Raw genomic sequence first — 55,102 nt, forward strand, 5'->3', positions numbered from 1 at the left:
CACCGGGGGCGGCCAGCGCGGCCGCGGGAGCCGTCGCGGCGGCAGGCGTGCGGAACCGGGCGAACGCGGCGCGCAGCCGCTCGCCCAGCGGCAGTCCGGTCGATTCGGGTGTGCGGTCGTCGCCGCGCTTGGCCGCGGTGCCCGTGGCGCCCGCCGCCTTCGCGCCGGCTTTGGCCGTGGTCCGTCCGGTGCTCGGCTGGCTGCTGCGCTGCGCGGTCCGGGCGGCGGCGGTGAGGCGCCGGTACAGCACGAGCCGCGCCGCGCCGATGGCCACGACGACCACGGTGATCCAGAACATCCAGGGGAACAGCGAGACCAGCGGGAACATCACCTCGGTGAGGATCTTGCTGGTGCTGCGCGGTTCGGGCATCGCGAACCAGCGGTACGCGGGGATCGCAGTGGCGATCACCAGCGGCGGCTGGACCATGGCGGTGAACAGCGAGCGGTTGCGCACGGCGAGCACAGCGAGCACCGCGCCCACGGCGATCGACAGCACGCCGGCATTGCTTCCCGCGAACCGGTCGGACACAAGTGGTCCCACGGCGGTGAACGCGAGCAGGGTCAGGATCGCGCCCCACCAGGGCAGTCCGGGCACGGTTGCGAGCACGGACCGCTCGTCTACCGGTACCTGGGAGCGAGACGGGGGGAACTTCGACACAAGAGAACCGTACCGGCTACAGCTGTGAGATCCGAGAATGTGCACCGTGGGGAACCGCGCGCGGCGCAGCGTCGAGCCCCGGATGGTCGTCGCGCGCACCGTCGGGCATCGAGGCCAGGTCGGCCAGCCGCCGCGCGGTGACGCCCACCCGCGCGTTGTACGAGCCGACGGTGGTGTTGAAGGCGTCGACGGCCCTGGTCAGCGCGGATCCGAGCGACGAGAAGTGATTGTTGAGCACGTCGAGCCGTTCGCTGAGTTCGCGGCCCAGGGCGTGGATGCGTTCGGCGTCCTCACCGAGGGCGTGCTGCCGCCAGGCCAGGGCCACCGCGCGCAGCATTGCGATCAGGGTGGTGGGTGTGGCGAGCACCACATTGCGGTCCAGGGCGAATTCGAGCAGATCGGGGTCGGCCTGCAGTGCGGCGTCGAGGAAGGCCTCGGCCGGCACGAACATCACCACCAGCTCCGGTGAGCCGACGGCGTCCCAGTACCGCTTCCCGGACAACTGCACCACGTGCGAGCGGAACCGGCGGGCGTGATCGGCGAGCAGCGCGGGGTGCTCGGACGGCGGCGCCTCGAGCACCTGCAGGTAGGCGTCCAGCGGAACCTTCGCATCGACCACCAGGTCGCGGCCGCCCGCCAGGTGCACCACCAGATCGGGGCGCACCCGTTCCCCGCCCACGGCACCGGCCACCTGGGTGGAGAAATCGCAGTGCCGGCTCAGCCCGGCGAGCTCCACGACCCGTTCGAGCTGCAGCTCGCCCCACCGCCCGCGCACCGTGGAGGACTTCATCGCCGAGCGCAGGGTGGCGGTCTCGGCGCGCAGCGCCTCGCTGGTGCGGGCCACGGTGCCGATCTGCTCCCGCAGGCCGGCGAAGGCGGCGACGCGGCTCCGCTCGGCCACGGCGAACTCGTGGCCGAGCGCGTCGAGCGTCTGCCGGAGCGGGGCGAGCAGCACGCCCACCGGGCCTGCGAGCGCCTCGGGCGAGGCCGACGGACCGCCCGCACCCGGTGCGGTACGGGCCGGCAGGTAGCGGGCGAGGATCACTCCGGCGGCCAGGCCGACCAGCAGCGCGAGGATCGCGACGAGCAGGCAGGTGAGGTCCATGGCGCCAGCATGGCCGACCCGACTGACAAGTTCGGGTCAGTCCGCCTTGGCGGCGGGGCCGGCGGGGTCGAGGTCCGCGTCCGCTGCGGGCTCGGACAGTCGCAGCTTGGCGAGCATCCGGTCCTTGAAGCCCGGCTTCGCCGGCGCCTCGGGCTCCGGCGGCGTCTCGCCGGTCTTGTCGTCCACCAGCTCACCGAGATAGCGGAACAGCACGGCGAGTGCGGCCGCGACAGGCACGGCGAGGAAGGCGCCGATGATGCCGAACTGGGTGCCGCCGAAGGCGATCGCCAGCAGCACCACCACGGGGTGCAGGTTCATCGACCGCGACTGCAGCATCGGGGAGAGCACGTTGCCCTCCAACTGCTGCACCGCGATCACCACGAGCAGCACCAGCAGCGCGGTGGTGAAGCCGTTGGTCACCAGCGCCACCACCACGGCCAGGGCGCCGGCCACGAAGGCACCGACGATCGGGATGAACCCGCCGAGGAAGGTGATCACCGCGAGGGCGTAGGCCAGCGGCACGTCGAGGATCACCAGGCCGAGGCCGATGAACACGGCGTCGATGAGGCTCACCAGCGCCTGCGTGCGGATGAACCCGCCGAGAGTGGTCCAGATGCGGCTGAGCAGCTCCACGAGGTGATCGCCGACCGGGGTGCCCGAGTGACGGCGCATCCACGGCAGGAACTTGTCGCCGTCCTTGAGGAAGAAGAAGGTGAGCATCGCCACCATCACCACGGCCACCACCACGGAGCCCGCCGCGCTCACACCGGTGAAGACGCCCGAGGCGATCGACTCGGCGCTCGACTGCAGCTTCTGCGTGATGGAGGTGACGAACTTGCTGATCTGCTCGTCCTGCAGGTTCAGCGGAGGGCCCTGGACCCACTCCTGGATCTTGCGCACGCCGGCCACGGCGCTGTCCGCGATCTGCTGCGACTGGCTGGTGATCGACGGTGCGATCGCGCCGATGACCCCGCCCAACAGGGCGAGCGCCAGCAGGAGCACCGTGGCGGTGGCCACCGCCGGTGGGAAGCCGCGGTCGCGCAGCCAGCGCACCGGCGGCCACAGCACGGTGCACAGCAGCACGGCCAGCATCACCGGGAGCAGGATCGACCAGAATTCGCCGATCACCCACACCACCACGTACAGCATCGCGGCCACCGCGACGATGCGGATGCTCCACGACGCCAGCCAGCGGCCCGCATCGCCGTACACCTCGCTGCGGGTCGGTTTGGCCGCCGATGGGGTGGGGGAGTCGCCCTCGCTGTTTTCGCTCACGCTGCGATCGTAAGTGCCTCGTGGCCGAGCAGCCATTCCTTGACGGCGAGTCCCCACCGGAATCCGCCGAGCGTGCCGTCGGTGCGCAGCACGCGGTGGCACGGGACGAACAGTGCCGCGGCGTTCCGGGCGCAGGCCATTCCGGCTGCTCGCACCGCTGCCGGGCGGCCGGACAGTTCGGCGTACTCGGTGTAGGTCACCGGCTCGCCGGGCTTCACGGTACGCAGCACCTGCCACGCGTGATCGATGAATTCGCCCGACCGCTGCCGGACGGGGACGGCGTCGATCGCCGTCACATCGCCGGCGTGGAAGGCGCGCACGGCGGCGGTCACCGCGCCCAGTTCGCTCCGCGGTTCGACGGTGCGCGGGCGCAGCGAGGTGTGGATCAGCGGCACGAGGTCCGCGGTGTCGGCGGTCCAGCCCGAGGCGAGCACGGCCCCGTCGGCGTCGACGACGGCGGTGAACGGCCCGACGGGGGTGTCGAGGGTGGTGCTGTAGGTGGTCATGGTGCCTTCCGGTCCGAGGTGGTCAATGCGTGGTTCCACAGGTGCAGCGAGACGTAGCTGCCCCACGGGCTCCAGTGGTTCGCGGTGATGTCGAGGTCGAGCCCGGTGGCGCCCTTGGCGACCACCAGGTCGGAGGCGAGCAGGGTGTCGGGATCGGCCAGCAGGCGCATGGCCACGTAGTCAGCGGTCCACGGGCCCACGCCCTTGAGGCGCAGCAGGGCCTCGCGGGCGTCGGACCGGGTCATGCCGGGATGCAGCACGAGTCGGCCCTCGGCGAGCTCCGCGGCGGCGGAGCGGATCGCCGTGACCCGCGCCGCCGGACCGGTGAGCACCTCGCCGCCGCGGTCCGCGACCACGGCGGCGGCCGGGAAGGCGTGGGTCACGCGGGCCTCGGGATCGTCGACCTCCGCGCCGAGGGCCCGCACCAGCCGGGCCTGGTGCGTCGCGGCGGCGGCGATCGAGATCTGCTGCCCGATCATGGTGCGCAGCAGCAGTTCCGCGGGGTCGACGCACCCGAACAGGCGGATTCCGGGGGTGGCCCGGACGAGCGGGGCGAGGTGTGGATCCGCCGCGAGGGCGTCGTCGACGGCGATCGGATCGGCGTCGAGATCGAGGAGGTGCCGCAGCCGCGTGACCGCGACGGACAGGTCGCTCATCGCGGCCAGCGAGAGCGTTGCGCGGATGAATCCTTCTGTAACGGTGGATAGGTCGACGGTGGCGATCCCGTCACCGCCCGGCAAGCTGAGCACCCGGGTGAAGCGGTCACCGTCGAGGTGCTCGAGTCCGGTCACCGCGTGCGCGCCGAGGAACCACCGCACCCATCCGGTGGCGTACGGGCCGCGCAGCGCCAATCGCAGGCTCAGGGTTCCGGTGGCCGACGGTGCGCCCCGGCCGGAGGTGCGCAGTTCCGACGGGGTGCGGGCGAAGACCTCGCGCATGGTGTCGTTGAACTGTCGGATCGAGGAGAACCCGGCGGCGAAGGCGATGTCGGAGAAGGGCATCGACGAGCTCTGGATGAGGATGCGAGCGGTGGTGGCGCGGTGCGCCCGGGCCAGTGCGAGCGGGCCGGCGCCGAGTTCGGCGGTGAGCACCCGGGTGAGTTGGCGGGGGCTGTAGCCGAGGCGTTCGGCGAGGCCGGGGACGCCCGCGCGATCGACGGTGCCGTCGGAGATCAGGCGCATGGCGCGGGCCGCGAGATCGGATTCGAGGTTCCAGCGCGGCGAGCCGGGAACGGCGTCGGGCAGGCACCGCCGGCAGGCGCGGTAGCCCTCCGACTGCGCGGCGGCGGCGGTCAGGTGGAAGCTGACGTTCTCCCGTTTCGGCGTGGTGGCCGGACAGGACGGCCGGCAGTAGATGCCGGTGGTGGCGACGGCCGTGTAGAACTGGCCGTCGAACCGGGCGTCCCGGCCGGCGATCGCCCGGTAGCACCGGTCGAAGTCGAGGTGGATCGAGCTGGTGGTCACGGCTTCGACTCTGGCACTCCACCGGACCGTGCGCTAGCGGGTTTCGGACACCACCGTGATGTGCCTGCTCAGCAGCAGCGCGCGCTCACCGTCGCGCCGTCGTGCCGGGCCTTCCAGTACTCCCGTTCGGTCATCACGGGTTCCCCGGGATGCGTCGCCCGACGGTGCGTGAGGTACCGCTGGTAGTGGTTGTCGCCCATCACGGACGCCACGTACCAGCGGACGGCCTTCAGTGCCCGGAGGATCTGGCCACTCCCTGTGCGTCCCACTGCGCTTGCACCTCCCGTTCGGCGGGTGTCGGTATCAGTCCACTGGGAGCGAACAGGTGGCTCGGCACCGGTTCCTCCTCGGTGAGCGGGCGACCGTTGCCGGTCACTGTGCGGTAGATGGTCCACACCCCCATGATCACCACGACCAGCACCATCACGGCGAAGACGATCGACAGCGTGCCCTGGATGAAGGTGTTGCGGACCACGGCGTCGATGGCCTCCGGTGTCTTCGCGGAACCGAAGGAGGTCTTTCCGGCCTCGGCAGCGGCCTTGAAGTTGCTGTGCTGCTTCCAGTAGCCCACCGCGGGGTCGGAGCTGAAGATCTTCTGCCAGGATGCGGTCATGGTCACGATGAGGTCCCAGACCAGCGGTATCGCGGGTATCCAGACCCACTTGTAGTAGCCCTTCTTGACCACCACCACGACCACCACGGTGAGCGCCATCGCGGCCAGGAGCTGGTTGGCGATGCCGAACAGCGGGAAGAGCGTGTTGATGCCGCCCAGCGGGTCGGTCACGCCCATCAGCAGGATGCTGCCCCAGCCGGCCACCACGAGCAGCGATGCGGCCCAGGCGCCGACGCGCCAGCTGGGGTCCTTGAGGCGCTTGAAGGGGCCGCCCAGGTTGCTCAGCGCGTCGGAGACCAGGAACCGTGCCACGCGGGTGCCCGCGTCCACGGTGGTCAGGATGAACAGCGCCTCGAACATGATCGCGAAGTGGTACCAGAAGGACTTCATCCCGGAGCCGCCGAACACCTGGTGCAGCACCTCCGACATGCCGAAGGCCAGTGTGGGCGCGCCACCGGTGCGGGAGACGATCGATTCCTCGCCGATGTCCTTGGCCGCCTGCGACAGTTGCTCTCCGCTGATCGGATCTCCGCTCAGTCCCAGGGAATTGACGTAGGTGGCGGCCGTCTCCGCGGTGCCGCCGGTCTTGGCGATCGGCGCGTTCATCGCGAAGTAGAAGTGCTGGTTGATGATCGACGCGGTGATCAGCGCCATGATCGCGACGAAGGATTCGGTGAGCATGCCGCCGTAGCCGATCAACCGCATCTGGCCCTCCTTCTCCAGCAGCTTCGGCGTGGTGCCGGAGCTGACCAGGGAGTGGAAGCCGGACAGGGCGCCGCAGGCGATGGTGATGAACAGGAAGGGGAACAGCGATCCGGCGAACACCGGACCGTCACCGCGGGTGGCGAAGTCGGACACCGCCGGGGCCTCCATGAGGGGGCGCGCGATGAGGATGCCCACGGCGAGCAGCACGATGGTGCCCACCTTCATGAAGGTGGAGAGGTAGTCGCGCGGGGCCAGCAGCAGCCATACGGGCAGCACGGAGGCGGCGAAGCCGTAGATGATGATCGCCCAGCTGAGCTGCACCGGGGTCAGCGTGAACAGCTCCTTGCCCCAGCTGCTCTCGCCCACGTAGCGGCCGCCGATCACGGCGGCCAGCAGCAGGACGCAGCCGATCAGCGAGACCTCGGACACCCGCCCCGGGCGGAGGTAGCGCAGGTACACGCCCATGAACAGGGCGATCGGAATGGTGGCGGCGATGGAGAAGACGCCCCACGGGCTGTGGCCGAGGGCCTGCACCACGACCAGCGCGAGCACGGCGATGAGGATGGTCATGATCGCCGCGATGCCGATGATCGCGGCGGCGCCGCCCACCGGACCGAGCTCGTCGCGGATCATCTGGCCCAGCGAGCGGCCGCGCCGCCGGGTGGCGACCCACAGCACCAGGTAGTCCTGCACGCAGCCGGCGACCAGCGCGCCCACGATGATCCAGATCGTGCCGGGCAGGTAACCCATCTGTGCGGCGAGCACCGGGCCCACGAGCGGTCCGGCGCCGGCGATGGCGGCGAAGTGGTGCCCGAACAGCACCCGCCGGTCGGTGGGCAGGTAGTCGGTGCCGTTCTCGAGGACCTCGGCGGGCGTCGCGTGATCATCACGCGGGCGCACCACTTTCAGCTCGATGAGGCGCGCGTAGAAGCGGTACCCCACCACGTACGTGCACACCGCGGCGAGCACGAACCACACCGCGTTCACCGATTCGCCGCGGGCCAGCGCGATCATCGCCCAGGCGACGGCGCCCAGCAGCGCGATGGCGCCGAAGATCAGCTTGTGCTTGGTGGTGATCGGGCTGCGATCGATGATCGCGACCGGCGGCTGCGCCGGATCCGTGCGGACGTACGTGATGTCGCCGTCGGTCTCCGTGGTCGACGGAGCGGTCGGAGCTGACACGAGGCCTCCTGGTGGGGACGAGTGGTGATGCGCAGTGGTCATCGTTTCATCCGGCCGCCCCGGGTGTCGGGGAATCGGCTTCCTCGGCTCGGGAGCGACGGTGCGCGGCGCGCGCAGGTCCGTGGCCGGGTGCGGCTTGCGCGGGAGACGTCCGGGAGGGTGACGTCCGGGCGCGCCGAACATCTGATGTGTCCGATGCAAAGCTCGGACAATTCCGCTGTTTTGCGGATTTGTTGGGGGTGTTGACACGCAAACATCCGATCTCTAATGTGATCCAGCACACAGAGGAGTTGCATGTCCAACCTGAATGAACGCGTGTCCGCCGCCCTGTCGGTGGCGATCGGGGTGGTGGTCCGGTGAGCGACGACCACGCTCCAGAGCAGGCTGCGGATCAGGCGGCGAGCCCGGCCGGCGGCACGGTCCCGCTGATCCGGATGTCCGGCGTCACCAAGCGATTCCCCGGCGTCGTCGCGCTCGACGACGTCAGCCTCGAGGTCGCCCCGGGCGAGCGCATCGCCCTCGTCGGGGAGAACGGCGCAGGCAAGTCCACGCTCATGAAGCTGCTCAGCGGCGTCGAGACCCCGGACGAGGGGACCATCGAGATCGACGGCAACCCCGTGCAGCTGACCTCGCCCGCGCACGCACGGTCCCTCGGCGTCAGCATCATCCACCAGGAACTCGGCCTGGTGCCCGATCTCACCGTGGCGCAGAACATCACGCTGGGACGCGAGCGCACCCGGTTCGGCATCCTCGACAGCCGCGGCACCGTGCGGGAGACCGCGGCCCTGCTGGATCGATTGGGCATGGTGATCGATCCGGATGCCCGGGTCCGCGACCTCACGGTGGGCAAGCAGCAGATGGTCGAGATCGCGCGGGCGCTCTCCGAGGACGCCCGTCTGCTCATCCTCGACGAGCCCACGGCCGCGCTCAACGAAGCCGAGGTGCAGACCCTCTTCGAGCTCATCGACCGGTTCATCACCGACACCACCGGCGTCATCTACATCTCGCACCGGATGGACGAGCTTCCGCGGATCTCCGACCGCATCGTCGTGCTGCGCGACGGCATCTACGTCGGGCAGCGCCCCACGGCCACCACCCCGATGCGCGAGATCATCGAGATGATGGTGGGCCGCGAGGTCAGTGACGAGCAGCGACCCACGGTGCCGGAGAAGCAGGGTGAGGTGGCGCTCAAGGTCGACGGGCTGTGCAGCAAGCACCCGCTCGACGACATCTCCTTCGAACTGCACCGCGGCGAGATCCTGGGCTTCGCCGGTCTCATGGGCGCTGGTCGCACCGAACTCGCCCGCGCCATCGTCGGTGCCGATCCGATCACCGCGGGAACCATCGAGGTGGCGGGCACCGAGCGTCGTATCGATTCGCCGGCGGTGGCCGCCCGCCTCGGGATCGGCTACCTCTCCGAGGACCGCAAACGCTTCGGCGCCATCGTCGACCAGACGGTCCGCGACAACATCGCCCTGTCCTCGCTGGCGGCGCACTCGAAGTTCGGCGTGATCCGTGACGGCGAACTCGACACGCTCGCAACGGAGATGGTCGAGCGGCTCCGGGTGAAGACCCCGTCCATCAAGCAGGCGGTGCGCAACCTCTCCGGTGGTAACCAGCAGAAGGTGATCATCGGGAAGTGGCTCGCCCGCGACTGCGACATCCTCATCGTCGATGAGCCCACCCGCGGCATCGATGTGGGTGCCAAGGATGAGATCTACCGGCTCCTCGAACAATTGGCCGCCGCCGGGAAGGCGATCATGGTGATCTCCAGCGATCTTCCCGAGGTGCTCCGGCTGTCCCACCGCATCGCGGTGATGAGCGACGGCCGGCTCGCCACCATTCTCGACAGCACCGACGCAACCCAGGAGACGATCATGGAGAACGCCACCCGATTCCACGAGACGGCGGTGAAGTGATGGCCACGCCCACCGCCACCCGCACGCCCGAGGAGTCCGGCGCCGCCGGCGGGTTCAATCCGATGCACTGAATCCGCGGCCAGATGCAGCAGTTCCTGGCCTTCGTGAGCCTGATCGTGATCGTGGTCTTCTTCTCGTTCGCGAGCCCGAACTTCCTGACCGCCAGCAACCTCACGGGCATCCTCGTCGCCTCGGTCACCATCGGCCTGCTGGCGCTGGGAACCACAGCGGTGATCATCACCGGCGGCATCGATCTGTCGATCGGTACGGCCATGATCCTGTCCGGGGTCATGACGGGCGTCTTCCTCGTGCACTGGAACCTGCCGCTGTGGGTCGGCGTGATCGGCGGCGTGCTGTTCGGCGCGTTCATCGGGCTGGTCAACGGCCTGGTGATCTCCTACCTCGGTATCCCGCCGTTCATCGCGACCCTGGCCATGATGCTGGTGACCATCGGTGCGGCCCTGGTGATCTCGGGTACCGAACCGATCCGGTTCACCTCGGTCCCCGGGTTCAGCGACATCGCCAACGCCTCGCTGGTCTCGGGCGCGCGGGTGCCGTTCAGCGTGGTGCTGTTGGCGCTGATGGCGGTGATCGCCGGCTTCGTGCTGGCGAAGACGAAGATGGGCCGCTACGCCTACGCGATCGGCAGCAACGAGGAGGCTACCCGACTGTCGGGTGTGGACGTGCGGTCGTGGAAGGTGGCGATCTACACCTTCTCCGGCGTCTTCGTGGGGCTCGCCGGCGTCCTCGCCGCGGCCCGCCTGAACTCGGCGCAGCCCACCGGCGGCCAGGGCCTCGAACTGGAGGCGATCGCCGCCGTCGTGATCGGTGGCACCTCGCTCGCCGGCGGCCGGGGCACCATCACCGGCACCGTGATCGGCATCTTGATCATGAGCGTGCTCACCAACGGCCTGCGGATCATGTCGATCCCGCAGGAGTGGCAGTCCATCGCCGTGGGTGCCGTGATCCTCGTGGCCGTCTACATCGACATCGTGCGTAAGCGCACCTGACCGTCCGTTCGCATCGTTCACCCCACATCAAGGAGAAATCGCGTGTTCACACTGTCTTCCACGCCGCTCCGGCGGCTCGCCCGCGCGGCCACCGTCACCGTCGCCGCGGTGGCCACGGCCACCGCCCTCACCGCATGTTCCAGCGGTGGTTCCACCAGTAGCAGCGGCGAGATCGCGATCATCTCGAAGGGCTACCAGCATCAGTTCTGGAAGGCCGTCAACAAGGGCGCCGATGAGTCCGCGAAGGAGCTCGGTAGGACCATCACCTTCGAGGGGCCGGACAGCGAGACCCAGGTCGAGAAGCAGGTGCAGCTGCTGCAGACCGCACTCGATCGCAATCCCGCGGCGATCGCGATCGCCGCGCTCGATTCCTCCGCCGTGGCGCCGATCCTGCAGCAGGCCAAGGACAAGGGCATTCCGGTGATCGCCTTTGATTCCGGTGTGGACAGCGATATCCCGGTCACCACCGCGTCGACGAACAACTTCGCCGCGGCCGGTGAGGCGGCCAAGCGCATGGTCGACCTGATCGGTGGCAAGGGAGAGATCGGCGTGGTGGCGCACGATCAGACCTCGAAGACCGGTGTGGATCGTCGCGACGGCTTCACCGACTGGATCAAGAAGAACGCGCCCGGCGTGAAGATCGTGGACGTGCAGTACGGCGGCGATCCCGCGAAGGCCGCCGACCTCACCTCGACGATGCTGGAGGCCTACCCGAATCTGGCCGGCCTGTACGGCACCAACGAGGGTGCGGCCACCGGTGTGGTGAACGCGGTGCAGCGCAGTGGTAAGCAGAACATCAAGGTGATCGGTTTCGACTCGGGCGCCGCGCAGATCGACGCGATCAAGTCGGGCCTGATGGCGGGTGCCATCACCCAGAATCCGGTGGGCATCGGCCGCGAGACGGTGGCCGCCGCGGTGAAGGCGATCAACGGTGAGTCGCTGCCGAAGAACATCGACACCGGCTACTACTGGTACGACAAGACCAACATCGACGACCCGAAGATCTCGGGCAGCCTCTACCGGTGAGGGTGGCGGCCCTCCGGCGGCGCGGATGCGGGTTGTCCGCGCCGCCGGGGGAGTGCCGAGGTCGGCACGTAGAATGAGGTCCCGTGAGCCTTACCCTCGGAATCGTCGGACTGCCCAACGTCGGCAAGTCCACCCTGTTCAACGCCCTCACCAACAGTGAGGTGGAGGCGGCGAACTACCCGTTCGCCACCATCGAGCCGAACGTGGGCGTGGTGAACCTGCCGGACCCGCGGCTGACCCGCCTGGCCGAGATCTTCTCCTCGGAGCGGATCCTCCCGGCAACGGTGTCGTTCGTCGACATCGCCGGCATCGTCAAGGGTGCGTCCGAGGGCGAGGGCATGGGCAACCAGTTCCTCTCCAACATCCGCGAGGCGGACGCGATCTGCCAGGTGGTGCGCGTCTTCTCCGATGAGGACGTGGTGCACGTGGCGGGCAAGGTCGATCCGCTCGCCGATATCGACACCGTGGCCACCGAGCTGATCCTGGCCGATCTGCAGACCATCGAGAAGGCCCTGCCGCGGCTGGAGAAGGACGCGCGCAAGAACAAAGAGCTGGTCGAGACACTGGAGGCCACCAAGGCCGCGCAGCTCGTGCTGGAGGACGGCAAGACGCTGTTCGCCGCAGGCTTCGACACCACGCCGATCCGCGAGCTGCACCTGATGACCGCGAAGCCCTTCCTGTACGTCTTCAACGCCGACGAGGGCGTGCTCACCGATGCCGCCAAGCGCGCCGAGCTGGCCGCCGCGGTCGCGCCCGCCGACTCGGTCTTCCTCGACGCCAAGATCGAGTCCGAGCTGCTGGAGCTGGACCCCGAGGATCAGGCCGAGATGCTGGAGTCCATCGGCCAGGACGAGCCGGGCCTCGATTCGCTCGCCCGCGCCGGCTTCCACACCCTGGGCCTGCAGACCTACCTCACCGCCGGCCCCAAGGAGTCGCGCGCCTGGACGATCCGCAAGGGCGACACCGCCCCCAAGGCCGCCGGCGTGATCCACACCGATTTCGAAAAGGGCTTCATCAAGGCCGAGATCGTCTCCTTCGCCGACCTCGACGCCAACGGCACCATGGCCGCCGCGAAGGCCGCCGGCAAGGTCCGGATGGAGGGCAAGGACTACGTCATGTCCGACGGTGACGTGGTCGAGTTCAGGACAGGAATTCCGTCTGGGAGCAAGAAGTAGGCGCTAGTTCGCATCGGTGCGGGCGAGGAGGGCACACCATTGTCGAGACTGACGGAGCTGCTTCGGCAGGCGCGCAAGGCCAATCCGCAACTCGGTGCTGATCTGGAAGCAGAGATCGCCGCGCTCACTAAGCGTCGCACCTTCGGCCTCGTCTTCGAGCAGCATCAGCCCGAGGCCGTCGAGCTGCCCGGCAGGCCGGTGCGTCGCGGCGACAAGGTGCGCGTGCTTCCTCCTCGTGGGGAGACGAAGACTGGCGACCAGCGTCTGTGGCGCGTCACGCGGATCGAACGAGCCGACGGGCAACGCCTGGCCCATCTCGCGGAGTTGGACGTCGAGGAGCCCGAGACTCAGATCATGCCCGCCGACGACGTGGTGGTCGTCGCAGAGTTCCGGGATCGCATCTACCCCGGACTCGTGGAGACGGGCCGCGTCGAGCGGGGCGGAGACAAGCCGTTCCACTCGGTCATCAACGCGGAGAACTACCACGCGTTGGAGATGCTGACCTACACGCACCGCCACTCCATCGATGCCATCTACATCGACCCGCCGTACAACACGGGCGCCAGGGACTGGAAGTACAACAACGACTACGTCGAAGGCGACGACGACTACCGGCACTCGAAGTGGCTGGCCTTCATGGAGCGGCGCCTGAAGATCGCACGGGAGCTGCTCAACCCCGACGACTCGGTGCTCATCGTCACGATCGACGAGAAGGAGTACTTGCGACTGGGGCTGCTGTTGGAGCAGACGTTCCCGGAAGGCGAGATCGAGATGGTTACCTCTGTGATCAGCGCTAAAGGGGTCGCGCGGTTCGGTCAGTTCTCGCGGGTAGAGGAATACATCTTCACCGTGCGACTCGGTGCTCAAGAAGTAGGATTTGGCGAATCCAACATGCTGGACGAATCGCGCTCCGCGTCCGCTCAGGTCGGCAAGCCCATCAGCTGGCTCGGACTGCGTCGCCGCGAACCAACAGCTCGTCGCGGTGCTCGACCTAAGCAGTTTTACCCGGTCTTTGTGGACGAAGCAACGGGCTACATTCACTCTGTCGGTGACCCCATCACTGACGAGGTGGACCGACGTTCCGTCCCCGTTCCCGCCGGAACTTTCGCTGTGTGGCCTCTCTTGCCGAATGGGACTGAAGGACTATGGGGTATCACCCCAGACACCGCGAGGCGTTACCACGAAGCTGGCTATCTTCGTTCACGCAACTACAAACCAGCCAAGCGGTACGTCGCTGTTCAGTACCTGCCGAGCGGGACAGTCGCCGCCATCGAATCTGGTGATGCTGAGGTCACAGGTCGCGACGAGGACGGAGCCGTGATCGCTGAGTACGCGTCTGCGAAGGGCGTCATTCCGAAGCGTGTATGGAATATGCCCTCGCACAATGCTGAGACTGGTGGGACAAATCTGATCTCGTCGCTTCTCGGTCGTCGTTTTCCTTTTCCCAAGTCATTGTTCGCAGTTGAGGATGTCTTGCGCTTCTTCGTCAAGGACAAGCCCGAGGCGGTCGTGTTGGACTTCTTCTCGGGTTCGGGGACAACGGCGCATGCCGTTATGCGCCTCAATCGGCAGCACGGGGGAAGTCGGCTGTGCATCTCCGTGACCAACAACGAGGTGTCTGCGAAAGAGCAGGCCGGGCTACGCAAGCAAGGGTTGCGACCAGGCGATGCTGATTGGGAGTCACTCGGCATCTGCGACTACATCACCAAGCCGCGCCTCACCGCCGCGATCACCGGCCAGACCCCCGAGGGTGAGCCGATCAAGGGCGACTACAAGTTCACCGATGAGTTCCCGATGTCGGATGGCTTCGAGGAGAACGCCGCGTTCTTCACCCTCACCTACGAGGCGCCGTTGTCGGTTCGTCACAACCGTGCCTTCGAGCGCGTCGCACCGATGCTGTGGCTGCGCGCCGGGTCCCGTGGTCGCGTCATCTACGACCTCGGCGAGGACGGCTGGGACCTGGCCGATACCTATGGCGTGCTGGAGAACCTCGACCAGGCGGACGAGTTCGTCGCGGCGGTGAGCGCGCGAGAGGGCATCGAGATCGCGTACGTCGTCACGGACGACGACAGCGCGTTCCAGATGGTGTGCCGGGAACTGGCGAGCGATGTCGTCCCGGTACGGCTCTACGAGTCCTACCTCCAGAACTTCGAGATCAACACGGGACGGAGCCTGTAGATGCGTTACACGCTGAAGGACTACCAGGTCGAAGCCGTCCGCGACGTGCTACGGAACCTGGACCGTGCTCGCGACTCCTACCGTCGCTACAGCGCGCTCTCGCAGTTTTCGTTGAGCGCCACGACCGGAGCGGGCAAGACAGTCATGGCCGCCGCTGTGATCGAATCGCTCTTCTTCGGTAACGACGAGTTCGACGTGGCCGGTGACCCGGGCGCCGTCGTGCTGTGGTTCTCGGACGACCCGGCACTGAACGAGCAGTCGCGCGCGCGAATCCAGGCAGCCGCGAGCGAGCTTGACCATCGACTACGGGTCGTGCCGACGACGTTCTCCGAGCCGACCTTCCGGCCGGGAAACGTGTACTTCCTCAATACGCAGAAGCTGAGTAAGAACTCCCGCCTGGTCAAGGGTGCACCGGAAGCCAGCGGCGATGACACGCTGCCAGGTCTCGAGCCTCGCCCCGACGAGGTTCAGTCCTCCATCTACGACACGATCACGAACACGATCGCCAACGAAGATCTGACGCTCTACCTCGTGCTGGACGAGGCGCACCGCGGCATGGGGACGCGCGCACGCGAACGGTCCACCATCGTGCAACGACTCATCAACGGCCAGGGCAGCGTGCCTGCGATGCCGGTCGTCTTCGGCATCTCCGCCACGGTTGAGCGGTTCGAGAGCGCGATGAAGGACGCCAAGGGCCGCGACGCCCTGCCGTCGGTACAGGTGGACTCCGCGCTGGTGCAGGCGTCAGGGCTCCTCAAGGACGACATCGCCCTGTCGATCCCTGCCGAGGACGGCGCGTTCGAGACCGTGCTGCTGACCAAAGCCGTTGAGAAGATCAAGGCCTCCGAGAGCGCGTGGCAGGACTATGCGCGCGAGCAGGGCGAGTCCGAAACCGTTCGCCCACTGCTGGTGGTCCAGGTCGGGGACAAGCCCTCGCAGGAGACCCTCACCCGGACGCTGGACACGATCTACGAGGCCTGGCCGGAGCTGCCCTATGACGCCGTGGCCAACGTCTTCGGCGAGCACACGGACCTGACCATCGGACAGCAGGTCGTGCCGTACATCGAACCGCAGCGGGTCCAGGACGCCACGCACGTACGTGTGCTGCTCGCCAAGAGCGCGATCTCGACCGGCTGGGACTGCCCGCGCGCCGAGGTGCTCGTCTCATTCCGTCCCGCCAAGGACCGCACGCACATCACACAGCTGCTCGGACGGATGATGCGCACACCGCTCGCCCGGCGCATCCCCGGTAACGAACTGCTCAACTCGGTGGACTGCCTGCTGCCGCTCTTCGATCGCAAGACCGCCACCGGAGTCGCGGAACTGCTGATGAAGGGCGCGACGAGCAAGGACGCCGACGAAGGAGAGGACGGCGGCGGAGGCCTCGGGCGCCGAGTGCTGTTCGACCCAATCCCGCTGTACCCGAACCCGGCGATCGCCCAGGCAGTGTGGGAGCGCTTCGCGGCCATCCCGTCGGTGACGATCCCGAAGAAGAACGTCAAACCCATCCGTCGGCTCACCGCCCTGGCGACGGCGCTCTCGAAGGACCACCTCGTGGACGAGGCTGTGGAGAAGGCGCACAAGCATCTCCATGCCGTGCTCGACGGTCGTGCCGTCCAGTACCGGGAGAAGCTTGAGAAGGCGCGCGAGGACGTGCTCACGATGGAGGGCGAGGAAGTCCGCGGCAGAGTCGGTGGCGGGTTCTCCTATCGGGCGTTCTCCGTGAGCGCCGACCCTCGCGCCATCGAGGACTACTACCGCACAGCCACGCGGATCCTGAGCCCGGCGCTGTGCTCCTCCTATGTCGACCATCTCGTCGGGCCGGACGGAGACGAGGACGATCTCCTCGAAGCGCACATCACCGTCGCCTCACTCAGCCGAGTACACGAAATCGCCCAGGCGGTCGAGCATGAGGCCGATGGACTGTCCCGCGAGTGGCTCACGCAGACCCGCGTCGCACGCAAAGGACTGAGCGACGAACGCCAGGCCGAGTACGACGGGCTGGAGTCGATGTCGACGGCGCCCGAGCCGATCACACTCACCGTCCCGAAGAACGGTCAGGCCGACACCAAGGTGCGTCATCCCGACGGCACCGAGGAGGACCTGCCCACCCGCGAGATGCACCTGCTCGCTGCGGAAGACGGCACGGTCCCGATCACGCTGAACGAGTGGGAGCGCAAGGTCCTCGACTCCGAAGCAGCACAGCCCGGCTTCCAGGGCTGGTACCGCAACCCCGACCGCGCCACGAAGGAATCCCTCGCCGTGGCCTACAAGGACGAGGTAGGCGACTGGAAGGGGCTGCGCCCGGACTTCCTGTTCTTCGGCACCAACCATGACGGCAGCGTCGCGGTGGACATCGTGGATCCGCACGGCCACCACCTCTCCGACGCATTGCCGAAGCTCCGTGGCCTCGCCGACTTCGCCGAGCGCTTCGCAGATGACTTCCGCCGCATCGAGTCGGTGGCCGAGACCGGCGGCGTGCTCCGGGTCCTGGACATCACGAAGCCGCGTGTCCGCGAGTCGATCCGCGCAGCCAAGAGCGCCAGGGCGCTCTACGAATCGGAGCTGGCCAGTGACTACTAAAACGATGGCGATGCGCGCCGCGAGACGAGCTGACGGCGAGAAGACAGCACCCGAAGGAGCAGAGCAATGACCCAGTCCGTGTTCTTCAGTTTTCAGTACGACCCCGACAATTGGCGCGTCCAGCAGGTGATGAACATGGGCGCGGTCTCCGGCGGGTCCGCGTTCTCTCCGCAGGACTGGGAAGCCGTGCGGTACAAGACCGACGCCGCCATCGAAAAGTGGATTCACGAGCAGATGAACTACACCAAGGCTGTGATCGTGCTCGTCGGCGCGACAACTTCGAAGAGCCGATGGGTCAGGCACGAGATCATCAAGGCGTGGAACGACAAGCGTCCGTTGCTCGGCGTGCGAATTCACGGTCTGCGCGACAAGGACGGCTACACAGCATCCCGAGGCGCCGACCCGTTCGCGAGTATCTCCATGACAGGCGGCGGGACGATGGCCAACTATGTGGAGCTTATCGACCCGGTCGGCGGAGACAGCAAGGCGGTCTACCGCGACATCGAGAACAACCTGGAGGGCTGGGTGAATCACCGTGCCTACAGGCCGTCCTGAGTGTCCGTTCTGCGAGATCGTCCAGCAGGATGATCCCGTCGCCCGTGAGGTCTACCGGGACGATCACGTGGTCGCCTTTTTCCCGACTGAGCCCGCGGTCCTCGGTCATGTCCTGCTCGTGCCGCGACGACACGTTCCCGACATCTGGAGCTTGAAACCTGAGGAAGCGGCACGTCTCTCGCGTACCTCGCTTCGCATCTCATCGGCGATTCGCGATGCTCTCGTCCCCGACGGCTTGAACGTCATCCAGTCCAACGGAGAAGCCGCCACCCAGTCCGTACCGCACCTGCACATCCACCTGGTCCCGCGCTGGGAGAACGACGCCATGGGGCCGATCTGGCCCGACGAGACCGACTTCACTGAGGCGGAGAAGGACAAGGCGCTTCAGCGGGTGCGCGGTGCTGTCGCGAACCTGGCTGTCGAGGCGCCTGCTCTCAGTCCCGATGACCGGCGCAAGCACTTGGACTACATTCAGGCTGTCGTCACTCGACAGTCCGCCGCATCCGCGTCGGCGAAGAGCTGGCTGTTGCCGATTGTGACCGCTACGTTCGGATTCGCCCTGACGCAGGATTCATGGCCGCTCGCAGCGCTCGGGCTTGTCTCGGTCATGTTGTTCGCGTATCTGGACGCGAACTACCTCCGGAGTGAGAAGAGATTCCGGAAGCTATACAACACCGTCGCGCGGTCGCGCCGGATGGTCCCGGACTTCACCCTCGACCCCTCCGATGCCGATGATCCTCCTGAAGACGGGAGGTCGGCGGAGACCAAGTGGCGCGCGTTCGTTCGAGATTATCTCCCTGAATGGGGCATCTGGAAGTCCTGGTCCATCCTGCCGTTCTACGCGGCGCTCACGGTCATTGGCGTTGGCGTCGTGATCGTGGTGGCGACTTAATCATGCGCTTCGTGAATCGTTCAGCTGTCCCGAGGGGCATGACGAGGGTCATGCGGACCCGGCTGACGATAGTGTCTTGAGGACGCTCGGCTTCTGACCACCTCCACCGCTCGGGCAGGCCGGCGTCGCCTTAGATATAAGAGCGAGACGCCTGGGATGCTGGACAGGAGTTATGTCTAGCGGTAGCCTTGACTCATGAACGAGCGCTCCACCGCACCCCGCAAGGCGGCCATCTACCTCCGCATCTCGCAGGATCGCGAGATGGACGGGCTCGCTATTGAGCGCCAGCGTGAGGACTGTGAGAACCTCGCCCGGTTCCGGCGCTGGGAGGTCGTCGAAACCTACGTCGACCAGTCGAAGAGCGCCACCGACCGCACCGCGATCCGCCCCGACTACGACCGGATGGTCGCCGACTATCAGCTCGGGCGGTTCGACGCGATCATCTGCTACGACCTCGACAGGCTCACGCGGCAGCCTCGGCAGCTGGAGGATTGGATCGATTACGCCGAGCTGCGCGGTCTCGCCCTCGTCACCGCGAACGGCGATGCGGACCTGTCGACTGACGGCGGGCGCATGTACGCGCGCATCAAGGCGGCAGTGGCGCGCGCCGAGATGGAACGCAAGGGCGCGCGTCAGTCCGCGGCCCAGCGGCAGCGCGCGATGCAGGGGCGTGCCCCGAAGGGAATGCGACCGCTGGGATATGCGGTCAGCGGTGAAGTGATCCCTGACGAGGCCGAAGCGGTACGTGCGATCTTCGACCTTTTCACGAAGATCGAGGAACCCGAATCGTTGCGCTCTCTGGCGAGGGCGCTCAGCGGCCGCGACCAGATCGACGGCCTCTCGCCCTTGCCCAAGCACACGCATACGGTGAGCGTCGAGCGCGCCGCCGCCCGCGAGAAGCAGGGGCTCGAGCCCCGACCGATCGTCGAGGACGGGCCGTGGTCGCCGTCGACCGTGCTCGGCATCCTGCGGAACCCGCGCTATGCAGCGCTGAGCACCTACACGCCGAAGTTTGCTCAGGCTGACGGTAAGCGCCGCCGGACGTGGAAGGCACAGATCCTGCGTGACGACGCCGGAGAGCCTATCCGAGGGCAATGGGAACCGATCGTCGACGATGAGACATGGTGGACGGCGCAGCAGGTCCTCGATGACACCGAGCGCGTCACGAACACGTCTGGCTCCACGAAGCGCAAGCACCTCGGCAGCGGACTGTATCGCTGCGGTTATGTCCTCGACGAAGAGACCGGCGAGACCTGCGGAAAGAAGGTGACTGGGGCACCGCGCGGGTACAAGTGCGCGGGGCACATCGTGCGCTCGGGCGCCGCCATCGATGACTTCGTCACGAAGGTCATGGCCAAGCGTCTCGCGCGCAAGGACGCGACCGCAATGGTTGAGGCGCCGGACGGTGGAGCGCACGCCGCAGGCCTCGACGCCGCCATCAGTGACCAGCGGGCGCGGATCCTCCGCGCCGAGGCCGACTACGACGCCGAGATCATCGAAGCGCGCGACCTCAAACGCGTCCGCGACGGAGCCGAGGCGCGCATCCAGGAACTGGAAGCCGAGAAGCTCATGCGCGGCCGTTCTGGCGCCCTTGCCCCGATCCTAGGCGCGGAAGACCCCGCAGGGGCATTCAAGGAGTCGTCGCTCGACCTTCGCCGCGAGGCCATCGACACCCTGGCCACGGTCACCCTGTTGCCGCAGCCCCGTGGGCGCAAGGGATTCAGGGCCGATTCCGTCGTCGTCGACTGGAGGTAGGCGCCGCAGCCCGGCGGAGCCGGGCCGGGGATGAGACCGACGAGCGACAGCCGCTCGGGATCGGAGACGTCCCATGTCCACCATCATCAAGCCCCAGGCGGAGCCTCGCGTCTGGATCGGGTGCCTGGCCTGCTACAACAACGGCCACCTCGTCGGCGACTGGTCTAACGCCACCGTGGCTGACGAGGTCACCGTGGCCGACGTCCACGGCGCCGAGCCACCACAAGGCGCCCACGAGGAGATCTGGGTCTTCGACACAGACGCGATGCCCGGCCCGGCCGAGGAGATGAGCCCGCAGGAGGCAGCGCAACGCGCTCAGCGTCTTGCGGAGGTCGCCGAGGACGACCGCGATGCATTCGCCGCGTGGTGGGCCTCCGGCGATCACGTAGAAGACAGCGAAGGACTTCCGGTCGCCTCGGACTTCGAGGAGCGCTTCTGCGGCGCCTGGGGCTCGTTCAAGGAGTATGCCGAGCACCTCGCCAACGAGATCGGGCTGATCAATGAGGTGCCCGACGAGGTAGCACGGTACTTCGACTGGGCGGCATGGATCCGCGACCTCGCCTTCGACTACACGACCCTCCCAGCCACCGACGGCGGCGTCTACGTGATGAGGAGCATCTGATGAGTGCGGAGAGCATCGCATGGGACCACGTCCAGGCATTCCGACGGCACGAAGGTCGACCCGACATGACCCGGGCCGAGGCGAAGCTCGAAGACCTCCGAGCACTGCGCACGGCTGTCGAGGAGTCGATCCGCGAGCTTGAAGCGCGACCTCGTCGCTGAGCGCGACTGTCGGTGTCGAGTGCAATGAACGCAAGATCCCCGGAGCCGTGGGGCTCCGGGGATCTTGCTTTTTCTCCTACTGCCGGTCACGCCAGCGAGGCCAGGTAGGCTTCGCGTCGAACCTCCACGCCGATGCAAGCCGGTAGAGCCACCTGGCCGTGAGGAACAGCGCTCCCAGGGCCGCACCCGTACCGGCGACAGCAGCCAGGCCACGACCGATACCGAGCCAGACATCGTTGCCGACGTCGAACGCCCACCCCCATCCCCAGGTGAGAGCAGCGACAGCCATCCAGACACTTGCGAGGATCATTGCCAGGGGAATGAGGCCGACCACAAAGGCCGCAGCTGACTCCCAGAGCCGGAGCCGTCCCGCGCGCAGGTTCGCCTCCTGGAGAGCGTCAGCGCGCCGGTTCGCGCTGTCGAGCTCCCGCAGGACCACATCCGAGGCCTGCCCGGAAATCTCCTTGACAGCGCGATCAATCTCACGGCGGGCGACGGCTTCGACGCGCTTCGCCGAGGCGGTCAGTTCGCGGGCCGCCTTCGTGCTGTCCGCAGCCTGTGCGGCGAGCTTCTCAGCCACCGAGTTCAGGACCTTCCGCGTCGCGACCACGTTCTTGACCAACGTATTCAGAGCGTCGTTCACGTTCGAGCCGTCGACGTTCTTGCTGATCTCGACGAGCGTCTTCTCGATCTCGTTGAGCCTGCTCTCGACGCTCTCGCTCGGCGGCGAGGTGGTGTCGGAGAGCGGCGAGATCGACAACCGGTCCAGACGGCTCGGCTGCTCCTCGTCGACGGTCCTGACGTGCTCGTTCAGTGCGTCGACGGCGTTCGTCAAGTTCACGATCTCGCGCCTGTCGGCGTCGCGCGCCGACAGCAACGATTCCAGCTGATTCGTCACCTCCTGATGCCTGTCGTCGTCCTTCTTCATGTCGTCGAACAGCCCCATGCCGGGCCCCTTTCGCTGCGTGGTAGTTGAAAATCTCTTGTGCACCCTCGGCGGTGAACTCATGCGTGAGACGGGAAGCCTTCTTCCGGCCGAACTTTCCGTTGTCGGAGTGGCGCATCTTGTAGGACCAGCCGTCTCGGTTCGTCACCGCGAGCGTGACGCCGCGTTCAGCAAGGACCTGCTCGAAGGCGTCACGGCTCACGGATCGTTTGTCTGCCAGCGCTTCGTAGACCTTGTCTCCGAGCACCCGCTCGAACCCGCCAGGCGCGAAGTCCTCGCGCCTCAGCTCCCAGTCGGGCATTGGCCGCTCGGGCTCAGGCAGCACCTTCAAGCCCTCGTCGCGCATCAGATCATCGTTCAGTTGCCGCAGCCCGTGCTTCCACGAGGTGTACCGCTGGAGGCTCCCGCCCGTGAGATTGTCGTGGTTTATCGCGAGGATGTGTGCGTGGGCATGTCCTCCAGCGGCGTCCCGATGCACGGCGACGAGGTAGTCGGCCGTATGCATCCGCTCGACCAACTCGACAGCTACGTCTCGCACCCGGTCGAGGTCGTCCTGATCGGTCACGTCGAACTCGTCGGGGTGAAACGCCAGCACGTAGGACTGGAGCTGGTTCTTCCGTCCGTGAGCCTCAGCGAGGCGCTCGGCGCGAGCGATGAAGTGCTCCGGCTTCGAACCTCCGTCAGCCATCGACAACGCGAAGGAGACGGCCCTCGTCTGCCCGTCGGCGACGAGTTGCTCCCGAACGAGAGGGTCGCGACCGTAGAGCACATAGCCGACGGTTCCGGCGGCGTTCGTCGAGGGACGGACGTTCACCGTACTCACGTCCTCGTCCGATCACCGAGAGCGGCCCGCAACTCATTCACGGCGCCCATCACTGCACGCAGGAGATCGCCGTCGACAGCGGCGCCGTTGCGCAGCGCCTGATTGAGGTTGACCCCGACCCTCCGAAGCTGCTCGACAGCGGGACCCACCGTTTCCGAGACGCCCACGGACACCGCACTGCTCTCCAACCGGACGACCTTCGCGGAACGGGCGTCCAGCGCATCGAGCATCACCGCCCGCGCCCATGCGCTCGGCTTAACGCCGAGCACACCGGCACGGTGCCGGATCGCTTCACGATCAGCCACCGTCAGCCGCACGTCGAGAGAGACCTCTCGTCGACGGCAGTTCCGACGCTCCACAGGACCGTCGGCAGGCACCGTCGACTCCGCCTCAGCACGACCGGTGTTCACCTGGGTGTCGTGCTGAAGCTCCGCCGTCGGCGCCTGGTCTTCTGTACCCCTCTCCGCACGATCCCGACCAGCGCTGCTTGGGGTGTTGGGCTCGTTCTCCGAGGGGTACAGAAGACGGCCAGCAGGGTCGATGTCGGACAACTTCGCTTCGCTCGTCGTCCTCATCGACCGCTGGCCCTCGTCCTCAGTCGCTGCGCTCCCTGCGGGCGAGGGGTACCCGGGACGCTGGCGCAAGTCCCGGAGCGGAGTCGTCAGCCGTTCCACGGTGCCTCCTCCGGAGCCGGCTCAGCCGACTTCTTCGCCCTGCTCGACCGCTTCGCCTTCTCCTCCGCAAGGGCTTCGCGTGCCTCGCTGGAGACCTGGTCGTAGAGGTCGGGCTCCTGCTCACGCAGCAGCTCGATGACCCGCGCATCGACGCGGCGCTGCTCGGCAGCGGCAGCACGCTTGAGCTTGGCAATGCGCTCGGACGCGCGGCGGCGCTCCTGCTCGATCAGCTCGTCGAGGTTGATCGTGGTGCTCGTCTTGTTGCTCATAGTCAATTCTCCAGGTCGTTGAGGTGGTGGCTTCGGCTGAGGACCAGCGAAGCGATCTCGGGCGGGAGGTCGAGGGCGGCGATGATCGCGGTCTCGGGCAGGCCTTCGTCTCGCGCTTCCTGCACGTCCTCGCGGAGCAGGCCCAGCACTGCATCGAGCACGAGTGCTTCGGAGTGCAGGGAACCCTCGATCGTGGTGCGTCGCGGGTCGCGGTTCTGCCAGTCGCTGCCGGGCATCTGCCCGCAGATGAGCCAGTCCGTCAGCGCGACACGCGCGGCGTTTCTGTCCTGGATGTCTTGCATCAGCTCGTCGAGCATCCGGTCGTCGTTGGTCATATTGAGTTCCTTTCGGGTCGTTGATCTGGACAGCACGGCAGCCGGAGCGGCTCACCACACGGGAAGGTTCTCGACGATCTCCGCGAGAGCGTCGCGGTCGATGTCGTCGAGCACTCGCGTCCTGCGGGTGCGCTTAGACATGTGGTCCCACTGCGCGCGAGAGAAGTCGCCGTACCCGAGGGACGAGAGCCAAGCCAGCTTCTGGTCGACCGACACCCCGGAAGCGAGGACGGGGAGGTGCACGAGTCCCTCCTTGTGGGCGGCGACGATCTCGGTAAGTACGGCGGCGTCGACCGTGCGGATACGCCGCCCCGCGCGGCTCTCGAACCGGCGCCGCCAGGTGAACCATTCATCGCGAGTCCGCAGACATCCGGTCGGTCGGCCCTCACCCGTCGTGCCCGGACGAGCAGCCGCGATATGGCGGGCGATGTCGCGTGCCCTCGTGTACTCAGCGACGGTGTCCCACGGGGCAGTCTCGAACCCGGCGACCTCGTACCCATCGACGAGATCGACGCGCACGGTGTCGAGCAACGGACGACGCTTCATGTCGAAGTCGAGGCTCACCTCGGGCGTGCGCTGAACGGGGGCGAAGTCGAGACGATCCTTCGACCTCGAAAGTTCCCTGAAGGACGGAAACGAGGTGTACGGATTCGGCACCTTTCCCTCGCGCGAGAGGGCGATCTCGCGGAACCATGCACGCTCCTCCAACGAACCGCGTGCGATCTCGCGCGGAGTCTTCAACCCCGCCTTCGCAAGGACACCGCCTTCGACGGCGCTCACGTTGCCGCGCGTGGTCAGGTTGACCAAGTCGTCCTGGACGTGCTTCGGCTCCCACACCTTCGGGTCATCGACCAACGCCCGACGCGCCTCGCGGAACACGTCGGCGAGATCGAACACGTCGAACCCTTCGACGTCCGCCACGTCGGTGATGAAGCCGTCGGTCGTGACACTCACGAGGTCGACCTCGTTCGCCATCCCCAAGAGGAGCGCGCGAACAAGGCTGGTGATCATCGCCGCGTGATACGGGCTCGTCACGGCGGATCCGCCGATCGACTCCATCTCCTCGGCCCACGAGTTCCACCCGGAGCGCTCGGCGACGTCCTGCGCGAGCTTGCCGTAGCAGGAGTTGGTTGCGACCTTGATCATGAGGTCGACGAGCGAGCCCTTGCCCCACGTGCGCTTCGCGACAGCTCGGTCAGTGACCATCTGCCTGACGGCAGCGCGCATCGAACGAGACGGTCCGCCGTCGTGCTCCAGGACGCGCAGCCGATACCCGATCTGCACGCGGACGTGAGCGCCGAGCGCCAGGGCCAGCGCAAGCTCGGGGCCGCAGCACCACGCCCCATCGAAGGCAGCGAAGCCTGCCGTATCCATGCCCTCGCCCTGGGCCGCGCCGACGCCCTCGGAGGTGCGGGGGTAGATGATCGACTGACCAACCTGAACGGGCAGGCACGGCTCGACGCCCTCCGGGAAGTCCCACGAGACGTAGGCGACGATCGGGGTCACGTAGCCGAGCGGGAAGTCGCTCTTCGACAAGTCCCGATTCTTGATGACCTCCTCGATGCACCCGTTCTCGAAGTCGACGTCGACGATCGACGCCATCGCCGAGGGGTAGGCCGACTGGATGTCGTGGTCGTACGTGGTGGTCGGGAACGATCCGACGCGCAAGCACGAATTCCATCCGCCGTGGAAGGCCTGCTTGAAGGCCGAGTGTGCCTGATTGGCGTCACCGTCGACGGGCGTGAGCGATCGAACTGCGTAGTAGCTCAGCCCGTCGTCCGAGACCTCCTGACCCTCATCGATGGCAACCAGCCCCTGAAACCGCGCCATGAACAACGCGTTCCCGGCATCCCCGATGCCCCAGTAGGACTTGATACCCGCGCGCAGCGCGTGGGCACCCCCGCCAGAAAGAGTCACAGGAGGTACGGCGTGCAGCCCCCAGAGCAACGTGAGGTACTCCAGAACGATGACAGCATCGTTCGCGCCGTACTCAAGGAAGTCGACGAGATGATCACGCCGAAACGCGCTCATGTCCTCGATGGCGTCGCCGACATCGAGCTTCGCGACGCCGCAGACGTCCCCGAGTGCCGCGAGCGACTTCATCCCCGGCGCCGACTGCCCCATGGTGTCGCGGACGGTGATCGACAACGGCAGCCAGCGCTCACCGTTCGAGCCGTGTCCGGATCGCGCCGTCATGCGGATCGGCTTGAGCGAGACCAACCCGCCCGAGGCAGAGGTCACCCGGCGGAGGACGTCGCCGTACCGGCCGTCACCACGCTGACGACGGGGCCGAGCGAATGCCGTGAGGTCAGCGTTCAGATAGTGACCGGCCAGAACGACGCTGACGCGATGCTTCTTGTACAGCGCCGCCATGCTCGCGCGATAGTCACCCTTCACCCAGAACGACCGCCGGGCGACCCCACGAGGGTCGGGCAGGTCGAACGCGCGCCACAGCCCGCTCTCGCGGAGGACTACAGCAAGGCAGTCCTCGACGGCCAGCCGCTCGTCGGCCGCGAGCGGGAGGAGCACCACGTCGAACCTGTATGCGCGGTCGGCAGGATCGAGGCAGGAAAACTGATAGCTGTCGATTCGCCGTGACCCGTCCTCGCGATACGTGAACTCGGTGTCGACACTGATCACCGGCGCCTGCTCGCCGGTGCCCATCGCGCGGACCGTCGGGAGATCACCGACGGACGGCTGAGACCCCGTCGAAGGCGTCGCGGGAGAGCCAGGCGCGGGCACGCTGGCGCTGGCCGTCCCGGCCAGGCCAGTCTCCACTCCCATAGGGGAATTTGGCCTGAAGCAGTTTCCGCTGGTCAGGTGCTGAAATCCAGGGTCCGATGTGGCACCGTTCTCGGAAACGGTGCCACATTCAAGGGTGCTGTGGGCACTCTTGGGGGTGTTCGACGAACGCTCCACGCGGCGCACGAGGGCAGCCGTGTCGACGCCGGAGACAACAGTCGAGGAAGCGACCCAGCCGGTCCCGACCAGTGCGCCAGAAATGCGCGTGATCTCGTCCTCGACCGCAGTCACGATGCACCGCCGAAGATCGCGGTGAGACGGCGAACCTGCGCGTCAGTCAGCGTGGGAGCGGACGCAGCGAGCCGCTCGGCGGCGGCCTCGATGTCTTCGAAGGTCGAGGGCTTGATCGCGACAGCCAGAGCGTCGAGGTCGCTCTGTAGCACCTTGACGCGGGAGCCGATCTTGACCGCGGGCAGACGACCGTCAGCGATCCACTTGCGGAGCGTCTGATAGGCGCCGTAGCCGCGTGAGACGGCTTCTTGAAGGGTGAGGTAGTGATCGAGCGAGGACGAGGGGGGAGGGGTGTGCCCCATGACAACTCCAGACAGCGTGAACTGTCCGGAGACGGGGGAATAGTTGTCCGGCTACTTTCCCGGTCGCCGTGCGCGATGCTCCACTGGGCCCTGTCGGGCCTCCGTGCCTTACGGGAGAAGCCACTCCCAGCCGGGTCGTCTCTATTGCTCAATCTCGACGTGATTCCCGGCGCTACCCGGTGCTGACTACGCGCTGCTCAACACAGCCCACGTGGGGTGATCCCTCTTCGAGCACCTTGCGGTCGCGGTGATCAAAGACTTGACGCGATCCTATCGCGCCTGTCAAGCGGGCGCAAGTAGTGGTACTAATGACGGAAGTTGTGTACGTAACGTGGTGGAGTTCCGCTTCAACGTCTAACGCGCGCACGCCTCATCGGTCACGCGTCGTCGGACCCGGATCGAGCAGGGCGTCGAGTGCGGCCTTGGGGCGCGACAAGCCGATCTCGCGGACCCAATTGCGCACGGTGAGGTACACGCCGGCATCGGAATCCGCCTCGACGCCGATCGCGTCGATGCCCTGGCTCTCGCACAGGGCGACTCCGCGGCGGAGGTGGAAATCCCGCGTCACCAGGATCGCCTCGTCGATGTCGAAGACGGTCTTGGCGCGGGCGCAGGTGTTGTAGGTCGTGACGCCGAACCGGTCGTCGGTGATGGCATCGGCACCGACGCCGCGCTCGACCAGATACTTCCGCATCGCGGCCACCTCGTCGCCCTTGGTCGACACCGCGTGACCCGACACCAGAACGCGCTGGGCCCGGCGTTCGCGCAGGATCGTCAGCGCGGTGTCCAGCCGCTCCCGCAGATACACCGAGGGCTCGCCGTCGCGCACGCGGTCGCCCAACACCACCACCCACTGTCGGGACGCGTTCTGATCGATGCGCGAGCGGCTCTCCCACTGCACCCAGGCGCTCGAGATCCCGATGACGATGACGACCGCGATCACGATGTACCGAATCAAGCGGCGCAGGGTTGCAAACACCGGACCGAGGGTACTGATCGTCCGGCCGAAGCCGGTGTGGCGACGGCGGTGCCCTCAGCGTGGGGTGAGGATGAAGACCCGTGCGCCGCCCTCGAAAGCCCGCCGGAGGTCCTCAGGATCGGGGGAGCCGTCGGCGCCGAAGCCGATGCCGTTGAACGAGGCGAAGTTCGTGTTGTCGGCGGCGATCACGCCGTACAGCTCGACCACGCCGGCCTCGTCGGAGACGACCCGCACGTCGGCGGTCCGACGGTGCCCGGCGAGCTGGATGTCGATCGGTTCACCGGTGCGCAGGTTCTTCCCCCACGCGAACGGCGACCCGACCAGCAGGTCCCCGTCGTGCTTGGTATAGGCGACGGGCACCTCGAAGACCTTGCCCGACTTCCTCCCCACCACGTACAGCGTGAGCAGTCGGCCGCCGAGGAATTTCGATGACCCGGGCGCGCGCAGCAGTGTGCGCATCACTGCGTTCATCACTCCTTGCAGCGGCATCGTCTTGGCGGTACCTGCGCTCCGGCTCACGGTTCAACGGTAGGCCCGCTCACCCCGCTGCGGCTAGGTAGTGATCGAGGAATCCGCGGTTGCGCCGATGTCGAAAAACCTGTCAGGGGTTCGTCGTATAGATGACGGCACCGGACGGCGGTCGTCGGAAATCGACTATGAGGAATCCCCATGAGCACGCACACTGAACCGATGGACCACCCACCCACCGGCGTGACGACGCCCTCCGACGAGCGGACCGAGCAGGCCGGGCGCACGCCGCTGGTGATCAAACTGCTGGTCGCGGCTACTTTCGTGGTGATCCTCAACGAGACGATCATGATCAACGCGATCCCGCGACTCATGACGGACTTCCACATCGAGGCGCGCGCCGCGCAATGGCTGTCGACCGTCTTCATGCTCACCATGGCCGCGGTGATCCCGGTGACGGGCTGGTTCCTGCAGCGCGTCAGCACCCGCACGGCGTACGCGGTCGCGATGGCCACGTTCAGCGCCGGTACCGCGCTCGCGGCGATCGCCCCGAACTTCGAGGTGCTGCTCGCCGCCCGCGTGGTGCAGGCGGGCGGCACCGCGATCATGATGCCGCTGCTGATGACCACGTTGATGACCGTGGTCCCGGAGAGCGACCGCGGCCGCGTGATGGGGCAGGTCACGCTGGCCATGTCGTGTGCGCCGGCGCTGGGTCCGGCGGTGTCCGGGGTGATTCTGCACTTCGGCTCGTGGCGGCTGATCTTCGCCTTCGTCCTGCCCATCGCTGTGCTCGTCGGCATCGCCGGGATGCGGCAGTTGGAGAACGTCGGCGAGACCGAGAGCACGCCGGTCAGCTGGCTCAGCGTCGCGCTCGCTGCGGGCGGATTCGGCAGCCTCGTCTACGGTCTCAGCGAGATCGGCACGGGCAGCTGGACCGGCCCCGTCCTCACCGTGGCCGCAGGCGTTCTCCTGATCGCCGCCTTCGCCGCCTACCAGGTGCGCCTGCAGCAGCGCGAGATGCCGCTCCTCGATCTGCGCACCCTGCGGCACCGCACCTATGCGGTCTCGCTCCTGCTGATGTCGGCCGCGTTCATGGCCTTCCTCGGATCGATGATCCTGTTGCCGCTCTACCTCCAGGACCTGCGCGGACTCTCCGAACTGCAGACCGGGTTGCTGGTGATGCCGGGCGGCCTCGCGATGGGATTGCTCGGGCCCAAGGTCGGCAAGATCTACGACCGCGTCGGCGCGCGGCCGCTGGTGATCCCGGGCTCGATCGGCATGGTGATCGCGCTCGGCGCGCTGAGCCGCATCGGCGCAACCACGCCGTACCCGGTCATCGTCGCGATCCACGTCGCGCTGATGGTGTGCCTCGCCGCCGTCTTCACCCCCGTCTTCACCGTGGGCCTCGGCGATCTGCCGGAGCACCTGTACTCGCACGGCTCGTCGCTGCTCGGCACCTTGCAGCAGGTGGCCGGCGCGATCGGGACGGCCGCGCTGATCGTGGTCATGTCGAACCGCACAACGCAGCTCGTCGAGGCGGGGGCGTCGCAGCCGTCGGCCTTCGTCGGCGGCTTGGAGTGGGCCTTCGTCGCGGCGGCGCTGATGGGCGTCGTGGTGGTCGTGGCGGCGCTCCTGCTCCCGGCCGCGAAGCCGGCGACGGAGGAGTCCCGGACCGTCAGTTGATGATCTCGGCGCGGTCGTCGGAACGGATCGCGGCCAGCCGATCGCGCCACTGCTGCAGCGCTTCCGGCGAGAGGCGGGTCCAGTCGTCGATCCGCTCGACGATCCGCAGGGGAGCGCTGCTGCGGTAGGAGCGGGTGGGGTTGCCGGGGAACTTCTTATCGGTGACGTTCGGGTCGTTCTCGAACTCCCCGGTCGGCTCCACCCGGTACACCTGCGGCTCACCGTCGCCGGCTGCGAGTTCTGCGGCGAGCCCGGCGCCGTCGCGCAGGGCCGTGAAGTAGATGTGGTTCATGACGATCTCGGGCCGGTAGTTCGACCGGAACCCCGCGGTGAGGAGGTCTCCGACCTGGAGATCGGCCTTCGTGCCGTGGAAGAAGGGGCCTTCGTCCAACGCGTCGCTCATCGACCCAGGCTACCTCCGCGGACGGCTCACGGGGCCCGAGGAGCGGGTGCGCCGCCCTCCCGCGGCCGCGATTCCTTCCTCCCTCCGGCTCGTGGCCGCGGATCGGATCATCGGCGGGGAGAACGGCGGAATTAGGTCGTGAACTGACCGGTGCGCTGACTAGGGTTGGCACCATGGCTGAAGTCAGGCAGATCCAGGTGACGTTCGATTGCGCGGACCCGAAGAAGGTCGCGCTGTTCTGGTGCGAGGTGCTGGGATACGTTGTGCCGCCGCCACCTCCGGGCTTCGACTCCTGGGACGCCTTCGATGCCAGCCTGCCGCCGGACTGGCAGGGCAGCAGGTTCGCGTGCATCGACCCGAACGGCGTCGGTCCGCGGCTGTTCTTCCAGCGCGTACCCGAGGGCAAGGTGGTGAAGAACCGCGTGCACCTCGACGTCCGGGTGGGCACGGGCCTCGTCGGCGCCGAACGGCTCGCCGCACTCGAGGCCGAGTGCGCGCGTCTCATCCCGCTCGGCGCCACCCGGTACGAGCTGCTCGAAGCCGACGGGGTGAACGAATCCTGTCTGGTGATGCAGGACGTCGAGGGCAATGAGTTCTGCCTCGACTGACACACGCTGAAGAACGAGCGAGAGGAGTAGCCGTGGATCTGTTCGCGAGGATCGCCGTCAGCAGGCTTCCCGAGGCGATCGCCTGGGGTGATGCGCTGTTCGGTCCGGTGGAGGCGTTCGCGCCGAACGATACCGAGCACGTCTGGACCCTCGCCGAGCACTGTCACGTCTACGTCGAGCTCACGTCTACGTCGAGCTCCTGCCGCAGCACGCCGGACACTCCTCGGTGACCCTGTTCGTCGACGACCTCGACGCCTTCCTCGCCGCGGCCGCGGAACGCGGTCTGCACCCGGATACGCAGGAGGACTACGACAACGGTGTGCGGAAGACGATCTTCCTCGACCCCGACGGCAACGAGATCGGTGTGGGCGGCGCGCCCGCGGAACAAGGAGCATGACCTCATGACACTGCGCGTCCACAGCACCCTGGAACCCACCGGTCCTGCCACCGCCATCATGCTCACCGACGAGCAGGTCGCCGCACTCGACGGCGGCAAGCGGCCGGCGGTCCGCGTCACCATCGGCGATCGCACGGCGCGCCTGCGCGTCGCACCGATGGGTGGCTGCAACATGATCGGGCTGTCGAAGGCCGCGCGGAAGGAACTCGGCGTGGAGATCGGCGACACCGTGGACGCCACCATCGAGCTCGACGATGCCGAGCGCACCGTCGACCTGCCCGACGATCTCGCGGCCGCGCTCGACGCCGACCCCGCGGTGCGGGCCGCCTTCGACGCGCTCAACTACACGCGCCGCAAGGAGTACGCCCGCGGCGTCACCGAGGCCAAGCGTGCGGAGACCCGGGAACGCCGGATCGCCGCGGTGGTGGACGCGCTCCGTTAGGCGGTGGCCGCCGCAGACATGAGGGTCCCGATCACGGTGCGCGACAGGGCTTCTCGGTCGCCCTCGTTCCACGCCCGCAGTAGCACTGCGATGATCGCGTAGGCCAGTGCCGCGGGATCCGTGGTGGCGGCCAGGTGCCCGTCGTCCCGCGCCGCGGTGAGGTACTGCGTGACGCCGTCGGTGAGTCCGGCGAACCCGGCCGACTCCGCACCGAGGATCTCCGCCGCCTTGCCCTGGAGGTCCGGTCGCGCGGCAAGCAGGCGGGCGAAGGCCGTTGCCGCGGGTTGGGGGAGGGAGGCGAGTGCGTCGCCGAGATCGGGTGGGCGGAGCGATTCGATCTCGCCCGCGGCGGCGGTCAGGAGGAAGCTGCGGTCGACCGCATAGGCCACGAGGAAGCCCTCGAAGTCTCCGAAGTGGGCGTGCAGCAGCCCGGTGGCAACGCCGGCCTCCGCGGTGACCGCACGGCCCCGCAGGCCGCCCGCCCCCTCGCGCAGGATCACGGTCTCGGCCGCGGCGAACAGCCGCTGCCGGACTCCGTCGATCGCGACTCCCCGGGGCATGCCGACGATTCTACGAGGTGGGGGCCACTGGCGCAGAGAATGGTCACTCGTTCATACTGGAATGAACACTCGTTCATATCAGGGAGGCCGACATGCCACAGCGGGTACTCATCGCCGGCGCGGGAATCGCCGGACTGGCGGCGGCGCTGCGCCTGCACCGCGACGGCCACGAGATCGTCGTCGTCGAGCGCGCGCGGGCCCGGCGCACTGGCGGCTACCTGATCAACCTCCTCGGGACGGGATTCGACGCCGCCGAACGCCTCGGGCTCGACGGTGCGCTCCGCGCGCACGATCAGGGGATGTTCACCTCGAATCTCGTCCGCGCCGACGGCAGCACCAGGCTCACCATGCCCGCGGCAATGGCGGAGTCCTTGGGCGACCGCGCGCTCACCGTGTTCCGCGGAGACCTGGAATCCGTTCTGTACGAGGCGGTCCAGGGCTGCGCGGACATCCGCTTCGACACCACGGTGACGGCGATCGAGGACGTCCCTTCGGCGCCGCTGCGCGTCACGCTCAGCGACGGCACCGTCGAAGACGCGGACCTCGTGATCGGTGCCGACGGCCTGCACTCGGGCGTGCGCGAGCTGGCCTTCGGCCCGTCCGAATCCTTCGTCCGCGAGCTGAACCACGTGGTCGCGGCGTTCACCCTCGACGCGCCACCCGAAGGCCTATCGCCGCAGACCGCGGACACCTTCATCGACGTCGGGCGCACCGCCGCGGTGTTCCGTCCGCGCACGCAGAGCGCCTCGGCGTTCGTCACCTACCGCACGGACTCGGTCGCCGCCGATCTCGCAGCCGGGCCCGTCGCCGCGATCGAGAGGCGCTTCGCCGACCTCGGCGGGGGACTGCGGGCAGCGATCGCAGGGGCGGGTGACGAGGCGTACTTCGATTCCGTGAGTCAGGTGGTGATGCCGTCGTGGAGTTCCGGCCGGGTGGTGCTGCTCGGCGACGCGGCCTGGTGCGTGTCACTTTTCGCCGGCCACGGCGCGGGCCTCGCGCTCGACGGTGCCGATCGCCTGGGGCGGGCGCTGGCCGCCCACGACGACACCGCGGCGGCCCTGCGCAGCTGGGAAGCGAGCCTGCGCGACGAGGTGGAGCGGAAGCAGAAGCAGGCGCGTGTCGGCATGGCCCGGTTCGCACCGCCGAGCCGATTGCACCTCGTGGTGCAGGACCTGATGATTCGCGCCCTCACCGCGCCGGTCCTCGGCCCGTTCCTGCAGTCCCGGCTCCCGCGGCCGAAGTGATGCACGGAATCCCGCTAGCGTGGAGGCTATGAAACTGGACGGTGCCACGGTGCGTGCCGCCTCGACCGAGGACCTGCCCTTCCTCGTCGAGAACGATCAGATCGCCCGCCGCTCGGTGCTGGTGGAGGCGATCGCCGCTGGTCGTGTGATCGTGGCGGTGTACGACGACCGGCCGATCGGGTGGCTGCGGTGGAGCGTTTTTCGTGATGTGTACCCCTTCATCGACGTGGTCGAGGTGCTCGGACCGTTCCGGAGACGGGGCATCGGCCGCCTCCTGATGGAGGCGTGGACCGCGGAGCCCGCCCGCGCGAGATGTGCCGGCGTGATGGCATGTGCAGACCCGGAATCGACCGGGTACCGGTTCCTCTGGGCGCTCGGGTGGCAGGACTGCGGCGCTCTGGTTCTTCCGACTCCCGCTGTGACGATCCTCCGCAGGTCCCTCACCGGCCCGACCGAGCCGTGGGACGAATCGGTGGCGCCACCCGTGGTGCGCACCGAGTTCCGGTCACGGTGGGGTGAGCTCCCCGGGGGCGGGGAGTGGGCGGACGACGTGCTGGCGATGCTCGTCGGCGAGCGGATGTACTCCGTGGAGTTCGTCGTCAACGACTACGTGCAGATGCGCTTCGACGGCCCGCGCTCCGATCCCGGGCCGGCGGTCCTCAACTGCGAGGTGTGGCCGGCGATCGAATACCGCGGACGAACCTGGCGGGAACCGGATCTCGGGTACGCGGATGCGGTGCGAGGCCTCACCCCGGGCACCGTCACGGGCACCTCCGTACGACCGCGCGAGGGCCTGCGCATCGAACTCGACACCGGCGCCGTGCTGATCAACCCCGCGGCCGACGAGGTCTATGTCGAGATCGCCCAGCTCACCGGTGCAGAGGGTGGCAACAGTGCGTGGTGGTTGCCCGGAGATCTCGGATTCGAGCACCTCGCTCAGGCGGACGACGCCTGACGCGTCAGCACTTCACGACGTTGCCGAAGCCCCGGTCGGAGACCTTCGTGCCGTAGTAGCCGTCGCACTTGATGATGTTGTCGCGACCGGTCACCACGATGTTCTTGATCGGGTAGCTGGTGGTGATCACGTTGCCGTCGCCGGACACCATCAGCAGGTCGCAATGCGCGACCACCGTGAGGGTGTTGCGGCTGCCGCTCACGGACACACCGTCGCTCATGCAGTGCACGGTCTGGGTGATGCCGCTGCCGAAGACGTCTCCGGGGCCGGCGGCGGCGATGCCAGCGGGCGCGAGTGCGGCGCCGAGAGCGGTGGCTGCGGCGATGGTGAGAATGCGGTTCTTCATGATCTGTCTCCCCCGAGTCGAAAGTATGCAGTCCGAAATGTACCGTCTCGCGGTCGGCGGCTAGCGTGGAGCTATGAAACCCGGAGACAAGGCCCCCGATTTCGAGCTTCCCGATCAGCTCGGCCATCCGCGCAAGCTCAGCGACCTGCTGGCCGACGGCCCGGTGGCGCTGTTCTTCTACCCGGCGGCGTTCACGCCCGGCTGCACCAAGGAGGCCTGCCACTTCCGTGACCTGGCCACCGAGTTCGCCGAGGCCGGTGTGCAGCGCGTCGGTATCAGCCGCGACGCGGTCGAGAAGCAGCAGGACTGGGCGGCCAAGCACGAGCTCGGCTACCCGCTTCTTTCCGATGTCGACGGTGCGGTGGCCTCGGCCTACGGCGTCCGCCGCGACGGCCTGCTCAAGCTGGCCGGTATGCCCACCAAGCGCACCACCTTCGCCATCCGCGCCGACGGCACCATCGCCGACGTGATCGCCTCCGAGGTGAACATGCAGGCCCACGCGGATCGCGCGCTGTCCGCACTGCGCAGCTGACGGTGCGCCCTGAGCTCGCCGCCTTCCTGACCGCTCTCGGGGAGGCGGGGCTCGCACCGTCGCGCCCGGTCCCCGAGCCCGAGGGCGAGGAGTACGGCGCGCACACCGTCGAGGCCGGCGGTATTACCGTCGCCTTCCGGATCGGGAAGACCACCCCGACCAAGGTCGGGCAGTTCGTCACCGCATGGCGACGATCCGCGGCGGGCCCGATCCGGCCCCTCGACGCCGCCGATGGCGTGGCCTTCCTTGTGATCGCCAGCCACCAGGACGACCGCGGCGGATACTTCGCCTTTCCGCGCGACGTGCTGGTCAGCCGGGGTGTCTTCGCCGACGGTGGGCGCGGCGGCAAGCGTGGGTTCCGCATCTACCCGCCCTGGGTCGAGCCCCCGGCGGGGCAGGCGACTCGCACGCGGTCCTGGCAGGTCGAGCATTTCCTCGAGGCCTCCGCCGACGGTGCGCTCGACCCCGCTCGGATCGCCTCGGTGTTCGCGGTCTCTGCTCACGGCTGATCGGCACTGGCACAGTCGCGCCGCGGTGTGGACACTGGAATGACAGAGCAATCGAACCAGGGAGTCCACATGGCAGGGAACGAGAATCCGTTCGGATTCGGATCGGGCGAGTTCGACGACATCGCTCGGGAGGCCCGCGACATGCTGGGCCGGATCGTCGGCGGCGCGACCGGCGGGCGCGACGTCTTCTCGGGCTTGTTCGACGAGGCCGGGCGCCGCACGCGCCGCGAACCGGAGACGGCGGGGGAGGCGGGAGACGGCGTGTGGGCCATCATCGCCACCGCTGACGACGGTGCGGCCCGCGTCGAGCAGGTCTTCAAGACCGAGATCGAGGCGCTGCGCGCACATCAGCACAACACCGATGCCACGCGGAAGGTGCGCTTCCTGCCCTACGGCATCGCGGTCACCGCGCTCGAGGACTGATCTCAGAAGCGGTGGTAGCCGCCGTCGATCACCAGGTGGTCGCCGTTGTGATAGCTGCTGGCTCGCGACAGGAGATAGACCGCGATACCGGCGAAGTCCTCCGGTTTCCCGAAGCGCCGCAGGGGAATCCGCGACGATACCGCTGAGGCCAGCCGATCGTCGCCGAGCGACGGGGCGGTCATCTCCGTCTCGATCCAGCCGGGAACGATCGCGTTCGCCGTCACCCCGTACCGGGCGTACTCCACGGAGAGGGCGTGGATCACTGAATCCACGGCGCCCTTGGTGGCGGCGTAGTCCTCGCCGCGCGCCATGCCCGAGATCGACGCGAGGCTGCTGGTGGCCACGAGTCGGCCGAACGCATCACCCTGCTGCGCCCGCTCGCGCATGTGTGCCGCGGCGGTCTGCAAGCAGAAGATCGTGCCCTTGATGTTGGTGCCGAAGACCTCGTCGAACTGCTCCTCGGCGATGTCGTGGAAGCTGCGCGGTGCGGCGGCGCGGGCGGCGTTCGCGAACATCGCGTCGACTCGGCCGAATCGCGTGACGACACCGTCGAAGGCCTTGATGACCTGCGCTTTATCGGAGACATCGCAGGCGAGCACCTCGACGCGATCGCCGTGGTGGGCGAGCCGCTGCGCGGCGGCCGCGTTCTTCGCGGACGAGCGTCCCCAGATCGAGACGGCGGCGCCTGCGTCCAGGAGCCCCTCGGCCATGCCGAGTCCGATGCCTCCGTTGCCGCCGGTGATCACCGCGGTGCGGCCGGTGAGGTCGAACAGGTCGCGGGTCATCGTGCCTCCAGGGTCAGCGGTCGCCGTGCTCGACGAGCCAATCGAGCAGCGGTGCGGTCTCGCGCCAGTGCTTGCGGATCTGGGCGACGAGCTTCGGTGATCCGATGATGTCGCCGAATCCGTAGTCGCGCATCGCGGACAGCGACTTGTGCCGCAACAGCTCGATCCGCGGGTGATCGACGTCCCAGCCCCGCGGCGCGGTCTTGACGGTGTCGCCGCCGATCTCCCAGCCCTTGCGGCGGAGCGTGGCGATGATCTGTTCCAGTTCGGGGCCGTATCGGTCATGGTCGATGGCCTTGCGGAAAGCGGCGAGCCGGGTGGGGCTCGCGTCGTAGAAGCCGGCGCCCACGCGGACCCCGGGCGCACCGATCTGCACGTAGTAGCCCGTCGCGGGACCGACGCCGACGAACGCGCCCTGATGCGTCTTGTAGGGCGTCTTGTCCTTGGAGAATCGCACATCGCGGTAGGGGCGGAAGATCTTGGCGGTACCGAACTCGTCGGCCAGCTCGTCGGTCAGCGCCGCCATCGGCTCGGCGACCGCCGACCGGTAGATCTCCTTGTGCGCCTCCCAGAACACCTTGGAGTTATCGGCCTCGAGGTCGTCGTAGAAGTCCAGCGCCGCCTCGGGGAATCCGGTGAAGCTCATGCCGCGACACTACCGCCAGGCGGGCGACGCAGACGGCGCGCGGTCGAGAGAATTGCGCATCGCGATCTACATATGAAGAATAAGAAAGATGAGTGGTGGGGAAGTGTCTTCCGGCGGGCCTCGGCCGATGGTGGTGCGGCTCGGCTTCCGTCCCGCCGGCATCGCGCTCGTGCTCCTCTTCGGCCTCACCGGGGTCCTCATGCTGTCGACCGCCGCGCTCGTGATGTCGGAAGGCGTGGATTCTGTCAGCGCCGTGGTGCTGTTCGTCTTCGCCGCGATCGCCGGAATCGCGATGTCCGGTCTCACCGTCTTGATTCTGGTGGGCATGTACTCCGGGCGCGAGGTGGCCGTTCTCTCCAGTGAGGGCGTCAGCTTCAGTCGGGTCGAGGACCCGGCCCTCCGGCGGTGGCGGTGGTCCGAGGTCACGTCGGTGGGTCACACGATCGAGGCGGCCGGCGCGTATCAACAGGCCGTCGTCTACACCTTCGGTCTGCCGCCCGGGCGACGCTCCCGTGCGATGATGTATTCGGTTGCGTCGGCAACGGTCTCGGATCGCTTCTGGTTCCGCGACTACCAGATTGCGGCGATCCGGATCACGCCCTTCCACAGCCCGTCGCCGCGGGCCGTGGGACGCTACATCTACTCGGTCGCGCCGGACAAGGGGCTCGAACTGATCCCTCCGCGACACCGCCCGAAGAACTACCCGTGGCGGGATATCAGTGGCGACGCCGGCGCCTGATGCCGGACAATCGGCCCGTGATCGAGCTGCGTGAGACATCCGGCCCCGACGAGTACCCGCGGCTCGTCCGGATCTGGCGCAGCTCCGTCGACGCCACGCACCACTTCCTCGCCTCCGCGGACCGCGACGAGATCGAAGGCAACCTCGCGGACTCGTACTTCCCGCAGGTGCGGCTCACCGTCGCCGACCTCGACGGCCGCCCGGTCGGTTTCGCCGGCACGGCGGACCGCGAACTGGTGATGCTGTTCGTGGACGCCGATGCGCGCGGTCGGGGAATCGGCGGCGCCCTGCTCGACCACGTGGTCGCCGAGCAGGGGGTGCGCACCGTTGACGTCAACGAGCAGAACGAGCAGGCGGTCGGCTTCTACGCCCGCAAGGGTTTCACGGTCGCCGGGCGCAGCGCGACCGACGGCGAGGGCCGCCCGTATCCGCTCCTGCACCTGGCCCTCGCGGGCTAGCCGTCCCGCGACGTCCGGGCGACGATGGCGGCCGCCCGTCGGAGGGTGGCCGCATCGTCGGGGGAGAGTGGCGCGAGGAGTCGCCCCTCCGCATCGCGCACAGCCTTGCCGACCTGGTCCAAGGTGGCCAATCCGGCCTTCGTCGGGACCACGCGCCGGGCCCGCCGGTCGGTCGGCGACGGTTCGCGGGTCACCAGTCCCGCCGCGACCAGATCGTCGACCACGTAGGGCATCACCGACTTGTCGATCATCAGATAGTCGGCGAGTGCCAACTGTGTGGGCAGGTCGTACGTCGCCGCCGCGTACAGCGTCTGGTAGCCGCGCATTCCCCGCGGCAGGCGGTCCAGGATCGGCGCCACCTCGTCGGCGTAGGCCTTGGTGAGCACCCCGATCGACCAGCCGAAGTCGCAGGTCTCGTCATGTTCCTCCACCCGCCCAGCGTAGCAACGCTCCACATATCAGTTGTAGAACAACTGATATGTGTTACGGTTGAATTGTTGGACAAACCGTAAGGAGTGGAACATGAGCAACATCCTGGTCGTCACCACCAGCGTCCCGTCGTACCGCGTGAGCGGCCGCCGTACCGGCCTCTGGCTGGGCGAACTGACCCACTTCGTCGACGCGGTCGAGGCCGCGGGGCACACCACCACCATCGCCAGCATCGACGGCGGCTTCGTTCCCATCGACCCCGAATCCCTCAGTCACGAGGTGCTGGCCCAGGGCGGCACGCGCGCCCGCTACGACGACCCCGAGTTCATGGCACGGATCGCGAACACGGTCTCGCTCAAGGACGTCGACGCGGCCGACTTCGACGCGATCTACCTCACCGGCGGGCACGGCGTGATGTTCGACTTCCCCACGGACGAGCGACTCGCCGCGCTGCTGCGCGAGTTCGACGCCGCGGGCAAGATCGTCTCCGCGGTCTGTCACGGCACGGCCGGCCTGCTCGGCGCCACGAAGGCCGACGGTGCCCCGCTCATCGCGGGCCGGCGCATCTCGGGCTTCTCCTGGAACGAGGAGGTGCTCGCGGGGCTCGACCCCATCGTCCCGTTCAACCTCGAGGAGCGGATCGCGGAGCGCGGCGCCACCTACGTGGAGGCCGACGAGGCCTGGGCTCCGTTCTCGGTGACTGACGGCACCATCGTGACCGGGCAGAACCCCGCCAGCGCGCACCCGGTCGCCGAGGGCGTCCTCGCCCTGCTCGCGAACCGCTAGCGCGGACCTGTCGATTCCTCCGCGCGTCGATCGTCATCACTGTGCCCCACCCTGGGGCACAGTGGACACCAGGAGGAATCATGCATTACGCGCTGCTGCTCAACAACGCCGAACCGGCCGACGGTGACGTTCCCACCGAGGTCCTGCTGCAGATGCAGCGGGCCATGGCCGATTACACCGCCGCTCTCGAATCGGCCGGGGTCTTCGTGGGCGCCGAGATCATGGAGCCGGTGGCCCGCACGGTCACCGTGACCCGCCGCGACGGGGACCTGCGGATCGAGAACGGCCCGTTCGCCGATACCCGAGAGGTGCTCGCGGGTGTCTTCATCATCGATGTGCCCGACCAGGACGCCGCGATCGCGTGGGCGCAGCAGCACCCCGCCACCCAGTACGCGGTGATCGAGGTGCGCCGGGTCGCCGCCGCGTGTGACAGCGGTGTCTGGGACGCCGCGGCCTGCACGGACTGATGGACGCCGACCCGCAGGTGCGGGCGGAGCACGCCGCCCGCACCTCGTACGGTCGGCTGCTGTCGCTGCTCGCGGCCCGCACCCACGACCTCGCCGCCGCGGAGGACGCGCTCGCCGACGCCTTCGAGCGCGCCCTCACGCGGTGGCCGTTCGACGGTGTGCCCGACGATCCCGATGCGTGGCTGCTCACCGTGGCGCGCAACCGTCAGCGGGATCGATGGAAGTCGGCCGCGGTGCAGGCCACGGTCCCGCTCGACGACGTGCACGACGGTCCGGCGCTGCAGGATCAGCCCGATCGCCGGTTCGAGCTGCTCCTGGTGTGCGCGCATCCCGGGGTGGCCGACGCCGCGGTACCGCTCATGCTGAACACGGTGCTGGGGTTCACCGCCGAACAGGTCGGTCGCGCCTTCCTCATCCCCACCGCCACCATGGCCGCCCGGCTCACCCGCGCCAAGAAGCGGATCCAGCGCGATCGCATCCCCTTCGAGGTCCCCGGCGAGAACGAGATCGACACCCGGATCGAGGCCGTGCTCGAAGGCGTGTACGGCGCCTACAGCATCGAATGGCCCTCACCGCCGCGCGAACGTCATGCGCTGCTCCTCGGCCTCGCCGAGACGATCACCGACGCCGCTCCCACGATCGCGGAGGCCCACGGCCTGGCGGCCACGCTCTACCTGAGCAGTGCGCGGCTGCCCGCACGCCTGTCTGAGCACGGCGACTTCGTCCCACTCCCACAGCAGGATCCACGCCGCTGGGACCGCGATCTCATCGGTATCGGGCACCGGCATCTCCGTGCGGCGCACGCGCTGGGCATCGTCGGCCGCTTCCAACTGGAGGCCGCGATCGGCGCCGTGCACTGCGCCCGGCCGGCGGGCGGAAAACCCGATTGGCGCACCCTGCACGGGCTCTACCGATCGCTGCAGGCGCTCGCCCCCACGCGGGGCGGCGGCGTCGCGCTCGCCGCCGTCACCGCCGAACTGGACGGCGCCGCCGCGGGCCTGGCCGCCCTCGACGCCCTGCCCGACACCGAGCGCCTCCACACCGCGTGGGCCCTGCGCGCCCATCTCTTGAGCCGCCTCGGCGACCCCGAAGCGAAATCCGCGTACGACAAGGCGATCTCGTTGACCACCGATCCGGCTGAGCGCGCGTACCTCGAATCCCGACGCGCGAGCCTCCCGGGAGGCTTCCCGCAGTCCGACGGGAGTCGATAGGGTCGGGCCATGGCCGACAGCGATGGGATCAGGGTGGGCGACCCCGAGCGGCAACGCGCCGTTGAACTGCTGGGCGAGTCGATGGCCACCGGCTATCTCACGGTGGACGAGTTCGACCAGCGCGCGCACGCCGCGTACCGAGCGGCGACCCGCGGAGAACTCCGCGAACTGGTCGCGGACCTCCCCGTCGGCGATCGCCTGTTCCCTCCGGCGCTGCCGGATCCCACCGTGGACCGCCCGCCGGAGGTGCTCGAAATCGACTGGGACACCGTGGTGCGCGGGGGAGTGTGGACGGTGCCCGCCCGCCTGCGGATCACCGGCTCGACCGGCACCGCCAAGCTCGATTTCCGCACCGCGGACTTCCCCTACGGCGGCGTGGAGATCGACGTCCAGGTCACCTGGAGCACCCTGAAACTGCGCCTGGGCCCCACGATGCGGGTCGAACGGTCCGGCCTCGCGACATCGGGATGGAGCTCGGTGAAGGACAAGGCGGGTGAACCGGCGGCGCCCGGCGGCCCGACGATCGTGCTGCGCGGCTCCGCGACATCGGGAAGCTCGGTGGTACTGCGCCGCTGATCCGCGATCGGAACTAGGGTGGGGGTCGCGCACCTCGATCAAGGAGCTTCCATGTCGGACGTCTGGCCCATGGTTCACGCCGAACGGCGGGCACTCATCGAATTCCTCGGTGGTGTCGAGGAATCCCGCTGGGACACCCCGTCGCTGTGCCCCGGGTGGACGGTGCGCGATGTGACGGCGCACCAGATCTCCACCGCCAAGACCACCCGGCTCGGCTTCCTGCGGGGCATGCTCGCCGCCCGGTTCGATTTCGACCGCGACAACCAGAACGGCGTCGATCGCGAGCGCGGTTCCGCGGCCGACATGCTGGCCGCCTTCCGCGCCGTCGTCGATGCGACGGCCACGCCGCCGGCGCCGCTCGACACCCGGCTCGTGGAGTCGATCGTGCACGGCGAGGACATCCGCCGTCCGCTCGGTGCGGTGGGCGAGTACCCGCTGTGGGCCGTCGTCCGCGCGCTCGAACTGCAGGCCCGCACCAGCACGTCCATGGGCGGGGCCAAACAGCACGTGGCCGGCCTGCGGATCAACGCCGACGACGCCGATGTTACCCTCGGTGACGGACCCGAGGTGACGGGGCCCGCCCTGGCTCTGCTGCTCGCCGTGAGCGGGCGCACCGTCGCCCTCGGTGACCTGGCGGGACCGGGCCTGGCGGAACTGACGAGCCGGCTCGGGGCCTGACTCAGGCGGCGTCCTCGCTCCGGCCGGCACGCCGGGCGATCACCGCGGCGGCCGTGCGGGCGGCCTCCTCGCGGGCCTCGTGCTTCTCGTGGTGCCGGGACTCGCCGTCGTAGAGCAGCACCAGTTCGGAATCCTCGGCGCCCATGTAGCCGGCGAGGCCGTCCACCAGCTGCGCCTGCATACCGTCCAGGTATCCGTGCTCGCGATAGGTGGCCGCGTCGGTGGCGCCGACCCCGAAGAAGTACAGGCGTTTCGGTGCGGCGAGCTCCACCTCGGGCCCTCGATCGTTGTACGCCCAGCCACGCGTGAACACCCGGTCGATCCAGCCCTTGAGGGCGCCCGGCAGGGTCCACCAGTAGACGGGGAAGACGATCGCGAGCGCGTCGTACTGCTCCAGTCGGAGCTGCTGTGCGCGCACCTCCTCCGGGAGCGGGGAATCGCCGTCGCGGTACGCGGCGAGATCGTCGATCCGGAACGTGGCGTCGAATCCGTCGGCGACGATGTCGTACTGATCCGCCACGGCGAAGCCGCCGTCGCGGAATCCCTCCGCGACGGCGCGCGCGGTGGCGGCGGTCGCGGACTGCGGGTCGGGGTGGGCGGTCACGATGAGACCGCGGAACTGATCGTGTGTATCGGTCATACTGGAGAGCATGAACGCTGACACCAGTGTCATAGTCAAGCCCGAGCTCCAGATGCGGGATCTGTGCGCCCGCACCGGTGCCACGCCGCGCATGATCAGGCACTACGAGGCCACCGGCATCCTCGCCCCCGATCGCGGGGCGAACGGATACCGCGTCTTCACGGAGGACGATGTCCGCACCGTGAGTGATGCGCGCTGCCTGATCGAGGCGGGCCTCTCGGCCGCGGAGACGGCCGATCTCGTGGGCATCGTCTGCGGGGAGGCGCCGGCCACCCCGGAGGAGGTCGAGTCCGCGCTCGCCCGGATCAAGGACCGGCGGACGGTGCTCGATGCCCGCATCCGCGAGCTGAACGCCGCCCGGCGCAAGCTCGACGAGCTGCGCGACTACGTGGTGGACAACCGCTAGGCCTGCTCGCCGGTGGTCACCGGCTCGATCGGGCCCGCCCCACTGCACCCGCGGGAATCAGCCGGAGAACAGCTGCAGCGCCGCCTTGCCCGCGTAGAACAGCCCGTACGCCAGCGGCACCGTGACCAGCGTCCAGGTCGCGATGATCGCAGGCCGGTACCGGCCCGCCGACGAGGTCTCGGTCACGAGCTCGTTCGCTGCGCCCCGGACATCGGAATCGACGGCGTCGGTGACCGCGCCGGCCTCGTGCCACTTACCGTCGACCGGACGGATCAGCAGATTCGCGACGAAGCCGATCGCCAGTACGGCCGTCATGATCAGCAGCGCCGGCCGGTAGTCGGCGGCGCGGAGATCGCCCGGCGTGCCCTGGGCGTCCAGGACGCCGTTGACGATGAGCGGCCCCAGGACGCCGGCCGTCGACCACGCGGTGAGGAGGCGGCCGTGGATGGCGCCCACCTGGAAGGTGCCGAACAGGTCACGCAGGTAGGCGGGTGCCGTCGCGAAGCCGCCGCCGTAGAACGAGATGATCACCGCGCAGAACAACACGAACAGCGCGGTCGACGACGAGCCGATCGCCGACAGTCCCAGGTACAGCAGGATTCCCACGCCGAGGTACACCATGTAGGTGCGTTTGCGACCCAGGTAGTCCGAGGTGGTCGACCAGCCGAACCGCCCCGCCATGTTCGCCACCGAGAGCAGTCCCACGAAGCCCGCCGCCACCGTGGCCGTCACGGTCGAGATCCCGTTCCCGCCGCGGAAGAAGTCCTGGATCATGTCGGCCGCCTGCTCCAGGATGCCGATGCCCGCGGTCACGTTGCACAGCAACACCACCCACAGCAGCCAGAACTGCGGTGTCTTGATCGCGTTCGCCGCGGAGACCTGCCCGGAGGTCACCATCGCGGTCGACGGTGCCGTGGCCGGGTCGAATCCCGCCGGATGCCAGCCCGGCGCGGGAACGCGCACCGTGAACACCCCCAGCATCATCACCACGAAGTAGGCGATGCCCAACGTGATGAACAGTTTCACCACCGCCGACCCCCCGGCCTCGGTGCCGCCGTACAGGGACAGCAGCTGCTTCGACAGCGGTGCGGCCACCATCGCGCCACCGCCGAAGCCCATGATCGCCATGCCGGTGGCGAGGCCGGGGCGGTCCGGGAACCACTTGATCAGCGTGGACACGGGGGAGATGTACCCGAGACCCAGGCCGATGCCGCCGACCACGCCGTAGCCGAAGTACACCAGCCACAGCTGCTTGGTGGCGATCCCCGCCGCGGCGATGAGGAATCCCGCCGACCAGCAACACGCGGAGGTGAACATCGTGCGGCGCGGGCCCACCCGGTCGACCCAGGTGCCGAACAGCGCGGCCGACACCCCGAGCATCACGATCGCCACCGAGAAGATCACGCCGATCGCCGTGAGGCTGGAGTCGAAGTGTTTGACCAGTGCGTCCTTGTACACGCTGGTGGCGTACGCCTGTCCGATGCACAGGTGGATGGCGAGCGCGGCGGGTGGGATGAGCCAGCGGCTGTAGCCGGGCGGTGCCACCGAGTGCGCGCGGTCGAGGAACGAGAGTGCGGGCATGTGGGTCCTCCGTCGGAAGCGAGCCTCCCAGTCATACCGTGCGGCGGGCGGATCAGGGGCCGGGTCACGCGATCTTCGTGTACCCCCGGGCCGCCGGCGGCAGGGATGTGCGGGCGCTGATCACCTTGCGACGGATCGTGAACTCCGCCCGCCTCGGTGACCCCGAGGTGGCGCTCGGCGAGGCCTGACCCACACTGTTCACCTCGGTGGTGCGCACGCGGGGACCGAACCCCGGAACGTGCCGGGCGAACGGAGAAGGCCATGATCGGTCGGCAGCGGGCACGGTCGGCCGTGCACGGTTCGGTACTCGCGCTGGTGGTCGCGGCGAGCATCACGATCGGCGTCGGACCGGTGCACGCGGCCCCGTCGCACTACTGCGGCACCAGTGCCCTGAGCCCGGCGGAGAACGCCCGGATCGCGGCGCGGTCGGATCTGCGCGGGATGCCCACCGCCCCCACCTTCGCCACGCTGGACGATCTCACCGCCCGGCAACGTGAGATCGCGAACATCCTCGCCGCGCACCGTGACTGGCGCGGCCTGTTCGGTGTCGGCATGGACGGGGTGATCGAGGACGCGGTGGTCCCCGTCCAGCGGCACGAGGCCGGTCTCGATGATCCGCGGTACGCGAAGGCGTTGTCGATCGACCTGGTGAGCCGGTACCTGCGTGCGGTGCACGCGCAGTGGACGGGTGCGCCCGTCCCGTCGTGGTGGGCCAACTACTTCCGGCTCGCCGGCCGCTGTGAACTCCCGCCGGCCCGGGTGGCCATGGCGGGCTACAACGCGCACATCACCGTCGACCTCGCTTACACGGTGGCGGCCACCCGGAGCACGGCCCGCAACGCCCTCGACTTCTATCGCATCGTCGATTCGATCGCCAAGAACGGCAACGTGATCCCGGAGCGCAGCAAGCGGATCTACACGCCGATCTGTGGGGGCTGTGGACCTTCTACTTCTTCGGCCAGGGTCTCGACCGGCTGGTCGGGGCGGGAGTCGCGTCGAACCTGATGCTGCGCGCCGCCGATGACGGCTACAACACCATCACCTTCGCCAACGGTCTGGCGCTGCAGGACCTCGCCGTTCGTCCCGCCGCGGAGGGCGCGGTCCAGGCACTGTGGCAGACCGGTGAGATCGCCTTCGACGTCCTCTCCGGACTCGGCGGCCTCGGCGCGCCGGTACCGTCGCCCGGAACCGCCGCTCCCGTCGGTCAGGAACGCGCCCGCCGCACGGCTCGGTAGCCCGCGTAGAGCACCAGGATCAGCGCGAGCCAGGGCACCAGCGCGCCGCCGGCGGTCACCAGCCACCCGCCCGCCGCGGTCAGCGCGTTCCAGCCGTCCTGGAGTCCGCCGACGAACCCGCCGCGGTGCTCCGGCTTCTCGGCGTCGATCGACACCGTGAGCGTCGAGAGCGAGACCTGCTCGCCGAGCGCGTTCCGTCGCGACTGCAGGCTCTCCAGCTCCCGCTGCCGGGTGGTCAGCGCCCCCTCGGCCTGGATCACCTTGTCGGAGGTGTCGGCCTGGGCGAGGATCGCGGTCAGTCGGTCCACGGACAGTTGGGTGGCGCGGATCCGGGCATCGAGGTCGACCACCGTCGAGGTCACGTCCTCGTGCTTGAGCTGCACCGAATCCACCTCGCCCAGAGTGGACATCGTGGCCACCGTGTCGTTGACCCGGTCGCTGGGCAGGCGCACCGTGAGAAGCGCGGACTTGTCGTCGCCGGTGCCGGACTCGCTGCGGTCATCGATCCGGCCGCCCGCCTTCTCGACCGCCGCCACCAGCTCCTTCGCGGCGCGCGCGGGATCGGCGGCCGTCAGGTTCACCGAGCCGGTGGTGACCACCTGCCGGTTCGTGGCCCCCGGATCGGGTGCATCGGTCGGCAGGGGAGGCTGGGCCGCGGTACCGGGGACCGGCGCGGCGCCCTTCGGGGCCGCGGGCTCGCCGCCGATCACCGGGGCGGATCCCTGCACCGTCGTCCCCGGGCTCAGGAAGCTCTGCTCCGGAGCGGCGTTCGAGGAGTCTCCTACCGTGAACAGGCCCGCGAGAACGCCTCCCGCCACGCCGACCACGGCGATGGTGGCCGCTGCGGACAGGGCCAGGGTCCGCGTGCGCCGGGCGTTGCGGCGGGCGGCGATGTCGTCGCGCACCTCGCCCATGACCGTGCGGCGCATCGCCGCGATCCGGTCGTCGGTGAGGACGTCGTCGGGGGTGATCGGCTCGGTCATGACTGCTCCCTCAGGGTGCTCAGGTCGGCGCGCAGGCGGCCGCGCAGCCGGGAAACGCGATTGCGGACCGCGGCATGGGTCACGCCCAGCTCGCGGGCCGCACTGTCGTAGGTCTGTTCGCCCTCCACGCAGAGGTGGTAGAGGCGTTGGTCGATGGGGGAGAGCGCCGCGACGGCGCTCGCGATGCGTTCGCGGACCTCTCGCGCCAGAACCTCGTCCTCGGGGGACGCGGTCGCTGCGGCGGCGGGCTCCTCACCCTCGATGGGCGCGGATCGCAGCCGGGTGGCGGTCAGCTTCCTGCTCGCATTGAGCGCGGTGTACCGGGCGGTGGCCAGCAGCCAGGGCAGGACGGACGCGTCCACCAGGTGGACCTCGTCGATCCGCCGCCACAGCGTGAGGAAGGTGTCCTGTGCTGTCTCCTGCGCGGCCTCGGCATCCCGCAGCACGCCGTAGGCCTGCCAGTACACCGGCCGCACGTGTCTGTCGTAGATCGCCGCGAAGGCGTCGGCCTGTCCCGCTGCGGCGCGGGTGAGCAGGCCTCTGTCGTCTGTCTGCTCGTTGCTCATCGTGGACGTCACACCCGGTCTATGTCGAGGGCGGGTCCCATCGTCTCACTCCGAGTCGAAGGCGCAGGTCAGAAGGATAGGCGCACCGTCGGGCCGGCGACGGTGACCGTGACCGCGGTCAGATCGTCGACCTGCACGTCGGGCGCGAAATCGGCCGAGCGCGGTCCCACGCCCACCACCCGCATCCCGGCGGCTTTGGCGGCCGCGATCCCGGCCTCGGAATCCTCGAAGACCACGCAGTCCGCGGGCGCGACGCCGAGCAGCGCGGCGCCCTTGAGGAAGCCCTCCGGGTCCGGCTTGCTCGCCCGCACGTCCTCGGCGGTCACGCGGACCGCGGGCATGGGCAGTCCGGCGGCGCCCATCCGGGCGGTGGCGAGCGCGGTGTCGGCGGAGGTCACCAGGGCGTGCGGCGCCGCGGCGATCGCGGCCAGGAACTCCGGGGCGCCGGCGATCGGCACGATGCCCTCGGTATCGGCCGTCTCCTGGGCGAGCAGCGCGCGGTTCTCCGCGAGGTTCACCTCCACCGGCCGGTCGGGTAGGAGCGCAGCCATCGTCGCGTGCCCCTGCCGGCCGTGCGCCACGGCGAGCACCTCCTGCGGATCGAGCCCGTGATCGAGCGCCCAGCGGCTCCAGCAGCGCTCCACGACGGCGTGCGAATCGACCAGGGTGCCGTCCATGTCCAGTAGCAGCGCGCGGGCGGTGAGCAATCTGTCCTCCTGAGTAGTGGTCTACGCCACTCTACGGGGCTGTGGCGGCGCCCGAGCGGGATTCCCGACATCCACGGCGGGCGCGAAATATGGCGTGGCGCACAGTGTTCCCGATCACAATTAAGGGCATGGCTTAATGATTGGCCCCGCGCGGTGCGGATCGGTCTACTGGTGGCATGAGCGAATTCCGTCACCACCACAACCTCGCGGTCGATCCCATGACCGCGTCCGTCTACGCCCGTCTCGCGGACCTGCACGACGAGGCCTCGCGTCCCGCCGGTGCGCCCCGTCCCGAGGGGTTCCTCGTGGGCCTGCGCACCCTCGCCCAGCGCTTCGTGGCCACCCAGCCCGAGTACGTGGGCCCCGCGTACCTGCGCGCCTGAGTCCGCCGTCAGGCGCGGTGCCCCCGCGCCAGCCGCTCCCCTTCCGGTGAGCGCCGGTACAGCACCTCCCTGCCGCTCCGGGCCCGGTCGATCAGCCCGTTCTCGTAGAGCACCCGCAGGCTCTGGGACACCGCGGGCGGAGTCACCTCCAACCGCCGCGCCAGCTCGCTGACCGACACCGCCTCGTCGAGTGCATGCAGCACATCGGCTTTCGCGCCGCCGATCAGCCGGCGCAGCGCGCCGGGCGGCACCGTGCGCATCGACTCAGTCAAGGTCGCGCTGCCCCGCGCCGGGTAGCCCACGTGCGGGGCCGCCGAGGCGGGGGAGTGGGCGCTCACCAGCCGCGTGACGAAGACGCTGGGGATCAGCGTGAGTCCGCGCCCGGCGGCCGGATACTCGCCGGCACTGCGGGCGTAGGCCAGATCCAGTCGCAGCACCCCATCGCGGTCCCAGCTCAGGTGCGGCGTCAACGAGGTGAACAGCTGCGTGGGGCCGCCGAGGGCGAGCTCCCGGCCGCGGAAGGTGATGTCCGCCTCCAGGATCCGGTTCACCGCGGGCCAGATCGGTGCGATGGTCACCCGGTGGTACCGATCGAGGGCCTCGGCTATCCGGGTGCCGGCATCGTCCGCGTCGAGCAGGCGGGCCAGCGTCGCCGAGGGCCGCTGCCCCTCGCGCAGCTCGTCCAGTTGCTCGTGGATCACCGCGGGATCGGTGGCCGCCACCGCCGCGAGACCGTCCTGTAGGGAGGGCCGCGCGATTCCCGCGTCGGGCATCGGGGTGAGGAAGTCCGGTATCGCGTTTCCCGAGGGCGCGATGAGCGCGCTGATCAACCGGTGGTCGTACAGATCGCGCTGCGCGCGGGCGTTGTCGTGCCACCGGCGCAGGTGCGGGGCGCCGGCACGCTCCTGATCCAGGTGGAACAGGCTGAACGCCGTCTCGTTCAGTGGCGCCAGTACGAAGCGCACGTCCGACAGGTCGCGGACATCGAGAACGTACGTGAGCATGAGCCGAAGGTAGGCCGCGCGGCGCGCTCGCGCCCGGTGATCGGCCGATACCGATTCAGTTGCGGGTGACCGCGTACTGGATCAGGTCGGGCCGGGTGATCAGGCGGCCGGTGGCGATCCTGCCGCCCCACCACCAGCCCAGGGCGCCGAGCACCGCGGCCAGCGCGATGCCCGTCCACCGGAGCGGGGCCGGGAGCAGGGCGGCCAGCAGCGCGCACGGCACCGCCGTGACCGCGAGGATCCCGATGGAGCCCAGCGACCAGCCGATGGCCGCGCCGCCCGCGGAGTTCCGGGTCGAGAAGGACATCATCTTCTTCGCGTCCGGCACCGGATAGGGGGCGCTCGCCGAGCCGGCGATCATCAGTCCGGCCCCCACGCCGAGCATCGCCACCGTCACCGCGATCGGTACCTCGACCCGATCCCACGGATCGTCGCCGAAGGCGCGCACCACCACGGCGGCCACCACGGCGATGGGCAGCGTCACCAGGGCCCAGGCGATCTGCCGGCCCCGCACGTCCGCCGAGGCGGCGGACGGCACCATCGCCAGATGCCAGAAGGTCTTGCCGTCGAGGCCGTACAGGTTCATCGCGCCCATCGTGGCCATCATCAGCACGAAGTATGCGCCCCACCGCGCGTTGAACGGGAAATCCGGGAGGAACAGCGGCATCACGGCGCTCATCGCGCCGAAGGCCAGCGTGGGGAGCAGCTGGTACAGCCGGCGCACGTCGCCCCGCCAGGCCGCCAGCTCGCGCGCCACCACCGCACCGCGGGGAGTGGCCCGCCAGCCCTGGCGCAGGTAGCCGCTGCGGCTGCGGGCAGAGCGCTCCGAGGTCGACGGTGCCACCCGGCCGTCGAACAGCCGGGCCACCAGGGCCTGCCAGGCCAGGAGCAGCAGGCCCGACAGCGCGGCGAGTCCGATCAGCGCGCCGATCGCGATCGACCACTGGCCCTCCGCCGCGCGTTCGACGGCCGCGATGCCCCAGGCGAACGGGATCGCGTAGGCGCCGCGCGGGCCCCCGGCGTCGAAGGTCTCCCCGAGGCGCTGGTTGAGGACGAACTGCCCGGCGTACAGCACGCAGAAGACGAGGACGAAGGCGAGCATCGCGAGCTCGCGCCCGCGGCGCGAGCGGATGGCCTGGGACAGCCCGAGGGAGATCACCCGGGACAGCGCCACGAACAGCAGCGCGGTGAGGGGGACCGCGGGGATCGCCACCAGCAGTGTGACCGGTGCGCGGCCCGCCGCGTAGCCGAGGATGAGGCAGCACGCGAGAACCGTGACGGGAACCGGGATCCCGATCAGCGAGGACAGGAACAGCGCCCGCGCGAAGGGGCGCGGCCGCAGGGGCAGCAGGGTGAACTGCCGCGGCTGCAGGCCGCTGTCGGAGAAGCCCGACAGCGCGGGCAGGTACGCCCACATCGCGCCGATCCCGGCGAGCACCACCGCCATCCACGCTCCGCCGGCCGGATCGCCGCTGATGCCGATGGCGACGGAGCCGACCACCAGAGCGATCGCGACGAGGGCCGCGAAGACGCCGGCGAGGATGTTCAGGGCCAATCGGCCGCCGCTGGAACGGCGCTTGTACAGCGTCCACTGCATCTGTGCGACGGTGCGGTTGAGGCTGGGCGCCGCGGGGGCCGTGGCGCCGGGACCCGGTGCCGTCACGACTGCATCCACGACAGGCCCCCGGTGTGGGCGGCGCCGCCGACGAGGCGGACGAAGGCCTCGTCCAGCGTGCCACCGGCCCGCACCTGATCGACGGTGCCCGCGGCCACCACCCGGCCGGCGTTGATGACGCCCACGTGGGTGCACAGCTCCGAGACCGTGGCCATCACGTGGCTGGAGAGGATCACGGTGCCGCCGCCGCGGACGAAGTCGATGAGGATGGCGCGGATCGAGGTGCTGGAGACGGGGTCGACGGCTTCGAAGGGTTCGTCGAGGACGAGCAGCCGCGGCCCGTGCAGCAGAGCCGCCGCGAGTCCGATCTTCTTGGTCATGCCCGCCGAGTAGTCCGCGATCACCGTGCCGCCGGCATCGGCGAGCCCGAGCACCGAGAGCAGTTCGTCGCGGCGCTGCGCGATCACCTGCTCGGGCATGCCGCGCAGCCGCCCGAGGTAGGTGAGCAGCTCCGGGCCGGTGAACTGGTCCGGGAGTGCCAGCCCATCGGGGAGCACCCCGATGAGCGGCTTCGCGGTGAGCGGATCGCCCCACACGTCCACGCCGAAGACGAGGCAGCGTCCCCGCCCGGGACGCAGCAGCCCCACCGCCATCGACAGTGAGGTGGTCTTCCCCGCGCCGTTCGGGCCCACGAGCCCGAACATCGATCCCTGCGGCACCCACAGGGACACCCCCGACACCGCCTCCTTGCTCCCGAAAGCGAGATGGAGGTCCTCCAGGAGCAGGGCGGGCGGCGCGGGGGTGGTCATGCCGTGCACGCTAGTTCATGATGCGAAACACATCAATCAGATCGGTGGGTGCGATCAGGACTTCACCTCGTCCTCGCGGAACTCCTGCGAGGTGAGGCCCTGCTCCTCCGCCTTGCGCAGCTCGACGCGGCGGATCTTGCCGCTGATGGTCTTCGGCAGATCGGCGAAGGCGATCCGGCGCACCCGCTTGTACGGCGCGAGGTGCCCCCGGCTGTACTCGAAGATCGACCGGGCGGTCTCCGCGCTCGGCTCGTAACCCTCGGCGAGCACGATGTACGCCTTCGGCACCGCGAGCCGCAGCTCGTCGGGGGCGGGCACGATGGCCGCCTCGGCCACCGCTTCATGCTCCAGCAGAACGGATTCCAACTCGAACGGGCTGATCTTGTAGTCGCTCGACTTGAAGACGTCGTCGGTGCGGCCCACGTAGGTCAGATAGCCCTCCTCGTCCTTCGAGGCCACATCGCCGGTGTGGTAGACGCCGCCGTCCATCACCTTCGCGGTCTTCTCCGGATCACCGTGGTACCCCACCATCAGACCCAGCGGACGCGGGTCCAGGCGCAGGCAGATCTCGCCCTCGTCCACGCCCTGCTCGCCCGTCGCGGGATCGACGAGGACCACGTCGTACCCGGGGCACGGCCGGCCCATCGAACCGTCCTTGAGCGGCTGCCCCGGTGTGTTCGCCACCTGCACCGTGGTTTCCGTCTGCCCGAAACCGTCGCGGATGGTGACGCCCCAGGCGTCGCGCACGCGCGAGATGACCTCCGGGTTCAGCGGCTCGCCCGCGCCCACCACCACGCGCGGCGGGTTCTGCAGCGCGCTGAGATCCGCCTGGATCAGCATGCGCCACACCGTGGGCGGTGCGCAGAAGCTGGTGACACCGGCGCGCTGCATCTGTCCCATCAGGGCCGCGGCGTCGAACCGGCTGTAGTTGTAGATGAACACGCAGGCCTGCGCGATCCACGGGGTGAAGACGTTGCTCCACGCGTGCTTGGCCCAGCCCGGGGAGCTCACGTTGAGGTGGACATCGCCGGGGCGCAGGCCGATCCAGTACATCGTGGACAGATGCCCGACGGGATACGAGGCG

General features: G+C 68.6%; 63 protein-coding genes and 1 pseudogene (1 of these 64 cut by a window edge). 33 read left to right on the forward strand and 31 right to left on the reverse strand.

Translation table 11 applies throughout. The features are described 5' to 3' along the window. The 7 genes from ABD108_RS18960 to ABD108_RS18990 all read right to left on the reverse strand — a co-directional run. On the reverse strand, positions 1–607 hold a 607-nt coding region (locus ABD108_RS18960; protein ID WP_343931084.1), incomplete at its 3' end, for a DUF6542 domain-containing protein. 67 nt (positions 608–674) lie between these two features. After that, positions 675–1,763, reverse strand: coding sequence for a DNA recombination protein RmuC (locus tag ABD108_RS18965; protein WP_343931085.1), 1,089 nt, complete (start codon positions 1,761–1,763; stop codon positions 675–677). Between the two features lie 36 nt (positions 1,764–1,799). Beyond that, on the reverse strand, positions 1,800–3,038 hold the full coding sequence (locus ABD108_RS18970) for an AI-2E family transporter (RefSeq protein WP_343931086.1): 1,239 nt from the start codon (positions 3,036–3,038) through the stop codon (positions 1,800–1,802). Then, positions 3,035–3,544: a methylated-DNA--[protein]-cysteine S-methyltransferase gene (locus ABD108_RS18975; protein WP_343931087.1), complete on the reverse strand. Its 510-nt coding sequence runs from the start codon at positions 3,542–3,544 to the stop codon at positions 3,035–3,037. The genes ABD108_RS18970 and ABD108_RS18975 overlap by 4 nt, the downstream gene beginning before the upstream one ends. After that, positions 3,541–4,992, reverse strand: a complete 1,452-nt coding sequence (locus tag ABD108_RS18980) for an Ada metal-binding domain-containing protein (protein WP_343931205.1) — start codon at positions 4,990–4,992, stop codon at positions 3,541–3,543. The genes ABD108_RS18975 and ABD108_RS18980 overlap by 4 nt, the downstream gene beginning before the upstream one ends. 83 nt (positions 4,993–5,075) lie before the next feature. After that, entirely contained in the window at positions 5,076–5,276 is a 201-nt protein-coding gene (locus tag ABD108_RS18985) for a YbdD/YjiX family protein (protein WP_343931088.1), read from the reverse strand. Then, a complete protein-coding gene (locus tag ABD108_RS18990) occupies positions 5,237–7,507 on the reverse strand; it encodes a carbon starvation CstA family protein (RefSeq protein ID WP_220658214.1) in 2,271 nt (756 codons plus the stop codon). Before ABD108_RS18990 ends, ABD108_RS18985 begins: the two co-directional genes overlap by 40 nt. A gap of 356 nt (positions 7,508–7,863) precedes the next feature. Here ABD108_RS18990 and ABD108_RS18995 point away from each other — a divergent pair, with 356 nt between their 5' ends. The 11 genes from ABD108_RS18995 (at position 7,864) to ABD108_RS19045 (ending at position 21,383) form a co-directional block, all read left to right on the forward strand. Next, positions 7,864–9,426 carry a sugar ABC transporter ATP-binding protein gene (locus ABD108_RS18995; protein WP_343931089.1) on the forward strand — a complete coding sequence of 521 codons (1,563 nt, stop codon included), beginning with the start codon at positions 7,864–7,866 and terminating at the stop codon, positions 9,424–9,426. A gap of 83 nt (positions 9,427–9,509) precedes the next feature. Further along, on the forward strand, positions 9,510–10,436 hold the full coding sequence (locus tag ABD108_RS19000) for an ABC transporter permease (RefSeq protein ID WP_343931090.1): 927 nt from the start codon (positions 9,510–9,512) through the stop codon (positions 10,434–10,436). Positions 10,437–10,478: 42 nt separating this feature from the next. Further along, positions 10,479–11,462: an ABC transporter substrate-binding protein gene (locus ABD108_RS19005; protein WP_220658216.1), complete on the forward strand. Its 984-nt coding sequence runs from the start codon at positions 10,479–10,481 to the stop codon at positions 11,460–11,462. Positions 11,463–11,545: 83 nt separating this feature from the next. Then, a complete protein-coding gene (gene ychF / locus ABD108_RS19010) occupies positions 11,546–12,637 on the forward strand; it encodes a redox-regulated ATPase YchF (protein ID WP_343931091.1) in 1,092 nt (363 codons plus the stop codon). Between the two features lie 39 nt (positions 12,638–12,676). Next, positions 12,677–14,815: a site-specific DNA-methyltransferase gene (locus ABD108_RS19015; protein ID WP_343931092.1), complete on the forward strand. Its 2,139-nt coding sequence runs from the start codon at positions 12,677–12,679 to the stop codon at positions 14,813–14,815. Continuing rightward, positions 14,816–17,398 carry a DEAD/DEAH box helicase gene (locus tag ABD108_RS19020; RefSeq protein ID WP_343931093.1) on the forward strand — a complete coding sequence of 861 codons (2,583 nt, stop codon included), beginning with the start codon at positions 14,816–14,818 and terminating at the stop codon, positions 17,396–17,398. Between the two features lie 66 nt (positions 17,399–17,464). Next, positions 17,465–17,953 carry a TIR domain-containing protein gene (locus ABD108_RS19025; RefSeq protein WP_343931094.1) on the forward strand — a complete coding sequence of 163 codons (489 nt, stop codon included), beginning with the start codon at positions 17,465–17,467 and terminating at the stop codon, positions 17,951–17,953. Next, a complete protein-coding gene (locus tag ABD108_RS19030) occupies positions 17,934–18,845 on the forward strand; it encodes an HIT family protein (protein WP_343931095.1) in 912 nt (303 codons plus the stop codon). The genes ABD108_RS19025 and ABD108_RS19030 overlap by 20 nt, the downstream gene beginning before the upstream one ends. A 195-nt stretch (positions 18,846–19,040) precedes the next feature. Further along, positions 19,041–20,600, forward strand: coding sequence for a recombinase family protein (locus ABD108_RS19035; RefSeq protein WP_343931096.1), 1,560 nt, complete (start codon positions 19,041–19,043; stop codon positions 20,598–20,600). Positions 20,601–20,673: 73 nt separating this feature from the next. Beyond that, positions 20,674–21,222 (forward strand): antirestriction protein ArdA, encoded by a 549-nt coding sequence (locus tag ABD108_RS19040; RefSeq protein WP_343931097.1) that lies wholly within the window; start codon positions 20,674–20,676, stop codon positions 21,220–21,222. Beyond that, complete coding sequence (locus ABD108_RS19045; protein WP_343931098.1) at positions 21,222–21,383, forward strand: hypothetical protein; 162 nt, start codon at positions 21,222–21,224, stop codon at positions 21,381–21,383. The genes ABD108_RS19040 and ABD108_RS19045 overlap by 1 nt, the downstream gene beginning before the upstream one ends. Positions 21,384–21,459: 76 nt before the next feature. Here the strand turns inward: ABD108_RS19045 and ABD108_RS19050 are convergent, their stop codons facing one another. The 9 genes and pseudogenes from ABD108_RS19050 to ABD108_RS19085 form a co-directional block, all read right to left on the reverse strand. After that, on the reverse strand, positions 21,460–22,329 hold the full coding sequence (locus tag ABD108_RS19050; RefSeq protein WP_343931099.1) for a UbiA prenyltransferase family protein: 870 nt from the start codon (positions 22,327–22,329) through the stop codon (positions 21,460–21,462). A 388-nt stretch (positions 22,330–22,717) separates the two neighbouring features. Further along, positions 22,718–23,017: pseudogene (locus ABD108_RS22150) on the reverse strand (relaxase/mobilization nuclease domain-containing protein); the annotation flags it as partial. Positions 23,018–23,148: 131 nt separating this feature from the next. Beyond that, positions 23,149–23,727 carry a plasmid mobilization protein gene (locus ABD108_RS22155; protein ID WP_425579807.1) on the reverse strand — a complete coding sequence of 193 codons (579 nt, stop codon included), beginning with the start codon at positions 23,725–23,727 and terminating at the stop codon, positions 23,149–23,151. Positions 23,728–23,813: 86 nt separating this feature from the next. After that, entirely contained in the window at positions 23,814–24,095 is a 282-nt protein-coding gene (locus tag ABD108_RS19060; RefSeq protein ID WP_343931101.1) for a hypothetical protein, read from the reverse strand. Positions 24,096–24,097: 2 nt separating this feature from the next. Next, entirely contained in the window at positions 24,098–24,430 is a 333-nt protein-coding gene (locus ABD108_RS19065; RefSeq protein WP_343931102.1) for a hypothetical protein, read from the reverse strand. Positions 24,431–24,481: 51 nt separating this feature from the next. After that, the gene (locus tag ABD108_RS19070) at positions 24,482–27,094 is read right to left on the reverse strand and encodes a hypothetical protein (RefSeq protein WP_343931103.1); all 2,613 of its coding nucleotides are present in this window, start codon (positions 27,092–27,094) and stop codon (positions 24,482–24,484) included. Between the two features lie 365 nt (positions 27,095–27,459). Continuing rightward, the gene (locus tag ABD108_RS19075) at positions 27,460–27,765 is read right to left on the reverse strand and encodes a helix-turn-helix domain-containing protein (RefSeq protein ID WP_343931104.1); all 306 of its coding nucleotides are present in this window, start codon (positions 27,763–27,765) and stop codon (positions 27,460–27,462) included. Positions 27,766–28,135: 370 nt separating this feature from the next. Continuing rightward, positions 28,136–28,744: a SanA/YdcF family protein gene (locus ABD108_RS19080; protein WP_343931105.1), complete on the reverse strand. Its 609-nt coding sequence runs from the start codon at positions 28,742–28,744 to the stop codon at positions 28,136–28,138. 54 nt (positions 28,745–28,798) lie between these two features. Then, positions 28,799–29,263: a PNPOx family protein gene (locus ABD108_RS19085; protein ID WP_255585688.1), complete on the reverse strand. Its 465-nt coding sequence runs from the start codon at positions 29,261–29,263 to the stop codon at positions 28,799–28,801. Positions 29,264–29,413: 150 nt separating this feature from the next. Between ABD108_RS19085 and ABD108_RS19090 the strand changes: the two genes are divergently transcribed. Beyond that, positions 29,414–30,895, forward strand: a complete 1,482-nt coding sequence (locus ABD108_RS19090; RefSeq protein WP_220658218.1) for an MDR family MFS transporter — start codon at positions 29,414–29,416, stop codon at positions 30,893–30,895. Here ABD108_RS19090 and arr read toward each other — a convergent pair. Further along, positions 30,888–31,298 carry an NAD(+)--rifampin ADP-ribosyltransferase gene (gene arr / locus ABD108_RS19095; RefSeq protein WP_220658219.1) on the reverse strand — a complete coding sequence of 137 codons (411 nt, stop codon included), beginning with the start codon at positions 31,296–31,298 and terminating at the stop codon, positions 30,888–30,890. The genes ABD108_RS19090 and arr overlap by 8 nt on opposite strands. A gap of 173 nt (positions 31,299–31,471) precedes the next feature. Between arr and ABD108_RS19100 the strand changes: the two genes are divergently transcribed. The 4 genes from ABD108_RS19100 to ABD108_RS19115 are packed head-to-tail and all read left to right on the forward strand — an operon-like array spanning position 31,472 to position 32,745. Continuing rightward, on the forward strand, positions 31,472–31,906 hold the full coding sequence (locus tag ABD108_RS19100; protein WP_220658220.1) for a VOC family protein: 435 nt from the start codon (positions 31,472–31,474) through the stop codon (positions 31,904–31,906). A gap of 32 nt (positions 31,907–31,938) precedes the next feature. Beyond that, complete coding sequence (locus ABD108_RS19105) at positions 31,939–32,136, forward strand: hypothetical protein (protein WP_343931106.1); 198 nt, start codon at positions 31,939–31,941, stop codon at positions 32,134–32,136. After that, complete coding sequence (locus ABD108_RS19110) at positions 32,133–32,303, forward strand: VOC family protein (protein ID WP_343931107.1); 171 nt, start codon at positions 32,133–32,135, stop codon at positions 32,301–32,303. The genes ABD108_RS19105 and ABD108_RS19110 overlap by 4 nt, the downstream gene beginning before the upstream one ends. 4 nt (positions 32,304–32,307) lie before the next feature. Next, positions 32,308–32,745: a YdeI/OmpD-associated family protein gene (locus ABD108_RS19115; RefSeq protein WP_343931108.1), complete on the forward strand. Its 438-nt coding sequence runs from the start codon at positions 32,308–32,310 to the stop codon at positions 32,743–32,745. On the opposite strand, the gene ABD108_RS19120 is transcribed toward ABD108_RS19115, so the two are convergent. Continuing rightward, complete coding sequence (locus ABD108_RS19120) at positions 32,742–33,305, reverse strand: TetR/AcrR family transcriptional regulator (RefSeq protein WP_220658223.1); 564 nt, start codon at positions 33,303–33,305, stop codon at positions 32,742–32,744. The genes ABD108_RS19115 and ABD108_RS19120 overlap by 4 nt on opposite strands. 92 nt (positions 33,306–33,397) lie before the next feature. Here ABD108_RS19120 and ABD108_RS19125 point away from each other — a divergent pair, with 92 nt between their 5' ends. Together ABD108_RS19125 and ABD108_RS19130 are read left to right on the forward strand one after the other, a co-directional pair. Beyond that, positions 33,398–34,549 (forward strand): FAD-dependent monooxygenase, encoded by a 1,152-nt coding sequence (locus ABD108_RS19125; protein ID WP_220658224.1) that lies wholly within the window; start codon positions 33,398–33,400, stop codon positions 34,547–34,549. A 28-nt stretch (positions 34,550–34,577) separates the two neighbouring features. Beyond that, positions 34,578–35,504, forward strand: a complete 927-nt coding sequence (locus ABD108_RS19130; RefSeq protein ID WP_343931109.1) for a GNAT family N-acetyltransferase — start codon at positions 34,578–34,580, stop codon at positions 35,502–35,504. Positions 35,505–35,508: 4 nt separating this feature from the next. On the opposite strand, the gene ABD108_RS19135 is transcribed toward ABD108_RS19130, so the two are convergent. Continuing rightward, positions 35,509–35,850 carry a DUF3060 domain-containing protein gene (locus tag ABD108_RS19135; protein ID WP_220658226.1) on the reverse strand — a complete coding sequence of 114 codons (342 nt, stop codon included), beginning with the start codon at positions 35,848–35,850 and terminating at the stop codon, positions 35,509–35,511. A gap of 73 nt (positions 35,851–35,923) precedes the next feature. Here ABD108_RS19135 and ABD108_RS19140 point away from each other — a divergent pair, with 73 nt between their 5' ends. From ABD108_RS19140 to ABD108_RS19150, 3 genes are all read left to right on the forward strand, one after another. Then, entirely contained in the window at positions 35,924–36,382 is a 459-nt protein-coding gene (locus tag ABD108_RS19140; protein ID WP_220658227.1) for a peroxiredoxin, read from the forward strand. Between the two features lie 2 nt (positions 36,383–36,384). Next, entirely contained in the window at positions 36,385–36,891 is a 507-nt protein-coding gene (locus ABD108_RS19145; protein ID WP_255585689.1) for a MepB family protein, read from the forward strand. Between the two features lie 69 nt (positions 36,892–36,960). Next, the gene (locus ABD108_RS19150) at positions 36,961–37,314 is read left to right on the forward strand and encodes a hypothetical protein (RefSeq protein WP_220658228.1); all 354 of its coding nucleotides are present in this window, start codon (positions 36,961–36,963) and stop codon (positions 37,312–37,314) included. 2 nt (positions 37,315–37,316) lie between these two features. Here ABD108_RS19150 and ABD108_RS19155 read toward each other — a convergent pair whose 3' ends face one another. Both ABD108_RS19155 and ABD108_RS19160 read right to left on the reverse strand, forming a co-directional pair. Beyond that, positions 37,317–38,099 (reverse strand): SDR family NAD(P)-dependent oxidoreductase, encoded by a 783-nt coding sequence (locus ABD108_RS19155; protein WP_220658229.1) that lies wholly within the window; start codon positions 38,097–38,099, stop codon positions 37,317–37,319. Between the two features lie 13 nt (positions 38,100–38,112). Further along, positions 38,113–38,745, reverse strand: coding sequence for a DUF2461 domain-containing protein (locus ABD108_RS19160; RefSeq protein WP_220658230.1), 633 nt, complete (start codon positions 38,743–38,745; stop codon positions 38,113–38,115). An 88-nt stretch (positions 38,746–38,833) separates the two neighbouring features. Here ABD108_RS19160 and ABD108_RS19165 point away from each other — a divergent pair, with 88 nt between their 5' ends. Continuing rightward, on the forward strand, positions 38,834–39,484 hold the full coding sequence (locus tag ABD108_RS19165) for a hypothetical protein (RefSeq protein WP_220658231.1): 651 nt from the start codon (positions 38,834–38,836) through the stop codon (positions 39,482–39,484). Positions 39,485–39,501: 17 nt separating this feature from the next. Then, a complete protein-coding gene (locus ABD108_RS19170) occupies positions 39,502–39,942 on the forward strand; it encodes an acetyltransferase (RefSeq protein ID WP_255585690.1) in 441 nt (146 codons plus the stop codon). Here the strand turns inward: ABD108_RS19170 and ABD108_RS19175 are convergent. Further along, a complete protein-coding gene (locus ABD108_RS19175) occupies positions 39,939–40,373 on the reverse strand; it encodes a MarR family winged helix-turn-helix transcriptional regulator (RefSeq protein WP_220658233.1) in 435 nt (144 codons plus the stop codon). The genes ABD108_RS19170 and ABD108_RS19175 overlap by 4 nt on opposite strands. Before the next feature lie 91 nt (positions 40,374–40,464). On the opposite strand from ABD108_RS19175, the gene ABD108_RS19180 reads away from it, so the two are divergent. The 5 genes from ABD108_RS19180 (at position 40,465) to ABD108_RS19200 (ending at position 44,089) form a co-directional block, all read left to right on the forward strand. Next, entirely contained in the window at positions 40,465–41,157 is a 693-nt protein-coding gene (locus ABD108_RS19180; protein WP_220658234.1) for a type 1 glutamine amidotransferase domain-containing protein, read from the forward strand. 80 nt (positions 41,158–41,237) lie between these two features. After that, entirely contained in the window at positions 41,238–41,624 is a 387-nt protein-coding gene (locus ABD108_RS19185; protein ID WP_220658235.1) for a YciI family protein, read from the forward strand. Continuing rightward, positions 41,624–42,835, forward strand: a complete 1,212-nt coding sequence (locus ABD108_RS19190; protein ID WP_343931110.1) for an RNA polymerase sigma factor — start codon at positions 41,624–41,626, stop codon at positions 42,833–42,835. The genes ABD108_RS19185 and ABD108_RS19190 overlap by 1 nt, the downstream gene beginning before the upstream one ends. Positions 42,836–42,844: 9 nt before the next feature. After that, positions 42,845–43,411 carry a DUF1707 SHOCT-like domain-containing protein gene (locus ABD108_RS19195; protein ID WP_343931111.1) on the forward strand — a complete coding sequence of 189 codons (567 nt, stop codon included), beginning with the start codon at positions 42,845–42,847 and terminating at the stop codon, positions 43,409–43,411. Between the two features lie 51 nt (positions 43,412–43,462). Continuing rightward, the gene (locus ABD108_RS19200; protein ID WP_220658238.1) at positions 43,463–44,089 is read left to right on the forward strand and encodes a maleylpyruvate isomerase family mycothiol-dependent enzyme; all 627 of its coding nucleotides are present in this window, start codon (positions 43,463–43,465) and stop codon (positions 44,087–44,089) included. A gap of 1 nt (position 44,090) precedes the next feature. Here the strand turns inward: ABD108_RS19200 and ABD108_RS19205 are convergent, their stop codons facing one another. Continuing rightward, complete coding sequence (locus ABD108_RS19205) at positions 44,091–44,729, reverse strand: NAD(P)H-dependent oxidoreductase (RefSeq protein ID WP_343931112.1); 639 nt, start codon at positions 44,727–44,729, stop codon at positions 44,091–44,093. Between the two features lie 10 nt (positions 44,730–44,739). Here ABD108_RS19205 and ABD108_RS19210 point away from each other — a divergent pair, with 10 nt between their 5' ends. Further along, positions 44,740–45,135, forward strand: coding sequence for a MerR family transcriptional regulator (locus ABD108_RS19210; RefSeq protein WP_220658240.1), 396 nt, complete (start codon positions 44,740–44,742; stop codon positions 45,133–45,135). Positions 45,136–45,192: 57 nt separating this feature from the next. On the opposite strand, the gene ABD108_RS19215 is transcribed toward ABD108_RS19210, so the two are convergent. Beyond that, positions 45,193–46,716, reverse strand: coding sequence for an OFA family MFS transporter (locus ABD108_RS19215; protein WP_343931113.1), 1,524 nt, complete (start codon positions 46,714–46,716; stop codon positions 45,193–45,195). Positions 46,717–46,754: 38 nt separating this feature from the next. On the opposite strand from ABD108_RS19215, the gene ABD108_RS19220 reads away from it, so the two are divergent. The 3 genes from ABD108_RS19220 (at position 46,755) to ABD108_RS19230 (ending at position 47,951) form a co-directional block, all read left to right on the forward strand. After that, complete coding sequence (locus ABD108_RS19220) at positions 46,755–46,904, forward strand: hypothetical protein (protein ID WP_343931114.1); 150 nt, start codon at positions 46,755–46,757, stop codon at positions 46,902–46,904. Between the two features lie 73 nt (positions 46,905–46,977). After that, positions 46,978–47,721: a DUF5995 family protein gene (locus ABD108_RS19225; protein ID WP_343931115.1), complete on the forward strand. Its 744-nt coding sequence runs from the start codon at positions 46,978–46,980 to the stop codon at positions 47,719–47,721. After that, entirely contained in the window at positions 47,721–47,951 is a 231-nt protein-coding gene (locus ABD108_RS19230; protein WP_343931116.1) for a hypothetical protein, read from the forward strand. The genes ABD108_RS19225 and ABD108_RS19230 overlap by 1 nt, the downstream gene beginning before the upstream one ends. Here ABD108_RS19230 and ABD108_RS19235 read toward each other — a convergent pair. From ABD108_RS19235 to ABD108_RS19245, 3 genes are all read right to left on the reverse strand, one after another. Next, the gene (locus ABD108_RS19235; RefSeq protein ID WP_220658243.1) at positions 47,921–48,934 is read right to left on the reverse strand and encodes a DUF4349 domain-containing protein; all 1,014 of its coding nucleotides are present in this window, start codon (positions 48,932–48,934) and stop codon (positions 47,921–47,923) included. The genes ABD108_RS19230 and ABD108_RS19235 overlap by 31 nt on opposite strands. After that, a complete protein-coding gene (locus ABD108_RS19240) occupies positions 48,931–49,500 on the reverse strand; it encodes an RNA polymerase sigma factor (RefSeq protein WP_220658244.1) in 570 nt (189 codons plus the stop codon). The genes ABD108_RS19235 and ABD108_RS19240 overlap by 4 nt, the downstream gene beginning before the upstream one ends. A gap of 68 nt (positions 49,501–49,568) precedes the next feature. Continuing rightward, a complete protein-coding gene (locus tag ABD108_RS19245) occupies positions 49,569–50,207 on the reverse strand; it encodes an HAD-IA family hydrolase (protein WP_220658245.1) in 639 nt (212 codons plus the stop codon). Positions 50,208–50,383: 176 nt separating this feature from the next. Here ABD108_RS19245 and ABD108_RS19250 point away from each other — a divergent pair, with 176 nt between their 5' ends. After that, positions 50,384–50,590 carry a hypothetical protein gene (locus ABD108_RS19250; RefSeq protein WP_220658246.1) on the forward strand — a complete coding sequence of 69 codons (207 nt, stop codon included), beginning with the start codon at positions 50,384–50,386 and terminating at the stop codon, positions 50,588–50,590. A gap of 8 nt (positions 50,591–50,598) precedes the next feature. Here the strand turns inward: ABD108_RS19250 and ABD108_RS19255 are convergent, their stop codons facing one another. The 4 genes in view from ABD108_RS19255 to ABD108_RS19270 are tightly spaced (at most 55 nt apart) and all read right to left on the reverse strand, a layout consistent with a single transcriptional unit that may run on beyond the window. Further along, positions 50,599–51,594, reverse strand: a complete 996-nt coding sequence (locus tag ABD108_RS19255; RefSeq protein ID WP_220658247.1) for an ArsR/SmtB family transcription factor — start codon at positions 51,592–51,594, stop codon at positions 50,599–50,601. A 55-nt stretch (positions 51,595–51,649) separates the two neighbouring features. Further along, positions 51,650–53,257, reverse strand: coding sequence for an ABC transporter permease (locus ABD108_RS19260; RefSeq protein ID WP_343931117.1), 1,608 nt, complete (start codon positions 53,255–53,257; stop codon positions 51,650–51,652). Beyond that, the gene (locus tag ABD108_RS19265; protein ID WP_305112756.1) at positions 53,254–54,018 is read right to left on the reverse strand and encodes an ABC transporter ATP-binding protein; all 765 of its coding nucleotides are present in this window, start codon (positions 54,016–54,018) and stop codon (positions 53,254–53,256) included. The genes ABD108_RS19260 and ABD108_RS19265 overlap by 4 nt, the downstream gene beginning before the upstream one ends. Before the next feature lie 54 nt (positions 54,019–54,072). Continuing rightward, a protein-coding gene (locus ABD108_RS19270) for an AMP-binding protein (RefSeq protein WP_343931118.1) crosses the window boundary here: on the reverse strand, positions 54,073–55,102 show its 3' portion. Its footprint extends 650 nt past the window's final position; the window shows 1,030 of its 1,680 coding nt (coding positions 651–1,680); the start codon falls outside the window, past its right edge — the gene reads right to left on this strand; its stop codon occupies positions 54,073–54,075.

Origin of the sequence: Tsukamurella strandjordii (assembly GCF_039525985.1) — a bacterium.
GTDB classification, from domain to species: domain Bacteria; phylum Actinomycetota; class Actinomycetes; order Mycobacteriales; family Mycobacteriaceae; genus Tsukamurella; species Tsukamurella strandjordii.

Bases quoted from the DNA above. Each gene is read 5' to 3' on its own strand.
- ABD108_RS18965 (WP_343931085.1), bottom strand. From the start codon at position 1,763: ATGGACCTCACCTGCCTGCTCGTCGCGATCCTCGCGCTGCTGGTCGGC.
- ABD108_RS18975 (WP_343931087.1), bottom strand. From the start codon at position 3,544: ATGACCACCTACAGCACCACCCTCGACACCCCCGTCGGGCCGTTCACC.
- ABD108_RS19000 (WP_343931090.1), top strand. From the start codon at position 9,510: ATGCAGCAGTTCCTGGCCTTCGTGAGCCTGATCGTGATCGTGGTCTTC.
- ABD108_RS19020 (WP_343931093.1), top strand. From the start codon at position 14,816: ATGCGTTACACGCTGAAGGACTACCAGGTCGAAGCCGTCCGCGACGTG.
- ABD108_RS19025 (WP_343931094.1), top strand. From the start codon at position 17,465: ATGACCCAGTCCGTGTTCTTCAGTTTTCAGTACGACCCCGACAATTGG.
- ABD108_RS19035 (WP_343931096.1), top strand. From the start codon at position 19,041: ATGAACGAGCGCTCCACCGCACCCCGCAAGGCGGCCATCTACCTCCGC.
- ABD108_RS19040 (WP_343931097.1), top strand. From the start codon at position 20,674: ATGTCCACCATCATCAAGCCCCAGGCGGAGCCTCGCGTCTGGATCGGG.
- ABD108_RS19045 (WP_343931098.1), top strand. From the start codon at position 21,222: ATGAGTGCGGAGAGCATCGCATGGGACCACGTCCAGGCATTCCGACGG.
- ABD108_RS19050 (WP_343931099.1), bottom strand. From the start codon at position 22,329: ATGGGGCTGTTCGACGACATGAAGAAGGACGACGACAGGCATCAGGAG.
- ABD108_RS22155 (WP_425579807.1), bottom strand. From the start codon at position 23,727: ATGAGGACGACGAGCGAAGCGAAGTTGTCCGACATCGACCCTGCTGGC.
- ABD108_RS19060 (WP_343931101.1), bottom strand. From the start codon at position 24,095: ATGAGCAACAAGACGAGCACCACGATCAACCTCGACGAGCTGATCGAG.
- ABD108_RS19065 (WP_343931102.1), bottom strand. From the start codon at position 24,430: ATGACCAACGACGACCGGATGCTCGACGAGCTGATGCAAGACATCCAG.
- ABD108_RS19070 (WP_343931103.1), bottom strand. From the start codon at position 27,094: ATGGGCACCGGCGAGCAGGCGCCGGTGATCAGTGTCGACACCGAGTTC.
- ABD108_RS19075 (WP_343931104.1), bottom strand. From the start codon at position 27,765: ATGGGGCACACCCCTCCCCCCTCGTCCTCGCTCGATCACTACCTCACC.
- ABD108_RS19090 (WP_220658218.1), top strand. From the start codon at position 29,414: ATGAGCACGCACACTGAACCGATGGACCACCCACCCACCGGCGTGACG.
- arr (WP_220658219.1), bottom strand. From the start codon at position 31,298: ATGAGCGACGCGTTGGACGAAGGCCCCTTCTTCCACGGCACGAAGGCC.
- ABD108_RS19100 (WP_220658220.1), top strand. From the start codon at position 31,472: ATGGCTGAAGTCAGGCAGATCCAGGTGACGTTCGATTGCGCGGACCCG.
- ABD108_RS19115 (WP_343931108.1), top strand. From the start codon at position 32,308: ATGACACTGCGCGTCCACAGCACCCTGGAACCCACCGGTCCTGCCACC.
- ABD108_RS19120 (WP_220658223.1), bottom strand. From the start codon at position 33,305: ATGCCCCGGGGAGTCGCGATCGACGGAGTCCGGCAGCGGCTGTTCGCC.
- ABD108_RS19125 (WP_220658224.1), top strand. From the start codon at position 33,398: ATGCCACAGCGGGTACTCATCGCCGGCGCGGGAATCGCCGGACTGGCG.
- ABD108_RS19130 (WP_343931109.1), top strand. From the start codon at position 34,578: ATGAAACTGGACGGTGCCACGGTGCGTGCCGCCTCGACCGAGGACCTG.
- ABD108_RS19135 (WP_220658226.1), bottom strand. From the start codon at position 35,850: ATGAAGAACCGCATTCTCACCATCGCCGCAGCCACCGCTCTCGGCGCC.
- ABD108_RS19140 (WP_220658227.1), top strand. From the start codon at position 35,924: ATGAAACCCGGAGACAAGGCCCCCGATTTCGAGCTTCCCGATCAGCTC.
- ABD108_RS19150 (WP_220658228.1), top strand. From the start codon at position 36,961: ATGGCAGGGAACGAGAATCCGTTCGGATTCGGATCGGGCGAGTTCGAC.
- ABD108_RS19155 (WP_220658229.1), bottom strand. From the start codon at position 38,099: ATGACCCGCGACCTGTTCGACCTCACCGGCCGCACCGCGGTGATCACC.
- ABD108_RS19160 (WP_220658230.1), bottom strand. From the start codon at position 38,745: ATGAGCTTCACCGGATTCCCCGAGGCGGCGCTGGACTTCTACGACGAC.
- ABD108_RS19165 (WP_220658231.1), top strand. From the start codon at position 38,834: ATGAGTGGTGGGGAAGTGTCTTCCGGCGGGCCTCGGCCGATGGTGGTG.
- ABD108_RS19180 (WP_220658234.1), top strand. From the start codon at position 40,465: ATGAGCAACATCCTGGTCGTCACCACCAGCGTCCCGTCGTACCGCGTG.
- ABD108_RS19185 (WP_220658235.1), top strand. From the start codon at position 41,238: ATGCATTACGCGCTGCTGCTCAACAACGCCGAACCGGCCGACGGTGAC.
- ABD108_RS19190 (WP_343931110.1), top strand. From the start codon at position 41,624: ATGGACGCCGACCCGCAGGTGCGGGCGGAGCACGCCGCCCGCACCTCG.
- ABD108_RS19195 (WP_343931111.1), top strand. From the start codon at position 42,845: ATGGCCGACAGCGATGGGATCAGGGTGGGCGACCCCGAGCGGCAACGC.
- ABD108_RS19200 (WP_220658238.1), top strand. From the start codon at position 43,463: ATGTCGGACGTCTGGCCCATGGTTCACGCCGAACGGCGGGCACTCATC.
- ABD108_RS19205 (WP_343931112.1), bottom strand. From the start codon at position 44,729: ATGACCGATACACACGATCAGTTCCGCGGTCTCATCGTGACCGCCCAC.
- ABD108_RS19210 (WP_220658240.1), top strand. From the start codon at position 44,740: ATGAACGCTGACACCAGTGTCATAGTCAAGCCCGAGCTCCAGATGCGG.
- ABD108_RS19215 (WP_343931113.1), bottom strand. From the start codon at position 46,716: ATGCCCGCACTCTCGTTCCTCGACCGCGCGCACTCGGTGGCACCGCCC.
- ABD108_RS19225 (WP_343931115.1), top strand. From the start codon at position 46,978: ATGATCGGTCGGCAGCGGGCACGGTCGGCCGTGCACGGTTCGGTACTC.
- ABD108_RS19230 (WP_343931116.1), top strand. From the start codon at position 47,721: ATGCTGCGCGCCGCCGATGACGGCTACAACACCATCACCTTCGCCAAC.
- ABD108_RS19235 (WP_220658243.1), bottom strand. From the start codon at position 48,934: ATGACCGAGCCGATCACCCCCGACGACGTCCTCACCGACGACCGGATC.
- ABD108_RS19240 (WP_220658244.1), bottom strand. From the start codon at position 49,500: ATGAGCAACGAGCAGACAGACGACAGAGGCCTGCTCACCCGCGCCGCA.
- ABD108_RS19250 (WP_220658246.1), top strand. From the start codon at position 50,384: ATGAGCGAATTCCGTCACCACCACAACCTCGCGGTCGATCCCATGACC.
- ABD108_RS19255 (WP_220658247.1), bottom strand. From the start codon at position 51,594: ATGCTCACGTACGTTCTCGATGTCCGCGACCTGTCGGACGTGCGCTTC.
- ABD108_RS19265 (WP_305112756.1), bottom strand. From the start codon at position 54,018: ATGACCACCCCCGCGCCGCCCGCCCTGCTCCTGGAGGACCTCCATCTC.